Here is a 55,279-nt window from a genome sequence, read left to right as displayed (position 1 = left end):
ACCCTTCATCTGAGTGCATCCTCCAATCCCGCGCGTCTTAATCCGTTGATCGCAACCGATTCGGCAAGCTCTTCCATCGCCGGTTTTATTTTTAATTCGTTGGTGAAATACGACGAGAGCGGACAGAAAATTATCGGGGATTTAGCCGAGTCGTACCGTTTTATCACTCCGACACTGATCGAGTTTAAACTCCGTCGCGGCGTCACGTGGCATGACGGGAAACCTTTGACCGCAAAAGACGTCCTGTTTACCTATGATTTGATCAAATCCCCGAAAACAATCACCCCCTACGCCTCCGATTTTCGGGTTGTCAAATCGGTAATTGCTGTAGACGACACGACCCTTCGTGTTGCATACGAAAAGCCTTATTTTAAAGCGTTGGAAATATGGATGATGGGGATTGTTCCGGCCCATATTTTAAAAAAAGAGAAAGATATCATGGGGAGTGACTTCAATACCCATCCCATTGGGACAGGCCCCTATATCCTTAAAAAACTTGAATTTTCAAAGCAGATCGTTCTTGAAGCCAATCCGAACTATTTCGAACATCGCCCCAAAATTGATAAAATTGTTTTTCATGTGATTAATGATCCGATGAGTCGGTTTTTAATGCTTAAATCGGGTGAAATTGACATCGATTCACTCGAACCGATGCAGGCGGAACGGCAGCTCGGCGGTGATTTTCACCAAAAATTCGACACGATTGAAATGGCATCCCACAGCTATACCTATCTCGGATTTAATTTACGTCTTAAAAAATTCCAAGACCCCCGTGTGCGTGAAGCCCTCTCCCTCGCCATTGATCGTGAAGAGCTGATCGGGATTTTGTTTTTAGGGCACGGGCGTGTGTGTACCGGCCCTTTTTTGCCGGGGAGCAAAGGGTTTAATGCAAACATCAAAGCCCCATTGCCCAACCTTGTAAAGGCGAAAGCGTTGCTTCGAGCGGCAGGATACACCGAACAACATCCGTTAGCGTTTGAAATTGCGACTTCTAACTCCAATGCGCTGCGCCCGTATGCGGCGGAGATACTGCAACGTCAGCTTGCACGCATAGGGGTAAAAGTGACTCTCAAAGTGATGGAGTGGCAAGCCTTTTTAAACACCGTGGTTTTTCCCCGAAAGTTTGATACCGTTTTGCTGGGGTGGTCACTTTCCCTGACTCCCGATCCGTATATGCTATGGCACAGTGAGAGTGATGTTCCCGGAGGATTTAATCTGGTGGGTTACCATTCACCCATCACGGATCGTCTGATTGAACGGATGGAGAGTTCCAGCGACCCTGAAACAATAGCGTCGCTACAGCGGGAGATTTTTGCCAAAATCGCAAAGGATAATCCGTATCTTTTCTTGGTCATCCCGAATGATATCAGTGTCCATAACCGCTCTATAAAAGGGGTGAAAGCGACGATTAACGGGATATGGGAAGATTATATTGACTGGGAGAAGCGGTGAAAAAAATAGTATTGTTTGATTTGGACGGGACGCTCATCGATTCAACGGAGGCGATACTGGAAAGTTTTCACCACGCGTTGGGGCAATTGGAACATTGCGAAAGAATATCGGATGAGGCGATCAAAGGGTTGATCGGATACCCTTTGGAGATGATGTTTTCAGGTGTAGGATGCGAAGAGGAATTGGTAGATGAATATGTACGTGTATACAAAGAATATTATCGGGTGATATCATGCCAAAAAACGGTTCTTCTTCCGAATGCGGTCCAAGCGATTGAAGAGGCAGCCGCATTTGCACGATTGGGTATCGTTACGACGAAGACGGGACGCTATTCACGAGAATTAATGGAATATTTTGGTGTGATGGAATATTTTGAAGTATTGATTGGGCGTGAAGATGTTGAAAATCCAAAACCACATCCCGAACCAATTTACAAGGCATTGGAAGCAATGGGAAGAGTAGATGAGGAGGTCTGGATGATCGGTGATACCCGTCTTGATATTGAAGCCTCTCATCGTGCCGGAATCGAAAGCGTAGCGGTAACCAGCGGTTACGATAATGCAGAAGAATTAAGAATATTAACCGATATTATTCACTCCAATTCTCTTGAAGCCGTCCGATACATCGTGAATCGGGGATAAAGTAACATTTTTCCCTCTATTTTGGCTATCTGAAAAAGTGAAAAGCTACATTTAAGAGCAACTTTCATAGAATACACTATTGATAAAATTCAACTTAAAACTTAAGTCAGAGGGAGAATCCATGCTGGAAATTCGATGGCATAGTCGTGCTGGACAGGGTGCCGTTACCGGTGCAAAAGGTTTGGCCGACGTTGTATCTACCACCGGTAAGCATGTTCAGGCATTCGCTTTTTACGGCTCCGCAAAACGGGGAGCAGCGATGACGGCGTATAATCGCGTCGATGATAAAGTGGTTATGAATCATGAAAAGTACATGAGACCTGACTATGTTCTCGTTATTGACCCCGCCCTTGTTTATATTGCGGACATTACGGCTAATGAAAAAGAGAGTACGATTTATATCGTGACCACGCACCTGAGCACGGAGGAGTTGATCGCATCTCAACCGAAGCTTGAAGGTAAAAAAGTACATACAATCGATTGTATTAAAATTGCTCAGGAGACGATTGGAAGACCGATTCCGAATACCCCGATGCTGGGTGCATTAATGAAAATTTCAGAGATGTATGACATCGAGTTTTTTAAAGAGAGTATGGTTAAAGTACTCAAAAAATTGCCTCAGAAAATCATCGACGCTAACATGATCGCGATTCAGCGCGCGTATGATGAAGTGAAATAAGGAGCACATGATGGAAAAAAAAGGATGGGATGGGTTTGAGATCGGTGCCATGCTCCGATCGTTTGATGGAGCAGCACGTGATATTGCGACAACGCTTCCCGAAAATCGCCCTTATTCACAATCAAACTTGTTTAAGGCGAGCGTAGCAGACTGGCGTATTGAAAAGCCGTTATTTAACAAAGACTATTGCATCGATTGCCAGTTTTGCTGGATTTATTGTCCGGATATGTCTATTATCGCCCGCGATAAAAAGATGGTCGGTATTGATTTCGATCACTGCAAAGGGTGCGGAATCTGTGTCGAAGTATGTCCGACCAATCCGAAATCGTTATTGATGTTCCCGGAACAAAAAGATGAAGAGCAAGCACTTGCCGGATGGCCTAAAAAAGAGAAGAATGCTAAAGCAGAAGAACCAAAGGAAGACTAATGGCTGATACTATGGAACTACTCGATATCGAAGTATGGGACGGTAATATGGCGGCAAGCCAAGCGCTTCGCCAAGTACAGGTAGACGTTGTTGCGGCTTACCCGATTACCCCATCGACTCCTATCGTTGAAAATTACGCTAATTTCGAAGCAAACGGTTATGTAGACGGCGAGTTTGTTATGGTTGAATCCGAACATGCCGCAATGTCAGGATGTATCGGTGCGGCAGCTGCGGGTGGACGTGTTGCTACGGCAACAAGTTCACAGGGTTTTGCTCTTATGGTCGAAACCCTTTATTCCGCTTCAGGGATGCGTTTGCCGATTATTCTGAATGTCGTCAACCGCGCACTCGGCGCACCGCTTAACGTTAACGGGGATCACTCTGATATGTATTTGGGACGTGACAGCGGCTGGATTCAGTTTGATGCTTATTGTCCGCAAAATGCGTATGATTTGAACTTTATCGCATTTAAAGTGGCGGAAGATCATGATATCCGTCTTCCGGCAATGGTTCACCAAGACGGATTTATGACGTCGCATACGGCGCAAGGGGTTGCAACCCTTACCGATGAAGCGGCGTATAACTTCGTCGGCGAATTCAAACCGATGAACGATATGCTCGATCTTGACCATCCGGTGACCCATGGGGTACAAACGGAAGAAGATTGGCATTTTGAGCACAAAGCACGTCAGCAGCACGCCCTGATGACAGCGGTTATCCCGAAAATCGAAGAGGCGTTTGACGCATTCGAAAAATTGACGGGTCGTCGTTACAATCTTGTCGAAGCGTACGACATGGAAGATGCGGATGTAGCCGTTATCTGTATGGGTACATCGGTCGAAACGGCACGTGAAGTGGCTGAAGAGATGCGTGCACAGGGGATCAAAGCCGGAGTTGTCGGTATCCGCGTATTCCGTCCTTGGCCGCTTGAACAGTTGGCAGCAGTATTGAAAAATGTGAAAGCGATTGCGGCACTTGACCGTTCTAGCCCGCATGGAACCGTCGGTACCCTCTTCAATGAAATTGCCGGTACCCTCTACAATTCCGAAACCAAAGCGGTATTAACGAACTATATTTACGGATTGGGCGGGCGTGACTTGACCAAAGCCCATTTGGTAAGTATTTACGGTGACCTTAAAGCAAATATGGATGCGGGTAAACCGACAACTCCATTGCAACAATATATCGGTCTTCGCGGACCGAAACTTTCGTTTTTCTAAGGAGTGAGCGATGTCAGAAATCAAAAAAATCAAAAATCTTAAAGAGTTTTCAACATCAGCAGACCGCTTTGAAGGTGCAAATCTTCTTTGTCCCGGGTGTGCTCACTCGATTATTGTTCGTGAAGTATTGAACGCGACGAATGATGATTTGATCCTTGCAGCTTCTACGGGTTGTCTGGAAGTGTGTACGGCCGTTTATCCGTATACCTCATGGGATGCTTCGTGGATCCACATCGGATTTGAAAACGGTTCAACTGCGGTTGCAGGTGCTGAAGCGATGTATAAAGCCCTTAAGAAAAAAGGGCGCCTAAAGCAGCCGGATCGTGTTCCGAAATTTGTTGCATTCGGCGGTGACGGTGCGACTTACGATATCGGTTTCCAGTGGATCTCCGGATGTTTCGAACGCGGACACAATATGATGTACGTCTGTTTGGACAATGAAGTCTACGCGAATACCGGAGGACAGCGTTCAAGCTCTACGCCGATCGGCTCATCGGCTACGACATCTCCTGCCGGTAGCACAAGCTATGGCGAAAAGAAGATGAAAAAAGATATGATGGCTATTATGGCGGCACACGGTGCACCGTACGTCGCACAAGTCGCTCCGAACAAATGGAAAGACATGGTGGCGAAAATCCAAAAAGGATTTGCGGCTGAGGGCCCGGTTTACATCAATGCGATGTCAGCCTGTACAACCGAGTGGAAATTTGCACCGGAAGATACGATCGCGATCTCTGATTTGGCAACGGACTCTTTGGTTTTCCCATTGTATGAGATTATTGACGGGACAAAACTTAATATCACGTACCGCCCGAAGAATATCGTTCCGGTACGTGACTATCTTGGTGCTCAAGGGCGGTTTAAACACCTTTTCACCAAGCAATATGAGCACATTTTGGATCAATGGCAAAAGAATGTCGATGACAAATGGACCTATCTTCAGCGTCGCGAAGAGGCAAGTGTTTAATTAAATTAACGCCAGCGGAGCGAAAGCCCCGCCTTGGCTATACAAACGCTGAGTTCTACCCCTGCAGGGGGTACAATCTCCTCAGTGGAGTGCTTACGTACTGTGAACCGCATTTATTCTCTATCTTCTATGGTTCTTCTCATAATTTTGGAACTCTCTTTGCTTCTTAAGCCAAAATAACTCTTTTGGATCTCATCATGTATCGAATGACTTATAATCATACCGGTGTCACCGGATGCTCCGCGCGCGGTATCGCGAAACGCGAAAGTAAAGAAGAACTTCTTCGCCTTGCCGAAGAACTTAAAGATTCCATTTGCAATGTCGAAATTCACCCTATAGAGGGGAGTATAGAGAAAAAGTTACCGATGGAACTATTTCTCAATATGAAAGAGCTTCGGTGAGCCGCTATTTTCTGGTACTGGATGCAGGGACGGGAAGTATCCGTTCTATTATCTTCGACCTACTCGGCAATCAGATATCCATTGCACAATATGAGTGGGACCATATTGCCGAAGCGGGCGTTGCAGGATCGATGGGGTTTGATTATATGCGCGGATGGGCACTCGCAAAGAGGTGTATCCGTGAATCAATCGCGAAAGCACAAATCAGTCCATCAGAGATTTCGGCGATATCGGCATCGAGTATGCGCGAAGGGATTGTTGTTTATGATGGCGAAAAGCGTGAGCTTTGGGGTGTAGCCAATGTTGACGGACGATCAGGTGCGGAAGTCTCTTATCTCAGAAGAAGCTATCCGACATTGGAAGCGGAGAGTTATGCCATCAGCGGGCAAACCTTTGCCCTCTCTGCCGTACCGCGACTGCTGTGGCTGAAAAATCATCGACCTCACCTCTATGAAAAAGCGTGTTATTTTACGATGATCAGTGATTGGCTACTTTTCAAATTGAGCGGCGAATTAGCCTCTGAACCTTCCAATGGAGGAACAGCCGGAGCTTTTAGTCTCAAAGATCGACACTGGGATAGAGCAGAGTTCGAGAGATGCGGACTCAAAGATCTGTTTGTCCCAATACGGGAGAGCGGGGATATTTTGGGTCATGTCAGTGTAAAAGCTTCTGAAGAGACAGGACTAAGGAGCGAAACCCTTGTGGTAATGGGGGGCGGTGATGTCCAGATCGGTACGGCGGGGTTAGGGGCTTGTGCTCTTGGCGATGCAGTGGTGTTTGGGGGGAGCTTTTGGCAGCAGGTGGTTAATATCCCATCTGATGCGATACTCTCAGATGCGATGCTTTTACGGGTTAATCCCCACGTCGTTCGAGGGATGTCGCAGGCGGAGGGGATCACCTTTTTTACCGGGTTAGTGATGCGGTGGTTTCGAAACAGCTTCGGATGCGGAAAAAGTTATGCAGAGCTTGAAGCCATGGCTAAGGGTGTTCCGCTCGGATCGTATGGCATTACCCCTATCTTTAGCGATCGGATGAACTACGGCGAATGGATACACGCTTCCCCCTCATTTATCGGACTGGGGTTGGATGAATCCAAATATAATGTCGCATCGATGTTTCGCGCCCTCGAAGAGAACGCGTGCATCGTGAGTGCGATTAATCTGGAGAACATCAAAGCCTTTAGCGGCGTTTCACCCACCTCCATCACGTTTGCGAGCGGGGCTTCCAACGGAGTATTGTGGTCGCAGATTTTAGCCGATGTCACAGGTTTGGAAGTGCGTGTACCGGTAGTTAAAGAGGCGACGGCACTGGGGGTGGCCATGGCGTGCGGGATCGGTGCCGGGGTCTATAAAAGCTTTGAAGAGGCGGGGAAAGAGATCGTTAAAATCGAGCGTGTTTATGAGCCGAATTTAGCCAATCACGAACTGTACGGCGAAATGAAAGAGAAATGGGTCAAAGTCTACGCCAAACAGATGGAGTTAGTCAAAGAGGGTATTGTGGAGCCGATGTGGAAGGCTCCCGGCGTCCAATAATTTGAACGTCAAATAAGTAAAACCCACTTGTCTACGCACGCCGCTATGCCACTAAAGCTTGCCTCTGTCGAGGCAGAATTAGAATCCGTAAGCTTTCTCGTCGAGGAGGTCTAGCTCTTCGGTATATTTATCATCCACAAACGGCTCATAGTGTGATTTATAGTAGGCGTAGTGTTCCGTGTGCTTATGCCCCTCTAACGACTCTTCATCTGCCCATGACTCGATCGCGAAAAATTTACGCGGATTGTTTTGAGATTGAAAGATGTAGTAAAAGAGGCATCCCGGCTCTTTTAGCGAGGGTGCTACCATATCTTCGAGGAGCTGTTTTACTTTTTCAATATGTGCTTCTTTCGCAATGAACGTCACTTTTTTGGTAAGCATGATAGATTTTCCTTCGGATTTGGGTGTGAGGGGAGAGACTTTTTAGAAAGTTATACCCTTTTATTAATCGTCAAATTATAGCGATGCAAGGATGAAATGTGCTAATATTACCGCGAATAAAAGATTGATTTTAAGGATATTCATGCCATTACTTGATAGTTTTTGTGTAGATCATACCATTATGCCCGCACCGGCGGTACGACGTGCCAAAGGGATGAAAACTCCAAAAGGGGACGATATCACCGTGTTTGATCTCCGTTTTTGCCGTCCGAACGAAGAGATCCTCTCTTCCGAAGGGATTCATACTCTCGAACACCTGTTCGCCGGTTTTATGCGTGATCATCTCAACTCCTCCCAAACGGAGATTATCGATATCTCTCCGATGGGGTGCCGTACCGGATTTTATATGAGTCTGATCGGTACACCGAGCGAGGAAGAGGTGGCGAATGCATGGAAAGCATCGATGGAAGATCTCCTTACGGTGGAAAAACAAAGCGATATCCCGGAACTCAATATGTATCAATGCGGCACCTGCGCGATGCATTCACTCTCCGATGCTCAGGCGATTGCTCATGACGTTTTGGAGAAAGGGATCGGGATTATGGACAACGATGCGTTGCAACTGGATTTGGAAAAGGTGAAACACTAATGGTGCTATTATTACCGATGAACGGAGACGATACCCAAGAATCCGAACTGGTTTCGATAAACGAAGCAACGTTTTGGGCGACGGTCGAGGTGGAAGAGGGGCGAGTTATCGAGATTAATTTTTATACGGACAGAACGACGATCGAGACACCGTGCGATGCGGTGATCGTCACCAACAATTACGAGCCGGTGATGGAATTTCTCGATCAGCAGATGATGATTCTCGTCGCCCATACTCAGCGCACCATCGATGATATTGTCGAAGCGTATCTTTTCCGTGAGTTGCACGATTTAGCACTATGATTACCTCGCTTCTCCATCCGACACCCCATACAAAGATCATGGTAGCAACGAGCCATTTGGATTCGATGGCGGAGGAGTTAGGCGATTTCCTTGCCCCCTATGAGGGGTTGATCGATGTTTCACTTTTCCCGGGAGATCATCAGAGTCTAATCACTTTTCATAAAACTTTTACGATCAAAGATTATAAATCTCCCGCAGGGGGAGTCCCGCGTGATTACGCCTGTATTATCGTGCAGGACGTGCTGCATCGGCACGAATCTCCGCACAAGTTTTTAGAGCTGCTCTACCGCACGCTCCTCAATGCTTCGGAGATTATCATCGTTCAGAAAAACGGCTCTATGCCGCTTCCTGAAGTCGAATCGCTGCTCGATCAGGTGGAGTTCCGGGCGATTAATGCGATCACCGATTTGATCGACGGGTATGATGTTATCGTGGGGAAGAAGATGCATATGTGGGGTAATGGGTTATGAAGCAGTGGGTCGAGAGCGACGACGGTAGCTACACGGCATACAGCAGTGAATACGATGAACACTACCATTCGACGAAAGACGGTGCCCTGAACGAATCGCTCAAAAAACATATCGAACCCGCTTTTACACTGTTACGTGAGAAAGATCACATTCGCCTCATCGACATTTGTTTCGGATTGGGGTTTAATACCCTTCTAAGCCTCTATTATCGTGATACCTATTACCCCGACACGACTCTCGAAATCTACTCCCCCGAACTCGACGGTGATCTGGTTGCATCTTTAGTCGATTTCCCCTATCCCGAAATCTTTGAGCCCTACCGGAATATCATCACCGACCTTGCAACGTTGGGGGGATATGAGGATGAGCGGACGCAGATCACTGTTGAGATCATCGATGCGCGCAAAGGGGTAGGAGAGCTGGAGGGGATATGGGATGTGTGGTATCAGGATGCCTTCAGTCCCGCCGTCAACCCGATCCTGTGGACGAGGGAGTTTTTCGCCGATGCGGCGCGGCTGCTGGGGGAAGAGGGGGTGCTCACCACCTACTCGACGGCTCTGGCAACTCGTCTCGCCCTCTATGAGAACGGCTTTGGCGTCTATCTGAATCGGGGGGAAGGGTATCGCAATGCGACGATTGCTTCGCGGCGGAATTTAGAGGATATCGAGAAAGTGGATATGGAGCATAAGATTGCGTGCAATCCGCAAGCCTTGCCCCTTATGGACGAAATTCAGGAGCTTTGAGGCGGTAGTGGGTGATCAGATGGCGCAGGCGGTTCTGGTTGAAACGCCAGAAGTGGGCGGAATCGAAATCGTTATGGGTCTTCATCGCCTCATAGAGCTCCTCTTCGCTCATAAGCGGGGAGGCCTGATGGCATTCGATCATGATCCGCTCCAGCAGTTCGACCGATTCGGGGGTGGTGTCATCATCGGCCAGCCGTTCGGTGGGGAAAAAGTAGTAGAGTTTCCAGACGGAGAGTCCCAGTGCCACGATAAACGCTCCCATCATGATCCATTCGATCATACCAGTTCCTTCAGTGTATGGCGGAAGATAAGATACCATACCCATCCCAATAGTAACTCAAATCCGATAAAAGCGATGATTTTCAGATAGGCGGCAGTGCTCCATCCGGCGGCGATCAGAAGCACGGAACTCTGATCGAGGAAAAACAGGAGAAAGAGGGCGTGGGTAGCGAACTGCTTTATCGCAACCCCTAGCGTCGGGATAAAGGCTAAAAAATGGAGGGTCGCCATGAGGGCGATGCCGATAAAGAGGGCATGGGGAAGGATCACTTCAATGAGGCCGTGGAACGATTTGTCGCCGTAATGGCTCACGATCTGATCGGCTCCGATTCCGACGCTTCGAAAGAAAAGAGCTCCCCCTAGAAGGGATTGAAGAATCACGAGGGCGACAAACGCGAGGGCCAGAATCCGCAATAACCGATGGTGCATCAGAGTTTACCTCTCAGCAGGGTGATCAGGATATCCAGCGCCCCCACAATCATGAAACCATGGAAGACGAGAAAGGCCGCCGCAGCCGTAAAAACCCCCCCGCTTCCAAGCCACGGTGTCATCAGCAACGAGAGCGGATAGAGGATCAGGCCGGTCAGGGTAATCGTCAGAAATCCCATTTTTACCCTGAGGGAATGGGAAGTGCGGACCGCTAACGCGGCAACGAGGATGAAAATCAGAATAAGGGCGAACAGATCGGTATGAACCCTGAGCAGCAATTCGTTGAGGCTCAGAGGATCGGCGAATTCGGCTTCGTTTCCAAGAATGCTCTTTTCCCATTGTGCCGGATCGGTTCCGTAATCGATCGCTTTTGCCGTTAGGTTCAGCCCCATGGCCGTGATCAGGGTGAGGAGCATCCAGATCATAACCGTCCGTAAGGGGCGGTTATCGGAGAGTTTCTTGGTCGCATTAAATTTCATGGGCTAGGGCTTTACGATATTGATCAGTGCAAGGGCGATGCGGCTTCCGTCGGTAATGGCACGGGCCGAGAGTGTGGCACCGCTCACCGTCGGGATGTCCTGATTGAGGCGCAGAGTATTGGCGGTACTTTTGGCGTCAAATCCCTCAAGCCATGTTTTCGTAGGGAGGTATTCGATCGGTTCGTTAAACGCGACGATTTCGATCGATTTTATTTTCCCGTCGGTCCCGATAAGGTAGAGGGAGATAGCGGTTTTGGTTCGCACCTTTTTATTGAGCAGTACCCCAAACCCAACTGTTTTGGTATCATTTTTGGCGATGTAGAGGCGATAGAGCTTGGTATCGATACTCTGCTGCGATGTTTTGGAGAGCTGCTGCAATTGCTCTTCACTCAAGATGATATTGTGCTGTTCCACCGACTTGGAAGCGAACGTTCGTTGTGTTAATGCGATCGGATCGCCCAACACTTGGGCGAAAGCTATAAGCGGTAACAAAAGAAATGAGAGTGCTGTTTTCATCAAAAGATAAATCCTAATCCAAACGAGTAAATCCCTTCATCGGCAGCGGTATTGACGCCGTTTTTATTGTGGCGTAATAAATATTCCCCTTTTAAAACGACTTGCTCATGAGGAAAATAATTGATACCGTAGGTAAAGCTTTCCGTTGTTCCAAATGAACTTCCGTCGGCTCTTAGAGCCGCGAGATTGTAGTTTTCATATTGGAAAAAGAGGGGCAGCCGGCTACTCGTTTGCGTAAAAAATGGTAAAACATTATACTCTAAATTGACATAACCCCCATGCGCTTTTTCGGGCATGGAGAGATTATACGAATCAGCATGGGTGAGACGAGATTCGGTATAGAGGCCGCGTATTTTAAATCCTTCGTGTTGGAAGAGGGCATGAACATCAAACATGAACATATTCCCCTCTTCCGATTTGTTGGCCACAGCGGCATTTCCCGCTTTGGCGCTGTAGCCGCTCACCCCGATTTGCATCCCGTTGATGCCGTTGTAGTCCAGACGGGCCACGATGGCCAAATTATCCATTCCCATATCGCTTTCGTTGCCGACGCGCCCTTTACGGATCCAGTCTTTATCGGTTTTCGGGGTTCCTAACACAACATTGTTCATGTCCAGCGCGCTATAGGCTCCTACCGTGTAATCGAAATCATTGGCGGTGCCGTAAACACTGAGCCCCAGTTCATGCCAGGTGGAGGGGATCAATTGTCTTTCAACGTCCGGCCGCTGAACGGTATTAAAGAGGGTAGGTTCATGATAGAGGTTGACGTATCCCATAGGTACGAGCTGATGCCCTACACGGATGGTTGCGAGAGGATCAAGGATAAAATCGACATAAAGCTGTTCGATCGCTACCACATTGCCGTGTTCGAACTCGATTTCGGAATTCAAAATTATATTATCGCTGAATTTATAGCCGATGTAGGGGATAAAGCGAAGGGTGTCGCCGTAGTTGTCCTGAGTATTTCCCGCCCCGACGCCGTTATTATAGTTTGAGTAGTACAATTCTCCGTATCCGCCGATCGAGAGGGGATTTTTGGAGTAATAAATCTTTGAAGCGGCAGCGCCGAGACCTTGTACGGTTTTGGTCGAATCGACCGTTGTGAACGAGGTCGCATTTTGGACATTGATCAGTTCATCGGTTAAGGTTTGGGTTTGTTCGGCCTGTTTTTTCTCATTTGCTTCCAGTACCGCAAGCCGTTCGCTGAGGAGAGTGAGCTGAGATTTAAGCACGCTGATTTCATCGGCGTCCAGCGTTGCGGCGATCGCCATAGCGGCAACGCCGCTTAACAGAAGAGATTTCATCCTTTTTCCTTTTTGATTGTCATTATTAATATCGAAAGTATAGGATAATCCCCTTAAAAATACATTAATAATGAAATTAATTATCATTTGCCTTTTCCCCCTTCTCGTGGTAAACTTCTCGTATGAAACGGATGATATGGATCGGATTGATAATGGTATCGGTGTGGGGCGGTGAGCGGACTCAGGTGCATATGGGGACATTGATCAGTGCCCGGATTGCCGATGCGAACCTGAGCGATGAGGTTTTCACCCTTTTTCAGGATTTGGATCGGCGCCTTTCAACGTATAAGAGCGATTCGGAAATCTCACGGCTGAATCGGGAACATGAAGCCGATGTGTCGCCGGTTACCCGTGATATACTGAAACGTTCGATCGAAATAAACCGGTTGACACACGGGGCATTTGATGTGACGATCGGTTCATTGAGCCACGGTGCATATCGTTTCGGTACCGATGAGCGTATTCCAACGCAGGGTGAAATCGACCGTTTACGCCGATTTGTCGGAGCCGATCGTCTCCGTTTGGATAAGGGGAGATTGCGTGTCTTGCCGGGAACGGTGATCGATTTGGGGGGAATCGCCAAAGGGTATGCGGTCGATTTGGCTTGTGATTTGGTGAAGCGTCATGGGGTGGATGAAGCGGTGATCGCCGCATCGGGGGATATCGGATGTTTGAAAGAGTGTGAGGTAATGATAGTCGACCCGTTCCATCCGGAGGGGTTTATCGCCCGTATAGAGTCGACTTTGCCCCGTTTTTCCATCAGCACCAGCGGCAATTACGAACGCTATATTCGAACGAAAGAGCATAACCATCTGCTCAATCCGAAAACGGGGAAATCGGAGCGTATTTTTGCTTCGGTCACCTTGATGGGGGAGGGGGACAATACAACGCTCGATGCGTTGAGTACCGCAGTTGCGGTGATGGAGGAAAAAGAGGCCCTCTCCCTACTCGAATCGATGCCGAAGATCCGCTATTATCTCGTCCGCAATGACGGAAGGGTGATTCAAAGTCCCCTACTCGAAAAATGGGAAGGGGTTCGTTTTAGTAACTGACCTTTTTCAAAAGGGGCGAAATAGGTCAGTAATCTCCCGCATCCGAAAGATGCGGGTAGCTTCAGGAGGTTGTAGGGACTTTAGTCCCTGCCACTTTCTGGGCTTTGCCCGGAAAGTGCGTAACATCAGTTAGTAAAGTGAACTGATGTGGTCGATATCGTCCCAGCTCAGATTTGTTTTTTTTGACGAAGTGAGGATATGGTGCATGTAGCGGGCGAAAACGTCCGTTTCGATATTGACCCGCGTCCCTTTTTTGTAGGTTCCAAACAGGGTTTCGCGCATTGTGATGGGGATGATCGTGAGGCGGAAGGAGTCTTTCATCACCTCGTTGACGGTGAGGCTGACGCCGTCGATGGCAATGGAACCTTTAGGGGGGATGAGGGGGATATACTCAGAATCGACATCGATGATGACCTCAACGCTGTTGCCGTTGTCGGTGATCGACGCGACGGTGCCGATGGTATCGATGTGTCCTTGAACGATGTGTCCTTCGAACCGCTCCCCCATCATCATGGCCGGTTCGATATGAACTTGACCTTTGAGTTTTTCGGTTGCGATATGCTTTTGGGTCTCCGGAGAGAGTTCTACGCTGAAGCCGTCGCTTTCGATGCTGACGACCGAGAGGCAGGTGCCGTTGATCGCAATCGAATCGCCCAGTTTCGGGTGATAGTGCGCTTTAAGGGAGAGACGGTTTCCTCCATAGCTTTTAACCGTAGCCATTTCGCGAATTAATCCTGTAAACACATCTATCCTTTGCTCTTGTTATGGGTCAATTATAGCTAAACTCCTCAAAAGGGTTGATTTTTAGCTTTTACAAGATACTATTGATTTTTTTTAAATGAAGATGGAAACTAATTATGAAATTTGGTTTACGTGCTCGAAGTACGGTTGTCGGTGTCTTTGTTTTCCTGATCATGAGTGTGATCACTTTTTTCGTCATACGCTATTTTTCGATCGGTATCGCACATGACCTGGGGAGCGAGTATGCCCGAGAAAACGCAATGCGCTATGCGGAAAAAATCAAAGGGACCCTTGAATTTGATTTAACGCTGACCCAAAAACTCTCCTCCAATGCTGCCATTACGTTATGGGCCGAACATGAGCACGATCCAGTGTTCCGGCAAAAGGTTTTTTCTCTTTTAAACGATTATATGGAGGTCAGCAGAGCCGGGAGCTGGTTTATTGCTTTTGAGAAAAGCGGCCATTATTATTTCAACGATGCAAACGGGAGTTATAGCGGATCGGAATACATTAAAACCTTATCTCCTAAAAAGTATAACGACCAATGGTTTTTTCATACCTTGCAGTCTCCGGATCCCTATAATCTTAATATTGATTATGACGAAGTCTTGGGACTGACCAAATTGTGGCTCAATATGCCGATTATAACGAATGGCAAACGGATCGGCGTTTTAGGGGTCGGATTTGATTATACCCGCTTTATCGACGAGTACATAGCGGAAGATAAAAAAGGGTTTACGACGATGATCCTCAATACCCAGGGGGCTATCGTCGCCCATAAAGAGAAACGTTATGTCAATTACCATTCCGAAGTGATGGATTCCACGCAATGGATTACATTGGCCTCTTTGGCGGACAAAGGGCATAACGAAGGTGAATTGCACAAATACCTAATGGATCTAAGCCGGCAAAAAGTCCCTACGACAAGTTTTGATCTCTATCTTGACGGGCACCATTATATCGCCTCGGCAACCTATCTTCCGGAGTTAAAGTGGATTAACCTCTCTATGGTCGATTTGAATAATGTATTCGGTCCCAAAGAGATAGGGATTATCATTCTGATTTACGTGATGCTGACGTTGGTTTCCTGGATGAGTCTCTATTGGATTATCCAGCGTTATCTGGTGAAACCGATTCAGGCGATTTCGGAGATGACCAACAAAATTGCCAAGGGGGAGTATAACACGCGTGTCGATTGCAATTTGAAAAGAGGCGATGAGATCGGTCAGCTCTGCTTGGATATCAATGAGATGGCGGTCCAGATCTCTGAATCGGCAAAGCATGTTGAGAAAGAGTATCGGTGGCTGGCTGAAAATACGTCGGATGTTATCTGGGTGATGGAATTGGACGGAAGTTTTACCTATATAAGCCCCTCAGTCGAGAAATTGCGAGGGTATACTTCCGAGGAGGTGATTCGCCAAAAGGTGAATGAAGCCATTTGCCCGGGATCCAAAGAGGCGGTACAAACCGCAATGGCCAAAGCGTTTGCTGAGGTTGCTTCGGGAAAAGAACCTTCTATTATGACGATTGTCCTTGAACAGCCCCATAAAAACGGTTCGACCGTATGGACGGAAGCCAGTGCCCGTCTTATTTTGGATGATCAGGGAAAACCGGCCCGATTTATCGGATCGACACGGGATGTTTCGGAGCGGATCAAGGCGGAAACGGAGATCCGCACATTGGCCTTTTACGATCCGTTGACCGGATTGCCCAACCGAAGGTTGCTTTTGGACCGTTTGGAACAGGCGATAGTAACGGTCAAACGCAATAATACCTTTATGGGATTGATTTATCTGGATCTGAACCATTTTAAACCGCTAAATGATACGTATGGGCATGAAGCGGGAGATGCGTTGCTGGTTGAAGTGGGATGCCGTATCCGGGCGTCTATCCGGGCGACCGATACGGCGGCCCGTTTCGGAGGAGACGAATTTATTGTTCTGGTGAGTGATTTGGGAAGCGATAAAGAGAGCGGAATCGAATATACCGCGTTTATCGTTCAAAAAATTCAAGAAGAGTTGGCTCTCCCCTATATGCTCAAAGGGGCACACTACACCCTCTCGGCAAGTGTAGGGATCCATGTCTTCGGGAAAGAGGCGTTGGACGCCAACACGGTTATCAGCATCGCCGACCGGCTGATGTACCGGGACAAAGAAGCGCAACGGCGATAGAGACACATCAGAGGGAAGCGTAAGCGCTTTCGATGCTCTCGTAGACTCCTGCGTTCCATCCGAGAAAGGCGGCATTAAGACGGATTAGCTTTTTAAGATTTTCATCCGGATTCAGAAGAAGCATTTTCATCGTTTCCAACGTCATCTCCTCTTTGGTCTGGATCGGCACAATACCGAAATCTTCCGGATCCAGGGAATGGGTTGAGACTTCACCGTTCTCAACGATCTTATATTTGGTTTTTTTGAGAATTTCAGGGGTCCCTTCATGTCCTTGAACGATAACCAGACGTTTATAGTGGTTGCCGTAGAGGGAAGCATAGAGATCAAAATAGGGGGCGTGATGCATTCCTATCAGGGCTATGGGAGCCAGAAAGTTGAGTTTTTCCAGAGTATTAAATGCCGTCCGGATACCGATCTCATTGCGCATCTGCGTTAAACGGGTAAGTTCGGGGAAAAACTCCTGCCGATTATGAAGGGTCAAATTGGGGAGTTCAAGAGAAAACTGATCGAGAGCAATTCCGTATTTCGGACCCAACGGAAGATCATACGCCGCGTGAACATGCAAAGCATTGAGCTCTCCTGCCGCTTTGAGCATAAGGGGGGGAAATTTGGCTTTTCCGTCCATCGGATAGCCGATTTCTATCCCTTCGTGAGTGTGCGTTGCAAGGCGTTTGGAGAGATAATCGATACATCCGCCGAGCTCTTCGTCACCCTCTCCCTGAACTCTCCACCCGAGTAAAAAAGCGCTGATGAGGGTATCGGGAATCCGCCGTTCGAGTATCAGTTCGAAGGCATCGCCGGCCTCTTCCCTGCTCAACGGGCGATTTCCTTTCGGGCCTGTCCCAACGGCACGAATGTATCCCAAAAACCGGATATGTTCCGGGGTGAACGATCCATTGGTCCGCTTTACCATACGATTTTTCCCTCTTCCTGTAGATTTTGGATAATGGCTTTGGCCCGTTCATGACCGTTATAGGCCGCTTTTCGGCACCATTGCAGTGCCGTATCGTGATCTGTGTCGCACCCTAATCCCTGATCGTACATCAAACCCAGATTATACTGCCCTTCGGGGAGATTCATTGCGGCAGCACGGGAAAAACAGATAAAGGCTCGGGGATAATCCTGACGTACGCCGTGCCCCTCTTTGTAGAGGACCCCCAGATTGTTAAATCCGTTTGCATTTCCCCGTTTTGCCGCCTCTTCATACCAAAATGCCGCTTCCGAGAAGTTTTGGATACACCCCAAGCCCCTTTCCAAACCCAGACCGGCTTCGAATTGTGCCTGCGGAAACTCCAATACGGCAGCTTCCAGCATCAACGCATGCGATTTAAACTGGTCGTGGGGGACGACGACGCCATCGGCAACCATGAGTGCCAGATTGTACAAGGCGGTGGGTTCGTTCATCTGTGCCGCCCGGGTGTAGAACGCAAACGCCCGTTCCAGACTCAGATCGACCCCAAGCCCTTTTTGGTACATATAACCTAATGATGAAATTGCGGTAGGATTGTTTTGATCCGCGAGAAGCGTGAAGAGGGAGAGGGCCGAGGGGTAGTCCCCCCGGTTAAAAGCATCAAACGCATTTTGAAGCATTGTCAATAGTCTCTTTTTCGTGAATTATAACGTAGCGGACTTTAGCGGCGAACTTTACGATCTCCCCGATTTTTTTCTTTAAGCTTCGTAATAACATCCTTCAGCCGCTCTTTTTCCTCTAAATGCTGATCCCGGATGAGGTATTCATCCCCTCCGTCGATTTCGGGGTCATACTCTTGCGGAGCAGGATTGTAGTTTTTGAGAAGTTCTTCCAAGGTTTTGGTGTTTTCTGTATTCATCGGTACGTACTCGTCATCAAAAGATTTTCTTAATTGTAAGCTATTTTTGCTTTGTCTTTTTATAGCTTTCAACTAGGGAGGCTATAATTGCGTTACTAATTGATGTTACGCACCCAAACGAGCAAAGCCCGTTTAGGTGGCAAGGAGATATTTGTCCTTTGCAATCCCCTAAAGCTTTCCGCATACATGCGGAAGATTTTATTTTTGTATCAAGTGTGTATAGTCAGTTACTAAAATAATTTAAAAAGTAGTAATAATGAATTATGACGTTATCGTAGTCGGCGGCGGACATGCCGGCATTGAAGCCGCACTTGCCTGTGCACGAATGGGACATAATACGTTGATGGTCTCTATTTTGGCTGAACAGGTCGGAGCGACCAGTTGTAATCCGGCAGTCGGCGGTTTGGCAAAAGGGCATCTGGTGCGTGAGCTTGATGCTCTGGGCGGAGAGATGGGATTGTTGACGGATGAGGCAGGAATTCAATTCCGGATCCTCAATATTACCAAAGGGCCCGCCGTTCGCGGGAGCCGTGCCCAGATCGATATGGACCGTTACCGCGTCCTTGCCCGAAACAAAATCCTGACAACCCCGAATATGTCTCTGATCCAAGAGACGGTGACCTCCCTTATTCTCGAAGAGGGGGCGGTGAAGGGGGTGCGTACCCATTTATTGAACGAATACCGCGCCGAACGGGTGATTATTACCACCGGGACATTTTTGAACGGTGTCGTCCATATCGGTGAAATCACCCAAGAATCGGGGCGTTTCGGAGAATTTGCCGCCAAAGGGCTAACGGATTCGCTCCGTGCGGCGGGGCTCAGTGTGGGACGGCTCAAAACGGGGACCTGTCCCCGCGTCGACAGCTCATCGATCGATTTTTCACTCATGGAGGTTCAGGGGGGGGATGAATTGCCCAATCCGTTCAGCTTTCGCACCGATCGGAACCGTTTTGCACGTGAAAAAGAGCAGCTCCCCTGTTATATTGCCTATACAAATGAAGAGACCCACAGCCTGATTGAGGGGAATTTCCATCGTGCCCCTCTGTTTACCGGGCAGATCGAAGGGGTAGGGCCGCGTTATTGCCCGAGTATTGAAGACAAAATCAACCGTTTTCGGGACAAAGAGCGCCATCACCTTTTTATCGAACCGCAGACGCGCGAAAATACGGAGTGTTATATTAACGGGATGTCCACGTCGTTGCCGCCGGATGTTCAGCGTTCGATGATCCATTCGGTGCACGGAATGGAGAATGCGAAAATCGTCCGTTACGGCTATGCGATTGAATACGATTATGTTGATCCGACCGAGCTCAAGCATACGCTGGAGACCAAAAAAGTGAAACATCTGTATCTCGCCGGACAGATCAACGGAACGACGGGATACGAAGAGGCGGCTGCCCAGGGGATGATGGCGGGGATCAATGCCGCGTTATCGTTACAGGGAAAAGAGCCCCTCGTTTTGCGTCGTGATGAGGCCTATATCGGTGTATTAATCGATGATTTGGTGACCAAAGGGACGAAAGAGCCGTATCGTATGTTTACGTCACGCGCCGAGTATCGATTGCTGTTGCGTGAAGAGACGGCCGATTTACGCTTAGGGCGCTACGGTCATGCTTTGGGATTGATTGATGATGTTCAGATGGAACGGATTGAGACGAAACGGACTCAAATTTCTGAGGGGTTAAAGCTTCTCGAAGAGACGATTTATACCCCGAACAAAGAGTTCTTGGCCTTTTTAGCCTCTATCGACGAAGAACATATCACCGACAAGCTCACGGCGACACAGCTTGTTTCGCGTAAGAGTTTTGAGTTGGATAAATTGGGTAAACTGTTACCGAGTTTCGCAGAGCTTGATCCTTATATCCAAGAACAAATTTTGATCGAAGCCAAATATGCCCGCTACGTCGAAAAACAAAGTGAAGATATTGAACGGATGTCTCATATGCTCCATATTGCTATCCCTGAAAATTTTGATTTCAAATCGGTTTCGGGGCTCTCCAATGAGATTGTCGATAAGCTCTATAAATTTAATCCGCCGACGCTGCAGGCAGCGTCACAGATCAGCGGGATCACCCCCGCCGCCCTCGATATTCTCCAAATCTACATCAAAATGGCGGGGAAAGGCAAATAATGCGTTATTTCTATTATGTTCACACCGGCCATCGGATCGGATTGGATCGTTTTCATAGAGCGGTAGCGATTGTAAACGAGCTTCAAAAAGAGATCGATATAACCTTATTGTGTTCCGATTTCCGGATTGCGGCGCAGGCCCGTGATTACGGTATCAAACGTGCCGTCGGAATTGATCTGGTCCGTAATATTCCCCAGATCGCACAGCACGGCGATACAATGATTTTTGATTCCGCAGAACTCAATCCGATAATGTTGGAAGATATGACTCAGTTCTTTTCTACGTTTATTCGTATCAGTGATGATCCTGCCGACACGAAACATCCGAATGAATTTTTAATCTCCCCGTATCTGGAAGGGGAAGGGATTTGTAAAGCAACGGTTATTGCCGAACGCTACTTTGAACCGCTTCCCAAAACGATTCCGATGGCGCTGTTTTTCGGCGACGATGATTACGAAAAAGATTTAGAAGCAAATCAGGCGATGTTCGCCCCGTTTAAGATGGATTTATTGATGGGATTTTACCATTTCTTAGGTTATGAAAATAGTTTAAAAGAGAGTTTTTCGGCCATACATGAGTCTGAAGAGTACGATGATGTGATCCGTCGAACCGACGTATTGATCAGTGCCTCTCCTCAGGCAATTCTTCAAAATTTTGTTGGAGGGGGACGTCCGATTTATTTTCAACGTCCCGATTATCCGAGAGATTTCGTCAATTTTTTTGAATTTATGGGGATTTTGGTCCTAGACGGATACGAGAAAGAGAAGCTCCGAGATATAATTATGCTTAATTCATCACATAATAATCACACGATACATCAATCTGATCAAAAGGGTGTTAAATTCATTCGGAAGTGTCTTGATTTATAGAAAGTTAAACCTTTTTCACTTATGATGTAGCGTTACATTTTTAAATTAAGTGAGATGACAATGATGGATGAAAGCAGAAGAGGGTTTATCGGTAAAGCCTTTGGTGCCGTCGCCGCTGTAGGGGGGATCGCCTCGCTCATCGCGATGAAGAAGACATGGGATCCGCTTCCGAGCGTCATGTCGGCCGGCTTTACGACGGTGGATGTGTCAGGATTGGAAGCCAATAAGCTAGAAGTTGTCGTTTGGCGCGGCAAACCGGTATTTATTCTCAAATATACCGAAGATATGAAGCCGACCGATGGTCGCAGTGTTAAAGTCGGCGATCATTATTTCTCGGTCATGATCGGTCTTTGTACCCATTTGGGATGTATTCCGGGATATGAAAAGGATACAAAAATATTCAAATGCGCTTGCCACGGCGGTGAGTACAGTGCTGATGGAAAACAGACGTTTGGACCACCACCGCGTCCACTCGACATTCCTCCGTTTAAAATTGACGGCGTAACACTTGTATTGGGCGAAGAAGGGCCGGAATACAAAGCTATGACGGCGAAAGCGTAAGGGGTATAGAATGGCAGAATTCAAAAAAGCTAACTCGATGGGTGAGTGGTTCGACCAACGTTTAGGTGTTGTCAACTTTTCAAAAGTGATGATGACCGAGTACTGGATTCCAAAAGAGATTAATTTTCTTTGGGCGATGGGGATGATCCTTGCGGTCATGTTTAAATTGTTGTTAATCTCCGGAATTTTCTTGTTGATGTATTACAAACCCGATGTCAATATGGCGTTTGACAGTGTCAACTATACGATTATGCAAGACGTGGCTTACGGATGGCTCTTCCGACATATCCATGCGGTCGGTGCTTCGGTTATTTTCTTGATTATTTACATCCACATGTTTACCGGTATCTATTACGGTTCTTATAAAAAAGGGCGTGAGATGATCTGGATTTCCGGGATGCTCCTGTTCATGCTTTTTTCTGCGGAAGGGTTTAGCGGTTATATGCTTCCATGGGGGCAAATGTCGTATTGGGCAGCGTACGTTATTACGGAAATTTTCGGCGGTATTCCGGTAATCGGCGGTGATTTGGTCGTATGGATTCGCGGGAATTTCTATGTAGCCGATGCAACATTGACCCGATTTTTCATGCTTCACGTATTGTTGATTCCGTTAGCGATTCTGGGTGCTATTGCATTTCACTTTTATGCACTCCGTTTCCCACACGTTAATAATGAATCGGGTGAGTTCTTTGATTACGAAGAAGAGGCTGAGAAATTCAAAGCCGGTGATAAAAAAGGGGCTAAAGTTATCCCATTCTGGCCGGTATTTTTGTCAAAAGACGTTTTTGTTTTAGGGGTCTTTTTGATTTTCTTCTTTTATTTGGTCTTTTTCCATTACGGATTTGCAATGGATCCGATCAATTTTGATAAAGCGGACGGTCTGAAAACTCCGGCACACATTTATCCTGAGTGGTATTTCTTGTGGAGTTACGAAGTATTGCGCGGATGGTTCTTTGAAATCGCGGGTGTTTCCGGCAAAGACCTTGGATTGATGGCTTTCGGATTTGCGAATGCGATTTTCCTTGTCATGCCGTGGTTGGATCGTTCACCGATGGTGAAACCGGCGAATCAACGTCCTTACTTTAAATACTGGTTCTGGTTGATGATTGCCGATTTGATGGTATTGACCGAATTCGGTAAACTGCCTCCGACCGGTCCGAACGCATGGGTAGGTTTCGGTGCATCACTGACTTTCTTGGTATTGTTCATTGCATTACCGTTTATTACTAAAGCAGAAGCAAAAAAAGTGGGAGGTAAATAATGAAAGAGTTTAAAATTTTAGCCGTCATTATTGCTCTTGTCGGCATCACGTACTACGGCATTGAGCCGTATGCACACAGTGTTATGCATCCGGAAGTGGCTGCGGCGGATTTTACGTTCAAGGATGTAAAAAATGTCGATACCTCCCTTGCCGGGAATGCTGAAAACGGTAAAGTGCTGGTAGAAGCGAACTGTATTGCATGTCATGCGATTGAATCGGCAAGCCACCCTCAAATGATGCCAAATGCAGATGCTGCTGCGGCATACGGGGTTACTCCGCCGGATTTAAGCCATGCTGGACGTATCTACGATAAGAACTATCTGGCGAATTTCATTTTCGATCCGGTAAGTGCAATGCACTTGCAACATAAATTTGGCCCGGATACCGGTAAAACTTTCCCGATGCCGTCGTACAACTGGATGACTCCGCAAGAGATTATGGATGTTGTTGCTTACTTGCAATCCATCGCTCCAAAAGTGGCTGAAGGAAAAGAGGGGCACAAAGTAACGTTTGAAGCGGCGTGCGGACGATGTCATAGTATGAAATATGCCGGTATCGAAGCGACTACACCGACGGAGAATTTGAAAACCTATATGGGTGCAACTCCTCCGGATTTGTCCCAACACATTAAAAGTCGCGGTGAGCACTATCTTCACAGCTTCATTAATGATCCGCAAGTGTTATTGCATGGAACAGCGATGCCTCGTGTCGGATTGACAGAGGAAGCGCAAGAAGAGGTCATTACGTATATGGAAGAGATCGGTGATTCGAAAAAAGCAGAGCGTGAAACAGTAGGATTGTGGGTAATGCTTTATTCGGTTGTATTTGCCCTTTTTGCTTTCCTCTGGAAGCGTAAAATTTGGGAGGAGGTGCACTAAGGTGCACCTTTGATTAGGAGAAACATAATGAAAATAATGAAACTATTGGCTCTTTCTGCTCTAATCGGTAGCGGTGCAATGGCAGATGATACATTGGCTGCAAATATGAGCCAAATGGAGAATGGCCTTAGCAATATCCAAAAAGGGTTTTTGTACAATACCCCTGCTTTGATTAAAAACGGCGTTGGTGAAATTCATAAAGCCAATGCCCTTTTTCATGATATGGATGCTACTAAAAAATATCTCCCGAAAGATAAGCAGCATATGAGCAATATCGCTTTTAACGCTTCAAAACGGATCGATTCTGCGTCGGCGGAACTCTTAAGCAATCTGGATAAAAAACAATTCTCGAAAGCGCATGCATCCTATTCTGAAATCATGAATGCATGTACCGCTTGCCACGCTGTAGTACGCGGCTGGTAACCACCTTATAAACGCCAGAGGGGCAAACCCCTTTGGCTACCCTCATTCGAGGCAGATTTTTCTTTCCTAACTCTTTTGATAAATAAAATTCCAAACATTTTTCTGGTAAACTCGCGTATTGCTCCTGAGTTAAGGGAGTTCTTCAAGGATAATTGTGTTAATAGATAGTTATGGTAGAACAGTTGATTATTTGCGGGTTTCGGTCACGGAACGGTGTAACTTTCGATGTCAGTACTGTATGCCTGAAAAGCCTTTTTCATGGGTCCCCAAAGAGAACCTTCTCAGTTTTGAAGAGCTGTTTGAATTTGTTAAAGTAGCGATTGACGAGGGGGTCAAAAAAATCCGAATCACCGGCGGAGAACCGTTGTTGCGCGAAGATCTGGACCGTTTTATGAAGATGATTCATGATTACAAACCCGATATCGATTTGGCTATGACAACCAATGCTTTTTTACTGAAAGGGGCCGCGCAAAAGCTCTATGATGCGGGATTACGCCGAATTAACGTTTCCATTGATTCGCTCAAACCAAAAATCGCCGAGAAAATTGCCAAAAAAGATGTATTAGGCCATGTATTGGACGGGATTGAAGAAGCTTTGAAAGTGGGATTTAAGGTCAAAGTCAACATGGTTCCGATGAAGTGGATCATTGACAATGAGATTCTGGACGTTTTAGAATATTGCAAAGCTCGAAAGATGCCGGTCCGCTTTATCGAGTATATGGAAAACGTTCATGCCGAAGTGGATATCAAAGGGATGCAGAGTCCGGAGTTATTGGATAGTATCGGAAGTCGCTATCCTTACAAAGATGAAGGATTTGACGGCCACTCACCGTCTCATTACTATAGGCTGGAAGAGGGATACGAGTTTGGGATAATAGAACCGCACAAGGACGATTTTTGTACGAAATGCAATCGTATCCGTCTGACGGCTGAGGGGAACCTGATCCCGTGCCTCTATTTTGATGAGGCGATGTCCATTCGGGATGCGGTGCGGCGCGGTGATATCAAAGAGGCCGCCCTTGTCCTCAAAGAGGTGATCCGGACGAAACCGGAAAAAAACCGATGGAGCGATCCCGACGGCGAGCTTTCCAAACGTGCTTTTTACGAAACAGGGGGGTGAGATGCTCTATTTAGTCGAACATTTCTATGACCATTATAATACGCCGTTTGAACCCGTCCAAACGTCTGCGCTAACACTGGGTTTTGCTCAGCGCAAGGCTCAAAAAGCTACGCTTTCGACGGAGAAAAAATGCTCTATTTAGTTGAACATTTTTACTCCGTTCAAGGGGAGGGGAAATACGTTGGAACTCCGTCGCTTTTTTTCCGATTCGGCGGGTGTAATCTGACGTGCGAAGGATTTGGATGCACTGAGATAACACCCGATGGCCGCGAAATTGTGGGGTGCGATACGGTTTACGCCGTAGACCGCCAGAGTTTCGGGGATCTTTGGCAAGAGGTGGAAGAGCTTCAAACCTTCATTTGGATCATGAACGGTTACCGTATTCCGCCGCACGTGGATGTTGTTTTGACCGGAGGTGAGCCTCTGATTTATGCCAATGAACCGGTTTTTGTCGAGTTTATTGATTATCTGATCGGCCAGGGACACCGGGTTACGTTTGAGACCAACGCAACGATTGCTCCGGATTTTAAACGCTACCCTTTCTATGCATCGGCAACGTACGCCCTTTCGGTAAAACTCTCTAACAGCGGCGAACCTCTGAACCGGCGAGTAAAACCCGAGGTGATAACGTCGATATTGGCCCATACACAGGGGAGTTTTTTTAAATTTAGCGTGGATGAACCTTCGTTAATAAGCGTATTGGAAGAGGAGATTGACACCATCGTTGCCGATCACCCCTATACCCCTGTTTACTGTATGCCATTAGGGGGTAACAAAGCTCATATTGAGGCGAATTGCGAAGCGGTCATCGAGTTTTGTAAACGGCGAGGTTTTATCTACTCCGACCGTCTTCATATCCGAATTTGGGATCAAAATCATGGGGTATAATATTGTAAATCATTGAGGAGCAAAAAGTATGGGAATATGGTACGATAAAAAAGCGTATGAACTGCTCAAAAAATGCTCTGATGCAAAAGACCTCACCGAATGGAATGAATATCGTAAAGCTACTAACTACTCTCCGATTAATCTACGTTTTGCAAATTTGAGTAATTTTTATCTACAAAAAGCAGAATTACAATATATTGATTTTCGAGGCTCAAATTTTAAAAATACTGATTTTAAATTAGCTGATGTAAATAAGGCTAATATTTCAATACAAATTTATAAAATATTGTATTTGATGGGTTTTATAATTGTTGGCATCAACATATATCTTTTTTTTTCTAATAATATTTTAGGCATTCAGTTACATAATGACGATAAACTTTTGATATTGATAAGTGTCTTGGGCGTATTTTCTGCATTATTTAGTATCATTTCTGGAGCTATTATTGTTTTTTCAATTGAAGGAATATGGGGAAGTTTGGTCGCTGGTACATTTCAAGGAATACTTTTTGGTGGAATAATTAGTATTTTTTCTAATTATATTGATTTCAATGTTTTTATTTTTTTACTATGTTTAATTGGAATTTTATTCGCATACAAATTCGATAGTGACATAATTTCAAAATGGGAAAACTTGCCAAAGGCACTTGCTTCTGCAAAAAATCCTGACAAAGTAATTGGATTTGATACAAAATATCTTGAAAAAATAAATAGTATTGTTAATGAGCTTCAGGAAGAATCTTCTGGATTAAGCAAAGCAATTGAAACAACGCAAGATGATTATAAAAAACAAAAATTACTGATTAAGCAAGAAAAATTAGAAGAGAAAATACAATTTTACTTAGAGCAAGAAAAGAGTGCACGACATCAAAAAACGCAAGTTGAAAATGTTATTTCAGAATTACAATCCCCTTATAAATATATTCATCAAACGATTGGCAAGATAGAGTGGCATAATCGGTTTTATTATGGTGGAATTGTAGTATTTATTGGAATTTTTATTTATGCTATTGCACACGGATATGTAGATCAAAAAATGGCGACGTTTTCCTCGCTTTTTACCAAAGAAACTTTACCGTCTTTCGGAACGATTTTTGGTGTTATCCTCTTTTTTGGTTCTCCCGTTTTGATCGGTATTTCATTGATTATCTATTTCATCGCTCAGATCAATAAAAATATCGACAAAATTACGGAATTACAAGAGCAAGAACGAAACATCAAACAAATTGCATCAGCGATCAAAGCAAAAGCTCAAGTCGGTATGAGCGATGAAGAATTTGTCAAAGAGACAAAAAATTTGATTCAAAAATACCAAGAGGGTATGATGGCAGGTATGTTTTCCAAAGAGAAAACAAGTGATAAAGAGGAAAAATCTTCTGCAGTGATATATAGAGAAAAATTGATCGCAAACGGTATGGCAAAATTATTAATGCAGACTCTCAAAAAATGAATACGTTAAATTTACCTATTGAACAAATACGAGAGAAAATTTACCGTATCCGTAATATTGAAGTAATGTTAGACTCTGATTTAGCAGAGTTGTATGGGGTAGAAACAAAATATATTAATCAAGCTGTTTCGCGGAATACGGAGCGATTTCCGAATGATTTTGTTTTTGAACTTTCTCAAGATGAGTGGGACAACTTGAAGTCACAAAATGTGACCTCAAGTTGGGGAGGTCGCAGAACGGTACCTAAGGTCTTTAGCGAGCAGGGTGTTTATATGCTGGCAACAGTACTAAAGAGTCAAAGAGCGGCTGATGTTACCATCGCAATCATGCGAACGTTTACAAAGATGCGTCATTATGCTATCGAATACAGCGATCTAGCAAAACAGATTCATGAATTAAAGCAAGAAGTAGTTGCTAACAAAGAGTGGACGAAAGAAAGGCTCTCTGCTGTTGCGGATGCTGTTATAATGATCGAAGACTCTATGGGATCGTTAGAAGAAACGGTAATGGACATTAAATCGGCAAGTGAAGTCGAAAAAATTGGATTTTTGAGAGGACAAAACGACTAGTCATGATAATAAGAAAATTATTTAAATTTGAAAATGCCCACATTGTCCGAGGATGTTCAACCCAGCGGTGCCGTGCTTCGATCCACGGACACTCCTACAAAGTTGAAATTCTTTTTGAATCCAAATATCTCGATCACGGTCAGATGGTTTACGATTTTGGCTTGATGAAACAAAACATGAAAGCGCTTATCGACAGTTTTGACCATGCAATCGCGTTGTGGGACCAAGACGATGCGGCGTACCTTTTAGCGATGAAAGAGAACTCCAACCGCTGGGTCCAGCTTCCTGTTTCCCCTTCGGCAGAGCAGTTCAGCCGGGTCATTTTTGTCATGATTGACCGCCTGCTCGGCTGTACCAAAACCGTCAACGGGGAAAAAGGGGTAAGGCTTCACAGCATTATCGTCCATGAGACCGATACGGGATACGCACAAGCTTTCGAGGAAGATGCCTATTCGGAGCAGATGGGGTCCATCCCTTTGGAATCGATACGTTTTAGCGATGAAGTGCGTGAAGGGTGGGGTGACCCCCGATTATGGGAGAAAATTCTTCTCGGCGAAACGTTTATGAATCCCGATGCCGTTTAGGGGGTGACGAGGGAGTGTTGTACCTCTGAGCTCATGCACCAGCGGGTCGGGATAATTTTTATCTCTGAACCTTCTTCAAATTTTTCCACAACCGAATCTACCATCATAAAAGCATTGGCCCGAGAGAGGGGGAGGACCATCCCCGGTCCGAAGACCGGACTCGGGGTGAAAGAGGCTCCGTCAAACCACCCCGGGATTAAGGAACGGCGCCCTTTTTTCATCTTAAACGGTTCGGAAATACGTGTAGTGATGGTAGAGAGGAATTTATCGCTGCGGCCGCTTAAGGAGAGGATGGCACTTTGCCCGAAAATCTCAAAACACAAAGCGGCAGCCAGAGGATTTCCGGGTAAATTGAGAATAAGGGTGTGATGGATGCGACCGAATGTGGTCGGTTTCCCGGGTTTGATATCGACGGATTCAAAAGAGCCTTCAAATCCGAGAGAGTTGAAAGCCTCTTTGGTGTAGTCGGCATCACCGACGCTTACCCCTCCGGAGGTGATAATAAGATCGGCATCCAGCGCATTGCGAATATGATTTTGAATTGACTCCAGAGTGTCCTCGGCGGTACCGGTGAAAATAACATCACATCCAAGTTCACGTGCCCGCGCGGCGAAAGTGGGGGTATTGGTATTGTAAAGCTGATTGGCCCCCAGAGATTCAAAATGCATTTTAAGCTCATTGCCGGATGAGAAAAGGGCAACTTTCGGTCGCCGATACACATTGATGTGGGTGATTCCCTGAGAAGCGAGGAGTGCGATATGATGGGCGTGAAGAGAGGTCCCCTCTTGCAAGAGTCTCATCCCACTTTGGATATCTTCACCTTTGAGACGGATATGTTGCGAAGGTTTGATGAGGGAAGGGAAGCTGACGTTGTCGTTTTGAACTCTCACCTCTTCGATAGGGACGATAGCCTCGCACCCTTCGGGAATTTTGGCTCCGGTCATAATCCGGATACATTGATTGTCGACAAGGCGTATATCATTCCCGTCACCGGCAAAAATAACATAAGACTGTGGCAGCGTTTTTCCGGCATCGCTGACACGAACGGCATAACCGTCCATCGCCGAATTGTCAAAAGAGGGGAGGGAGTAAGAGGCAATTACCTCTTGGGCCAAAACCCTTTCAATCGCATTCTCAATGGGGACAATCTCACTTCCGAGAGGCCGGGAAAGGGTGTATATCTGTGTCAATGCCTCTTCTACGCTGATTGCCATTTTTGTTCCTTCATCGTTTTGCCCGTCTAATGCAAAAAAGTTTAAATTTAGATATCCATTTGTCTCTTAATTATAGGCAAAATAAGGTAAAATCAACTTTATGGAAGCTATGTATACAATGGGATTAGAAATCCACTATGTCGGTGTTATTGTGTTGATGGGGATTGTGCTCTTTAATATCACGATGCTCTCTTTGAGTAAACACGTGGTCCGCTACGCTAAACGGATGCGTATCGTTATGCCGATTTCGGCATCATTAATTGCTTTAATCCTTTTTACTGGGATGATTATGATGGCGGCAAAGCATTTGCAATTTACAATGGCGAACAGTGCCATGATTGTTGTAGCCATTACGATGATTGTACTGGAAGCCAAGCGGTATAAGACCCTCAAAAGACGTACCGATATTACACGGGAGGGGGCATTTGACAGCTATAAGGAGAAAGCCTTTCGCTATTTGGGGATTGAAGCGGCGATGCTCCTTGTGATCAGTATATGGATGTTGGTATGAAGTTTATCCTGAGTCTTGATGCAGGCTCCAAGGAACTGAATGTATCGGGAGAAGAATATAAATATCTTATTAAAGTACGCCGCCATAGCGTCGGTGATTTGATCACCTTCCGTTCCCGTAAGCAATTGGATGAAGCATATCTTTACCGTCTCGAACGGACGGACGGAAGGGTTGCCTATTTTTCGCTTCAAAGCCGTTATGCTTCCCCTTGCGAATCGACAAGAAAGCTCCATATCGGTTGGTGTTTGATAGATCCTAAAACCATCGAAAAAACACTGCCGATGTTGAGTGAACTCGGGGTGAGCAAAATTACTTTTATCCATTGCCGCCGATCTCAGCGTAATTTTCGTCTTGATTTTGAACGGTTTGAGCGGATCATGGAGAGTTCGATCATGCAATGCGGGCGCACTTCGCTGATTGAGTTGGCCGAGGCACCGGCATTATCTACGTTTTTGAGTACCCATCCCGAGGCAGTAATTCTTAACTTCGGCGGAGAAAGCTGGGATTGCAATGAATCGGTAGAGACGGTTGTTATCGGCTGCGAGGGGGGATTTGACGCAAACGAGGAGAAGCTTTTCGTCCATCATCGTGTCAGACAATTTGCATCGGGAATGGTATTGCGATCGGAAACAGCAGCTGTCGCAGTAGCGAGTATGTTGGTATTGTGATAGAATTGTATATATTTTAATGCAGAGATGAGGAGTAATTATGACCTGGGACCCGAAAAAAAAGAAGCTTGCGACAATGTTTTCGACGATGTTCGCCGGAGCTTTTATCCTCATTTCCCTCGTATTTTACATCTATAACTATCAGTCTCAAAAAGAGTCTTTGCACCAAAATTTAAAATCCAAAGCCTCCTCTATTCTCGATTTCGCGGATGTTTTACTTGAATCACGCAATGAAAAATTTTACAGCGGGGAATCGCCTGAAATTCCTCAAATGATTCAAAATGAAGTGTTTGCAAAATTTACCAAAATTTCAGAGGGGAAGGTCTATTTCAAAGAGGCATCCGATCATCCGGTCGTTCCGACCAATCAGGCCAAACCGTATGAAAGCGAAGCGATTAGTGCATTTCAATCGGACCGGCAGCTTAAAGAGCTTGAGCGTTTCGTTCAGGATGAGGGAAAAGAGTATTACATGCTTGCCCGTCCGATTGTGAGTGAAGAACGGTGTATCCAATGCCACCCTACATGGGAAGCCGGTAATGTTATCGCGGTAGAAGACGTACGTGTGGATACGGTTGATTTTAATGCTGCTTTGTCGAAAAGCTTTTTGATTACTCTGATGACCGCTTTGATTAATATCGTCATCATATTGATTCTGACCCATTATCTGTTTAGCCGCTATGTTGCACGGCGTATTAACAAGGTATTGGAGGTGATTTTCCGAGTTGAACGGGGACATTTCGTGATCGATGATTTACTAAAAGGGGAACCGATCGTGCACGGAAGTACCCAAAACGAAATCGATCGCCTTTTTCGTCATCTGGACCAAATGGTCAATACCCTCAGACCGGTTATTGCCAATGTGGTGAATCAAAGTAAACAGATTGCGTTTGAAGCAAGCTATGGATACGTACGGATTGATCAAACAAACGATTTTGTTAAGCAGCAAAATATGGCATTGGAACATTCTCAGGGGCATATTGATAATGTCCTTCGTTTGAATGATATGGTGGGAAATAAATTGGAAGAACTTTTACAAAGTTCGCTGCAGTCGGTCAAGCAGATAGAAAACGGACAAAAAGTAGTCCATTCAAATGTAAAAGAGAGTACCGCCGCCGCTGCAGCGATGGACAGTACGGTTTTGGCGATTCAAGAGCTTCGAAAGTTTTCCAACGAAATATCCTCAACGATGGAGATCATTACCGATATTGCCGATGAGACCAATCTTATTTCCCTCAATGCTGCAATCGAAGCGGCCAGAGCCGGTGAACATGGTCGCGGATTTGCAGTTGTTGCGGACAAAATTCGCGAACTTGCCGAAATCTCTTTGAACAATGCGCAGACCATTGGCGGACATTTGGCAAAAATACACGAACAGATTGATTCGGTTACTAAAAATGCAGAGCGTTCAAAAGGGGTCATTAGCGAGTTGAATCGAAGTTCGGAAGCGCTGAATGAACGATTTGTGGAGATACGCGGAGGTATCGATATGGTTACCGATGTCCTTAACCATTTTAAAAACGATTTCCATGACGAAACTCTGGCGCTTCAAGATGCCAGTAGTGAGCTCTCATTCGTCAAACAATCGAGTAGTGTTTTGGTCGAAAATGCCGATCGCTCTAAAACGATTATGAGTGAACTGGTACATAGAGGCGGTGACTTAAAAACACTTGCCGATGGTTTTGAAGTCGTTCTTCAAAATAACCGTACAGCCCCTCGCACGATTATTACTCCACCATTGCACGGGACCGTAAAAACCTTGCAAGGTGAGTTGAATATCTATCTGTTTGATAACTCAGCCAGCGGGATCTCTTTTTATGCCACGAATGAATCTTCTCTCCGATTGAATAATGCAGAAAAAGGGAGAATCCTTCTGGATACCCATTTGAACGGAGAAAAAGAGATCGCTTTTGAGATAGTTTATATCAGTATAGAAGAGGTGAAAGGGGCCTTTTTCTACGGTGCGAAACGGCTGTAGAGAGCAGAACAGAATATAAATATTGTCAATTATTATTTTTTCCGCTATAATTCGCATCCAACTATCCGTCCCGGTACGGATGTAAAACTATACCGATTGACGTACATTGACGTCAATCACTAAGGCTAATCAAATGAAAAAAGATCTTCACCCTAATGTTGTAGAGTGCACTGCAAGCTGCGCATGTGGTAATACTTTTACCACCACAAGTATCAAAGAGGCAATCCGCGTTGATATCTGTAATGAGTGTCACCCGTTTTATACCGGTTCTGAGCGTCAAGTAGATACTGCCGGACGTATTGATAAATTCAAAAAACGTTACGCGCTTAACTAATCAGAATGCCAACGGAATATCTCCGTTTGGCTACGCCTGCCGCTAGGCACAAAAGCTAGCCTCTTCGAGGCAGAAATTAAGAAGAAACAATGCTGTCTCTTGTACCAACTCCCATCGGAAATATAGCCGATATCTCTCTTCGTGCCCTTGAAGTTTTTACCTCTGCTGAAGTGATGCTGTGTGAAGATACCCGCGTTACGAAAAAACTATTTCATTTTCTTAAAGAACGGTACAATTTAGTCCTCAATGACCCAAAGTTCATTAGTCTTCACTCCCATAACGAAGCTGACTTCGTAGCATCTTTAACCCCTGATTTTTTCAATGCCTCTGTGGTCTATGTAAGCGATGCGGGTATGCCCGGTATCAGTGATCCAGGACAATTATTGGTACGCTATTGTATTGACAACGCTTTGCCTTACGATATTCTTCCCGGAGCCAATGCACTGCTGAGTGCTTTTGTCGCGAGTGGATTTGTCCAGACGAAGATGCTTTTTTTAGGCTTTTTGCCGCATAAAGGGAATGACCGATCTTCGGCGCTGCAAGAGGCATTGTTTAACGGCTATACGACCGTCTTGTATGAGGCACCGACACGATTGGAAAAACTGCTGTGCGAGATCGCAGTTGCCGCACCGGAACGGGCAGTGTTTTTGGCTAAAGAGATAACCAAAAAATATCAACGTTTTTATCATGGTAAAGCCGGTGATCTTGTATCGCAGATGGAAAAAGAGATCCGTGGAGAGTGGGTTGTCGTTATTGAAGCGTCGCAAGGAAGAGCCACCTCTTTGAGTGAACAGGATATTCTTGCTCTCGATATACCGAAAAAAGCCGCTTCTAAATTAATTGCCAAAATTACCGGGGAAAACCCAAAAGAGTGCTATACGCGCCTTTTAAACTCATAAGGAAACACACAGACATGCTTATCTATGGAAAACAACCGGTTTATTATGCGTTGGAACATCACCGAGATCGTCTTAAGACTCTCTATCTGGCAAAAGAGATCGATAAAAAAGAGTATTCGATGTTGATGAAGATGGGATTTGAGGTGAAGCGTATTCCGGAGAATGCAGCGCAATCGATGGTCAAAGGGGGAAACCATCAGGGATACATTGCCGAAATCTCCGCACTTGTTCCGTATGCATCACCGTTTTTAAAACGGTGTGATTTTGTGGTGGTACTGAGCTCTATTACCGATGTGGGAAATATCGGTTCGTTAGTCCGAAGTGCTTATGCTCTCGGTGTAGAAGCCCTTGTCATTTGCGGCATTAAAGAGCCGAATATGGAGCCGATTATCCGTACCAGCAGCGGTGCGGCGTTGGATCTGCCGTTTGTCATTATTCACAATATCCATGATGTGATGCACGAACTCAAGCAATCGGGTTTTACCCTCTATGGTGCGATGGCGGAAGGGACGGATGTCCGTGAAATGAGCTTTGCACCGAAACGGGCTTTGATTTTGGGAAATGAGGGCGAGGGGCTGAGCGGGAGAGTTCAAAAAGGGCTTGATTACGGTGTATCGATCCCGATGTCCCATAATTTCAATTCATTGAATGTGGGGGTTGCCGGTGCTATTTTGATGGAGAGGATGCGATGAAACGGTATAAAACGTTTGAAGAGTTGCAATCATTGGGTGTTGAGAGCGTCCATGAGCAGACTCATATATCACGTGATAAAATTGAATTGATTCTCACCAAATCGTACGGTGAGATTAATAAAATTCAATTTATGGGATTTATCTCCATCCTTGAACGTGAATACGGACTGGACCTGAGTGAGATTAAGCAGGAGTTCAACAGCTATCAGCAGACAAACGGTATCCAGCAATCGAAGCAATCTATCATTTTACAACCTGCTGCCAATACACAACAAAAATGGGTCGTCGCCGGTTTGAGTCTAATCGTGGTGTTGCTTGCATTAGGGTATTCTCTTCAGACAAAGATGTCCAATTTTCCTCAAGAAGAGGTATTGCAGCTCAGTTCATCAGCGATTGAGGTTCTTGATGAGTTAAAAGAGGTGAATACGACGCAAGATCTCAATGTGACCCAAGAACTTAATACGACAGGTGAGACCAATGCAACGCAAGCGATTGACCTCACTAAGACGAAGAGAGTAAGTGACCAAAATGTAACGAATGTAACGCAGGAAGAAAAGCCTCAAATCGATCGTATGGTTAAAGAGGGGCTTGAAATTCGGCCTGTTTATAAAGTATGGTTCGGATTGATCGATTTGGACAGTGGAGAAAAGAGCCAACGAATAACCAAAGATCCGATTACGGTTGACCCGTCCAAAAATTGGTTAATTGTTTTGGGGCATGGACGGATTGAGATTGCCTCGCCGTCGGGAAGCGAGACGTTACGGGAGAGCGGAACCGTATGGTTTAGTGTTGAGAATGGGATACTAAAACGGATTTCCCAAGAGGCGTTTAAGGAACGTAACGGCGGGAAAAACTGGTAAGCATGATCAAGCGTAGTTTAGGATTATTGTTTTTATTGCCTTTGGGACTGCTAGCAGCCCAGCTCACTCAACTGAAAACTCATATCGAGCTCAGAGCTGAACCTCTGCCGGCTCTTCCTGCATTGATCTCCACGTTTAATACCCTTGGTTATAAAATACAAATTGATTCACTGTCGAGGTCTGACTCCGTTATACAGATAGAAGCGGTATTGGTTGGCCTCAAGCCTTTTAATTCGGCGACACTGACGGAACATTTTCAGGAAAACGGTATGAAGCTTACCCATGGGCGGGTTAATCAGGGAAAGCTGGAACTCGCTATCGATGCGATGGCGGCAGTATGGAATGTCCCCTTGTTAAATGCTGATGAGGGGATGGAACTGCAACGCTCTTCAGCACCCTACTGGTTTCGGGTGGAACCGGGGCAGGTTGTCAGTATTCAGGCCCCTTATGGTGGAAAATGGTACCCCGATATCAGTGTTTTGGATGGTTCCATGCAGCTTTTGTCTAACTACCGATCTGAAAAAAATCACGATGATTTTAAATTACCTCTTCCGGAGGGGGCCTATTATCTTAAAATTTCGAATACTAACGGGATGAAGGCTCTCAAAGAAGGGATGTGGGTAGAGTCTATGAGCGAAGGGCGCTAAGTTATATAAAAACTAAGTCTCTTATGTTAAAATGGCGCAATTTTTTAATGGCAGGTAAGCACCATGTTTGATGAAATCCAATTTGATCGTATTAAACGTCTTCCTAAGTATGTTTTTGCGGAAGTAAATGATCTTAAAATGGCGCGCAGACGTGCCGGAGCGGATGTTATCGATTTTAGTATGGGTAATCCCGACGGTGACACTCCCGAGCATATTCGTCAAAAATTGATTGAATCGGCTCAAAAAACCAAAACACACGGATATTCGGCCTCCAAAGGGATACCGAAATTGCGTCAGGCGATTTGCGACTGGTATAAGCGCCGCTACGATGTGGATCTGGACCCCGATACGGAAGCGGTAGCGACGATGGGTTCCAAAGAAGGGTACGCCCATTTAGCGTACGCGATTACCAATCCGGGCGATGTCGTTGTTGTCCCGGACCCTACCTATCCGATTCACTCATACGGATTTATTTTAGCCGGCGGAAATGTTCAAAAAATGGAATTGCCGTTTGATGAAGACTATAAGGTTGATGAAGATCTTTTCTTCGAACGTCTTGAACATGCATTTCACGTTTCCTTCCCGAAACCGAAATATTTGGTCGTAAACTTTCCGCACAATCCGACAACGGCGACCGTAACGCCGGAATTTTATACCCGTATTGTGGAGATGGCAAAGCGAGAGCGCTTTTATGTCATCAGTGATATTGCGTACGGTGATTTGACATTCGGCGGATATAAAACACCTTCTATCCTCTCTGTACCCGGGGCCAAGGATGTTGCGGTAGAGTGTTTTACCCTTTCAAAAAGTTATAATATGGCGGGATGGCGTGTCGGATTTTTTGTTGGAAATGCAAAGCTGATCGGGGCATTACAAAAAATCAAAAGTTGGCTGGATTATGGGATGTTTACCCCGATTCAGGTGGCTGCAACCGTCGCATTAAACGGTGATCAAAGCTGTGTCCAAGAGATAACCGATAAGTATGACCACCGTCAAGATGTATTGGTAGATGCATTTAACCGTGCCGGATGGCCGGTACGCCGTAATCAGGCATCGATGTTCGTATGGGCCAAGATTCCTGAATGCGTCCGTCATTTGGGTAGTCTGGAATTTTCGAAACGTCTTTTGGTTGAAGCGAATGTTGCCGTTGCGCCGGGGATTGGTTTCGGTGATTTCGGCGATGAATATGTTCGAATTGCTTTGATCGAGAATGACAAACGGATTCGTCAGGCTGCAAAAAATATTAAACAGTTTTTACAGCAGTTTGAATGTGAGGTTTCTGAGTGACACGTATTGGGATAATCGGTGTCGGTACGGTTGGCCGGGCAGTTGTTTCCATTTTAGAGGAAAATGCATCGATTATATCGGCACGAGCGGGTGATGAGATTGTTGTAAAATGCGGAGTTGTACGTGATTTAGCCAAAGGGTCGGATCTCACAATCGCGTTGTCGCAAGATCCCTACGACATACTTAATGATCCGGAGATAGATATTGTCGTTGAACTGATGGGTGGGGTTGAACTTCCGTTTGAGCTTCTTAAGCAGGCATTAAAAAGCGGAAAAGCGGTTGTAACGGCGAACAAAGCGCTTTTAGCTTATCATCGGTATGAATTACAAGAGATGGCCGGTGAAATCCCTTTTGAATATGAAGCGAGCGTGGCAGGGGGGATTCCGATTATTAACGCATTGCGTGACGGACTCTCCGCCAATCATATCCTCTCTATCATGGGAATCATGAACGGCACCTGTAATTTTATGCTGACGAAAATGATGAATGAAGGGGCCGATTTTAATACAGTGTTATCCGAAGCACAGCGTCTTGGGTATGCAGAAGCGGATCCGACCTTCGATATCGGCGGATTTGATGCGGCGCATAAACTTCTTATTCTGGCATCAATCGCTTACGGTATCGATGCAAAACCTGAAGAGATTTTGATAGAGGGAATTAGCGGGATTACTCAGGATGACATTGCTTTTGCCAAAGAGTTCGGTTACACAATCAAGCTATTGGGAATCGCCAAGCGTGATGGCGATGAAGTTGAATTGCGCGTACATGCAGCGCTGGTTAAAAACGATGCGATGATTGCCAAGATAGACGGAGTGATGAACGGTATCAGTGTGATAGGAGACCGTGTCGGCGAGACACTTTATTATGGACCCGGTGCCGGCGGCAATGCAACCGCAAGCGCTGTAGTCGCCAACATTATCGATATCGTCCGCTCCGGAAAACGTTCGCCTATGCTCGGATTTAACCATCCGTTAGAAGAGAAACTTCGTTTGAAAAACAGTGATGATATCCAATCCAAATACTATCTTCGGCTACGCGTATCGGATAAACCGGGGATACTGGCACAGATCACACGGCTTTTTGCAAACTACACCATTTCTATAGAAGCGGTCATTCAGCGTCCCAGCGAAACAGAGTGTGCCCATTTATTGTTTGCAACGCACGAGGCAACGGAACGCTCAATACGGCTATTGATAGCGGAACTTAAAGATTTGGATGCAGTTTTAGAAGAACCTTTCATGATACGAATCGTCTGAATTTTCTTGAAAAGGTATAAAGTTTTATACCTTTTTAACTTCTCTCTCCGTAAAGTCCGCTTCTTGCGGGTGCCTTTTAGCTTAATAAAACTTTAACATAAACAGATGTACAATACGCCTCCACTTTGCATTATCGGACAAAATGATTGAATATTTATAACTGCTGAAGGGTAGTCATAAATATTGGTGTTGTTTCGATCTCACCTACGAGAAGCAAGTGACCTAAATGAACGGAGCCTACCGATGAAAGTACGTTCTTCAGTGAAGAAAATGTGCGACGATTGTAAAATCATCAAACGCAAAGGGGTTGTGCGCGTAATCTGCAAAACCCCAAAACATAAACAGAGACAAGGATAAGCATGGCACGTATTGCTGGTGTGGACTTACCTAAGAAAAAACGGATTGAATATGGTCTAACCTATATCTATGGTATCGGTTTACATACTTCACGTAAAATTTTGGATGCAACTGGCATCGATTATAACAAGCGTGTTTATGAGCTTACCGAAGATGAAGCAGCTACCCTTGCGAAAGAAATTCGCGTAAGTACAGTTGTAGAAGGTGACCTTCGTAAGCAAGTCGCTATGGATATCAAAGCGTTGATGGATCTTGGTTCGTACCGTGGTCTTCGTCATCGTAAGGGTCTCCCATGCCGTGGTCAGAAAACCAAAACCAATGCTCGTACACGCAAAGGTAAGAAGAAAACCGTCGGCTCAGCCACAAAGTAAGGGATTAGAGTATGGCAAAAAGAAAAGCAACCCGTAAAAAAATCGTAAAGAAGAATATTGCACGAGGTATCGTACATATCTTGGCATCATTCAACAATACCCTTGTAACGGTAACGGATGAGATGGGTAACATGATCGCATGGAGTTCGGCTGGTGCCCTTGGTTTCAAAGGTTCTAAAAAGTCAACTCCGTTTGCTGCACAACAAGCAGTAGAATCAGCGTTGGAAAAAGCAATGGTCCACGGAATCAAAGAAGTGGGAATTAAAGTTCAGGGACCGGGATCCGGTCGTGAAACTGCAGTTAAAAGTGTTGGTGCTATCGAGGGTCTACGTGTCTCTTTCATGAAAGACGTAACTCCGCTACCACACAACGGATGTCGTGCGCCTAAGCGCCGACGCGTGTAAGGAGAGGTTTGTAATGGCAAGATATAGAGGACCCGTAGAAAAAATCGAAAGAAGATTCGGTGTAAGCCTTGGTTTAAAAGGTGAGCGTCGTCTTGCAGGTAAAAGTGCCCTTGACAAACGTCCGTACGGACCTGGCCAGCATGGTCAACGCCGTACAAAAATCTCTGAGTACGGTACACAGCTTCGCGAAAAACAAAAAGCGAAGTTTATGTACGGTTTGAGCGAAAAGCAAATGCGTGCATTGTTTGCTGAAGCAAAACGTCGTACGGGTAACACTGGTACGAACTTGGTAATGCTTCTTGAGCAGCGTCTTGACAATGTCCTTTACCGCATGGGCTTTGCGACAACACGTCGTTTTGCACGTCAGCTGGTAAACCATGGTCACGTTTTGGTTGACGGCAAGCGTGTCGATATCCCATCATACCGTGTTAATCCGGGTCAAAAAGTGGAAATCATCGAAAAGAGTAAAAAGAATAATCAAATTGTCCGTGCAGTAGAGCTTACCAATCAAACCGGTCTTGCTTCATGGGTTGATATCGATCAAGAAAAATTATTCGGAATTTTCACACGTCTCCCAGAGCGTGAAGAAGTTGTTATACCTGTTGAGGAACGTCTAATCGTCGAGCTTTACTCGAAATAATCATTAAAGAAAGGGCGCTCAGCATGAAAAAAATTAAAACATCTCCGCTTCTTCCAAAGGAATTTGTCGTCGAGCAAATCAGTGCGAATGAAGCGAATATTATTGCCTATCCGTTTGAAACCGGTTTTGCGGTTTCACTCGCCCATCCGATTCGCCGCTTTTTGCTAAGCAGTTCGGTAGGATATGCACCGATCGGTATTAAAATCGAGGGAGCTAAGCATGAGTTCGACTCAGTTCGCGGTATGCTCGAAGATATTTCGGATTTCATCATCAATCTAAAAGGGATCCGTTTTAAATTAAAAAACGGTCTTAAAGAGAAAGAGATCGCTTATAGTTTTGCAGGCCCTTGCGAAATTCATGGAAGTGATTTGGAGAACGATGATGTTGAAGTGGTGACCCCGAATGCTTTCTTGGCAACCTTAAATGAAGATGCGACATTGAATTTCAGTGTTAAAATTCATCAAGGTATCGGTTATGCACCGAGTGAAGACGTTCGCGATAGCTTGGGCGAAGGGTATATCGCACTTGATGCGTATTTTACTCCGGTACGACGGGCAACATATGCTATTGATAATGTTTTGGTCGAAGATAATCCAAACTTCGAAAAAGTAATTATTAATATTCTTACCGACGGTCAAATTTCGCCGGTTGATGCATTTAAAAATGCATTAGACGTTATGTACGCGCAAATGGCTGTTTTTAACAGTGAAGTGAGCATTAAAGCTCCTGCAACTGCTGAGCGAGGTGATGAAAATCCTGAGCTTAAGCGTTTGGGTGCACGTATCGAAGAACTTGGATTGAGCGCACGAAGCTTTAACTGTTTGGATCGTTCAAATATCAAATATATTGGTGAAATCGTTATGATGAGCCAAAATGATTTGAAAGAGGTTAAAAATCTCGGCAAAAAATCGTTTGAAGAGATTTTAGAGAAAATCACGGATTTCGGTTATGTCGTCGGGCAAGATCTTTCGGATGACCTTATCAGTGCCATTAAAAAGAAAATCGAAGCTGAATAAATTTCAGCTTTGTTAGCGTTAAAATTATAGATATAGGAAAGTATCATGAGACATCGTCACGGATACCGCAAGCTGGGTCGTACAAGCGCACATCGTGAAGCTTTATTGACTAACCTTAGCATTGCGTTGATTGAACACGGTAAAATTGAAACAACGTTGATCAAAGCGAAAGAACTCCGTTCATTTGCTGAAAAATTGATTACAACTGCTCGTGCAGGTGATGCAAACGCACATCGTGCTGTATTTGCTGTTTTACAAAACAAAGAAGCCACTAAATTGCTTGTAAATGAAGTTGCTCCAAAATACGTTGATCGCAACGGTGGTTATACCCGCATCGTTAAAACACGTATCCGTCGTGGGGATGCTACCCATATGGCATACATTGAACTCGTCTAACGAGTTCATCCCCTCTACCCCTTAAAATGAGCTTCGCTCGAAATCCATCCTGTTTCCTATTAGTGGTTGTTTAGCCCAAATCCCCTATTATTGCCTATTCTATTTCAGATATTGAAGGTACAATTATTATGATTCCGTTTACTGATGAAGAATTGATGCAGCCGGTGCGTCATGTTATTGATAAAATTCGACCAAGTCTTGCACTTGATGGTGGAGATATCGTATTTATTACGGTTAAAAACGGGACGGTTTACGTCCAGCTACAAGGCGCATGTATCGGTTGCGGAAGCAGTGGCAATACGTTAAAATACGGGGTTGAAAGACAACTGCGTATGGATATTCATCCGGAGCTGACAGTGTTCAATGTGCCTCATGGGATGGAAAATCAAATCGAGGCATTATAAATTATGAAGAAAAGTCGATATAGAGAATAAATTAGGAGGGATACTATGAAAACAGTTAGTCTATCCAAAACCCTCAATCATGCAAATGAATATTTTTTATCAGGTCAGTATCGTGATGCGCTGCGCGCTTATTCGCTGGCCCTAAAAGATCACCCATTGTCAAAAGAGGCCTATAACGGTGCGATTCTTTCGGATATGGCAATCAGCGGAGAAAGCGGTGCCGAAGCACTTTTTGATTACTACACGATATTGCGAAGTGAAGATACGGAACAAGCAGATAATATTATTTCGGAAATTCTTGAAACAATGGACGGAACTTTGGATCAGTTGGTCGGACTGGTCGATGAGACGATTAAGCAACGGCTCTCCTATGAAGACGGAATTATGTATACCGAATTCAAAGAACTGATTCAAGATGAAAATGATTTTAACCGTATTTTTGAGAATATTATGTTTTCTACGCGTGTCATTATTACTGAGAAAGAGGACTTTGTCGATTTTTTAGACAGTTTGATTCTTCATGGATATAAAGAGATGGCATTGAGTTATTTGGAAAGTGCTCTGGGTGTTTATCCGAATGATCGCCAGTTGCGAAATCTGTTACGACGGCTTGCGAAGGGGAGAGAACTTGAAAGTTGAGATTCAGGGTCAGTCATATCGGTATGTAACCGAAAATTCTGCTGAGTGTGACGTTAATAGTGCTTTTCTGGTAACGAAGCAAAATGCGAAATATCGGGATGATGCGGTAGATAGAGGTGCGCACTCTGTTTTAACTCCCGAGGCGTGTTGGAAACTTTTTGGGCTAGATCGTATCAAAGTTATCGGCATTACCGGAACAAACGGTAAAACAACGACGGCGAGTGCAATCTATTCGATTCTCCTTGATTGCGGCTATAAAGTAGCTATGCAGGGGACTCGCGGTTTTTTTATGAATGATGCCCTCGTAGAAGGTAAAACCCTTACAACCCCTACTGTATTTAATACCTACCGTCATATGGCACAGGCCATTGCGTCAGGATGTGAGTATTTTGTCATGGAAGTGAGTTCACATGCGATTGAGCAAGAGCGAATAGAGGGGATACGCTTTTCCCTTAAAGTCTTGACCAACATTACCCAAGATCATCTCGATTATCATGAGAGTATCGAGGAGTATATCCGTATTAAAAATATTTTTTTTCAGGACGAAACCAAAAAACTGATCAATAAAGATGAATCGAGGGCCGATTTTAATATCAAAAATGCGTTTACCTATGGAGTGGAAAATCCGGCTACCTATAAAATCGTTGCATATTCTCTGAATAACGGAGTGAGCGGTGTTCTGAAACATTTTGAGGAGCATGTCGCCTTTACGACCTCTTTGCACGGTTTTTTCAATCTGTACAATATTACTGCCGCAATGGCTGCTGTTCATCTAATAAGCGGTGTATCGCTCGAAAAAATTTGTGATGTCATTGAAAATTTCGGCGGTGTAAGCGGCCGTATGGAAGTGGTCAGCGAATCTCCGTTGGTGATTGTTGATTTTGCCCATACACCGGACGGAATGGAACAGGTGCTTAATGCATTAAAAGAGAAAGATGTTTTAGTCGTATTCGGCGCGGGCGGAGATAGAGATCGATCCAAACGTCCATTGATGGGAAGAGTAGCCGCATCACTGGCGAAGAGAGTGTATGTCACGAGTGACAATCCCCGTTTTGAAGATCCTGACAGTATCATTGCGGATATTTTGTCGGGGATAGAAGATCAAAGCAATGTGTTTGTTGACGTGAACCGACGAAATGCTATTAAGCAAGCATTGAGCGATCGCAGCGGTGATGAAGTGGTCCTTATTTTGGGAAAAGGGGACGAAACGTTTCAGATTATATACGATCAGAATCTCCCCTTTGATGACCGCATCGTGGCAAAAGAGTTGTTAAAAGAGATTTAAAGAGAACAATTGTCTGTGCTTCCTTAATGTGGAGCGAGTTGATTTGGATATAATGCCGAAACAATTTTACGGTGTGGCAGCACACTGATATTAAAAGGAGCGTTTATGGGTCTTCCTCAGCCAGCGTTTTATATTTTCAAATGTGAGCAAAGTTCCCCTCCGGGGATGCCAAAACCGAGTTGCGTGAATCCGCAGACGCAAGATCTTTTTCAGCATTTAGCGCAAACCCTGATGCAAAAAGGGCTTATTGCAACGGTGCAACCGATCCGAACATCGTGCATGAATCGCTGTAACGTAGGGCCGATTATGCTGGTAGAGCCAGGGCATGTGATGTATGCCGGATTGACAAAAGAGAAGATCAGTGAAATTATCGACCGACATATCATCGGCGGAGAAGTGGTGCAAGAGTATGTTATTCCTGCAGAGTTGTGGGATGCTCCGATCACTCCGGAAGCGATGATGAAGCAGATGGGGCGCTAATCGATGTTGATCGAAATGCTCTACAGTAAAATCCATCGTGCTACGGTGACCGATGCTAATCTTAATTATGTCGGCTCTATCACCATCGATGAGGAGCTTTTGGAAGCTTCAAAAATGCGTGTAGGTCAAAAAGTCGAGATACTCAACATCAATAACGGTGAACGATTTTCGACGTATGTTATCCTCGGTGAGCGTGGGCAGCGCGACATTTGTCTGAACGGCGCAGCGGCTAGAAAGGTTCATAAAGGGGATAAAATTATTATTGTTGCCTATGCGACGTATAATGAGAGTGAACTTGAAAAGTACAAGCCTACCGTTGTTCTGGTTGATGATGATAACACTATTACCGATGTGATTGAAAAAATCTAAGGGCAGATGAATGTTCGGAAATCTCGGAGATATGGGAAAAATAGTCGAAGCGCTTCAAGCGCAGGCGCAAACGATGGACAAAGAGCTCTCAGAACGACGTTATACCGTTAAAAGCGGCGGTGGAATGGTCAAGCTTACCGTTGACGGTAAAGGGGAAGCGATTGATCTGGAGATTGACGATTCCCTTCTGGAGGATAAATCCTCTTTGCAAATTATTCTCCTTTCCGCCATTACGGATGGCTATAAAATGGTTGAAGATAATAAAAAACAACATGCAATGGGGATGTTAGGCGGATTAAATCCGTTTGGTTCTAAATAAGCTCCATCGTGGTAAAATTTCACTAAAAAACAGTGGGGAATCATGGAGCGTTTTGAAGCTTTCTTATCGGCACATTTACCCAGTGCCCCCAGTATCCATCCCCATTATGAAAATGCCTTGCGTCAAATGCTAAAAGGGGGGGGGAAACGGTTTCGTCCTGCACTTTTACTGGGTGTAGTACGTGCTTATAATCCCCTTCTTTTGGAGAGTGCCTACCACGTTGCCTTGGCAATAGAGGTATTGCATACGTATTCACTGATACATGATGATCTGCCGGCGATGGATAATGCTTCGTTACGACGCGGTATTCCGACTCTCCATAAAACCTATGATGAAGTCACGGCAATACTCGTCGGGGATGCATTGAATACCTATGCTTTTGAACTCCTTTCCAACGCGCCGTTCAGTGATAAAATCATCGTCAGGCTGATACGGGAACTTTCGACAAACGGCGGTTTAGGCGGGATGGTGCTGGGACAAGCAATTGATTGTTATTTTGAACATCAGCGGCTTGATCCGGAACAGGTCAAGATACTGCATATCCATAAAACCGGAATGTTAATTGCCGCATCCCTTAAAATGGGTGCCATCATTGCAGGGCGAGAAGAGATGGCCGCTCTACTGTATGACTTCGGTATTGATTTGGGGCTTTTATTTCAGATACAAGATGATATCTTGGATGTGACGATGAGTGCCGAAGAGGCAGGGAAAACGACACAGGCAGATGGAGCGAAAAACAGTTTTGTCACGTTGCTTGGATTTGAAACGGCAATGCAAGAGGCCGATTCTTTGGCAGAAAAACTTTTAAAACAGATGAAAAGTTTTGATGAAAATTTGCACGGTGAATTGTCACCAACACTTACCCACTATATTAACAGACATAAGGACTAGATGATGAGTAATGCAATGCGCCAAAAAATGGCAGATACGATTCGATTTTTAGCGGCAGATATGGTACAGCAGGCAAATTCGGGCCATCCGGGCGCTCCGATGGGGTTGGCCGATATTGCGGTGGTTTTGTCTGAGCATCTTTCCCATAATCCGAAAAATCCGAAATGGCTGAACCGCGACCGACTCGTTTTTTCCGGCGGACACGGTACCGGTCTCATTTATTCACTTTATCATCTTTGGGGATACGGGCTTGAGATTGATGATCTCAAAAAATTCCGTCAGCTGGATTCAGCCACTCCGGGCCATCCTGAGTACGCTCATACAGCCGGGATTGAAATTACGACAGGTCCTTTGGGGCAGGGTGTGGCGAATGCGGTTGGATTTGCGATGGCTTCGGCGTATGTCGGAAATAAAGTCAATTCGGAAACCGCGTCGTTGATCGATCATCGTGTTTATTGTCTGTGTGGAGACGGAGATCTCGAAGAGGGGATCAGCTACGAAGCGTGTTCGATTGCCGGACATCTTGGATTGGATAATTTGATTCTGATTTTTGATTCGAATCAAATAACCATCGAGGGATCAACACAATTGAGTATTAGCGAAAATATTCGAGATCGTTTTGAATCTCAAAATTGGGCGGTTTTAGAGATTGACGGTCACAATTTTGATGAGATTGACGGTGCAATTACCCAAGCGAAAATGATCAAACGCCCCGTTTTGATTATTGCCAATACCGTCATTGCCAAAGGCGGTGACAAGATGGAAGGGTCTCATCATGCTCACGGTGCTCCATTGGGTCAGGATGTGATTAAAGCGGCAAAAATTCAGGCGGGATTTGATCCTGAGGCAACATTTGCGGTGAGCGATGATGTAATGGAGCGTTTTCGATGTGCAATTGAGAAAGGGGATTTAGCTGAGCGTGAATGGAACCATCGTCTTAAAGAACTCCCTTTAAGTGAACAAAATGAAGCATATGAACAACTTGTTAATCCTGATTTCAGCCGTATTCAGTGGCCTGTATTTGAAAAAGCAGATGCAACCCGCAATACTAACGGAACGATTCTAAATGCGCTGGCCAAAGCGATTCCGGGGTTTTTAGGGGGGTCCGCCGACTTAGGTCCATCCAACAAAACAGAATTGAAAGATATGGGAGATTTTCCGAAGGGTAAAAATATCCATTTTGGGATTCGTGAACATGCAATGGCCTCCATTACCAACGCAATGGCCCTTTATGGTCCGTTGATGCCGTTCAGTGCAACATTTTTCGTTTTCAGCGACTATCTTAAACCTGCGGCGCGGATCGCGGCACTTTCGGGGATTCAGCAATTTTTCATCTGGACGCATGACAGTATCGGTGTCGGAGAAGATGGACCGACCCATCAGCCGATCGAGCATTTGAGCCAATTTCGTGCCGTGCCGAATTTCTATGTTTATCGCCCTGCCGACGGCACAGAAAATGTCAAATGCTGGCAAAAAGCGCTGTTAATGAAACATTCACCATCCGCATTTGTCTGTTCTCGTCAGAATCTGCCTTTGCTACCGAATCCGGTTAAAGGGGATGTTGAAAACGGCGGATATTTAATTGTAGAAGAGGTGAATGCCGGTGTAACATTAATGGCTTCGGGTTCTGAGGTCTCTTTGGCACTTGAAACGGCACAGCTCCTTGCGGAGCAAGGGATTAAAGCGAATGTTGTCAGTGTCCCTTGTTTTGACCTTTTAATGGATCAACCGCAAAGCTATATCGATTCGATTATCAAGCCTTCAACCAAAAAAGTAGCGATCGAAGCGGCTCGTGGATTGGAATGGTATCGGTTCGCCGATACGCTCATAGCGATGGAGAGTTTCGGAGCAAGTGCTCCGGCAGACCAGCTGTTTGAACGCTTCGGCTTTACCGCCGAAGCGATTGCATCGAAAATTTAATTTCTACCTCGTACGGGGCAAACTTCAGCGCCTTAGCGGCTAACGCAGCTAAAGGGATGGTATTCCTTTTGCATATAGAAGGATAAAAATGGATGATTCCCCTGAGTATTTAGAAAAAAAAGCGTTTTTCGACTCCTTGATCACATTGTACGGGCGCAATGTTGCCGTAGAAGTGTTACGCGATGATACGGCAGAGGTTCATAAACTTCACCTCTCCAAAAGCAACCGCAGTGACGAGACGATCGAAGAGATTCTTTCTCTTGCACAGATGCGGGGGATCGAAATCAAATACCACTCCAAAGAGGCTTTGTCGCGCATTTCAAAGAACAGTGCTCAGGATCAAGGGGTGGCGATCGATGTACGATCGGCCAATTATCGACATGCCCACGTAATCCGTAAAGAGTTTCGAGACGGATTTCGTTTTTTGGCCTTGGATGGGATCAACAATCCCCAAAACCTCGGGATGATTATCCGTTCCGCAGCGGCAAGTAAGATTGATGGTTTGATTTTACCCCGCCGTAACAGTACCAAACTCTCTCCTCTGGTGATGAAAGCGAGTGCGGGGACCCTGTTTAAAATGCCGATTTATTACTGCAACGATCTGAGTGAGATTTTAGAGATCCCGGATACGGCAATAATCACACTCTCTTCCCATGCAGCGGATGATATCTATTCCCTAAAAATTCCGAAACGGGCAATTTTTGTTTTGGGCAATGAGAGCGAAGGGGTGAGTAGGGAGGTGATGGACGCGTCAACGCATCAGATATCGATACCGATGCATCGCGGCGTCGAATCGCTGAATGTCGCCGTGACGGCAGGGATCGTCAGCTTTTTACCGTGAAAGCGCAGAATGCGCTGGGCATCCCGCCGAGGGCGAAGTGCCTACGGGGTGAAACCCGGTGTTCACGTAACCTGTCGGGATTTTATTCCGATGGCGTTAGCATAATGTTATAAGGTCTTCGGATCGATTCAACAACTTCACCGACACTCATATGGCGGCTTTTGCGTAAAAATTCCCGCCCTTGAAAATAGATCAGTACGGTCGGAATGGTAAATACACTAAAGTGGGAACTGATTTCAGGTGTTTCAGAGATATCGATACTCTCGATAACAAACGTCGGAAATTCGGCGGAAATAGCTTCAATCAGTTTGGGTTTGAGCGCATGGCAGACATTGCACATCGGTGCGCTGAAATAGAGCATTAGTGCATCATGATCGTTAAGTGCTTGTTGAATGGTTTGTAAAGTTTGCATAAACGCAATTGTATCACAGAGAAAAAATATAAGAGTGCGGTTACACTGCACGTGAGCTCTCTGCTGAAGAGAACTTAGTGTTAGCGTAGCTTTCGGGGGTTAGCTCCGGAAGCGTACAAAGGATTTTTTATGAAATTTCACCGTGTCTATATTGAAGTGACGAATATCTGCGGTTTGGCATGCAGTTTCTGCCCTCCGAAAGCTCAACCGTCGCACACAATGGATTTACCCTTTTTTGAATCGGTTTTAAATGAGCTTCATCCGTATACCAAAGAGGTTGCTCTTCATGTCATGGGTGATCCGATGGTCCTCTCCAATCTCAATGGGTATTTGGACAGTGCAGATCGGTTGGGGTTTAGGGTGACGATTACGACCAGCGGATTTTATCTGGATGCATCACGAAGAGAAACTTGTTTTCATCCGGCAGTCAAACAAATCAATATTTCATTGAATAGTTTCAATAAAAACAGCATTTCGCGAAGTTTTGAAGCGTATTTAGAACCTATTTTACACCTCTGTGACGATAAATTAGGGGGTAAAAAGGATGTTTTTATCAATCTTAGAGTTTGGAATTTAGATGATACCTACAGTGAAAAGGGGTTCAACAAGCAGCTTTTTCGGAAACTCGAAGAGCATTTTGGTTTAGGAAAAGGGGTAATCGAAAGTCAGGTCAGCGGCGAACGTCAATCGATTCGGCTGGCTTCTAAAATTTTGCTCCATTTTGACCGCTATTTTGAGTGGCCCAGTTTGACAAACGATAGGGTCGCAGACGGATACTGCCACGGACTTAGCGGCCAAATCGCCATTCTCTCGGATGGGAGAGTGGTGCCGTGCTGTCTGGACGGTGAGGGAATTATGGAACTGGGTAATCTCCATGATACAAATTTGGGTAAAATTCTCCAATCAAAACGTTCCGAGGCAATGGTACAAGGTTTTTTAAAAGGACTCGCGGTCGAGGAATTGTGCCGAAAGTGCAGCTATAAAGAGCGATTTATCTTAAGGAACCAACATGATTGAAAACGTACTGGAATCGATTAACAATCGTGTTACGCTCTACAACGAAGGGATTGACGAAAGCGTTCATACGTATGAAATCGCCAGTTTGTTGAAAACTCTTCATGATGAAGACGAAGAACTGTATGCAAAAACCTTAGAAACCCTTCCCAAAGATATTTTGGCGGAAGTGTTGCTGGAAATGCCGCAGCAGCATATGGAAGAGGCCTATGAGCAGCTTGGGGCTGAAGGGTTGGCCGATCTTGCGGCAGAACTTGATACAGATGATGCGGCCGATCTGATCCAAAGTATTGAAGAGATGGATGAAGATCTCGCAGAAGAGGTTCTTTCCCGACTCTCGGATGATGATCGTGCAACCATTGAAACGCTTATTTCCTACGGTGACAATGAAGCGGGTGCTTACATGCAAACCGAGCTTTTTGAAGCCAATACGGATGAAAATGTGGGAGCCTCAATCAAACGTCTTCGGATGATGAAAGCCGAAGCGTTGATTGATAACGTTCATCAGGTCTTTGTCGTCGATAAACATCGGCGACTGATCGGTGCGATTTTGTTGGAGGACTTGATTTTACACGAACCGCATGAATTGTATCGGGATATTCTCCATGATGGACACAATACCCTTCACGTACATGCACACGATGATATTTACGATGTCGTCGAAGTATTTGCCAATTATAATCTCAATACGTTAGGGGTTGTGGATGAGAATCAGATTCTCCTTGGAAGGATTACGGCCGATGACATTCATGATGTCATGGAAGAGCGGGCTACTGAGCAGATTTACCACATGGCCGGAGTCAATGATGAAGCCGAACAGGATGAAGAGCTTTGGAGCATCGGAAAGCATCGTGCCATTTGGCTTGCAATCAATTTGATTACAGCAATAGCCGCTTCAGTTGTTATCGGAATGTTCGATGCAACGATTGAAGCGATCGTCGCATTGGCTATTTTAATGCCGATTGTCGCATCAATGGGGGGAAATGCGGGGACTCAGACCTTGACGGTAACGGTACGTAAAATTGCCCTTGGAGAAATTGAGGGGCGAGAAGCGTATGCTACGATAAAACGTGAAGTTCTTTTAGCGTTGATTAACGGTATCATCTTTGCCGCTCTTATCGGCGGCGTTGCTTATGCGTGGTTTCATATCCCTTTACTCGGCTTGGTTATCGCGTTATCGATGATTATTAATCTCTTTTTTGCAGGATTTTTCGGTACTATTATCCCATTAGGTCTTCGACGGGCAGGTATTGATCCGGCAATCGGTTCAACTGTCATTTTGACAACGGTGACTGACATTGTTGGTTTTTTCAGCTTTTTAGGGCTGGCAACGATCATTTTACTATAAGGATAACTTTTGGACAGGCGGATTCGCTATTTTATTGAAGATTACTGGGATATATTCGTAGGGATTATTTCGGTTGTTCTTGCATTTTTCTTTCATCATCAAGGGGAAGGCTTGGTAGCGACTCTGTTCGCCGCTGCCGGTATTGCGGCACTCTCTCTTACCGTGGCGGAAGTATCCGATATTCTTTCAGAACGTCTACACGAACCGTACGGCAGTTTTGTCCTCACCTTTAGCGCCGTTGTGGTAGAAATTATTTTGCTGTATGTAATTTTATTGGAAGTGCGTCATAGTCCGGAAGTTTTAGAGACCGTAAAGGGGGGGATTATTTCTGCTGTTATTGTGGATCTGAATGTTCTCCTCGGCCTTGCCGTATTCTTGGGGGGGCTTGCTTTTTCACAGCAACAACACAATAAAGAGACCTCCAGCGCCTACAGTACCGTTTTGTTTGTTGCCTCATCCGCTTTACTGGTTCCAGGACTGCTCAGTCAAACGGAACACGGTAGTGAATCATTAACGCAAGTGAGTCATTTGATCGCGGGTGTCTTGCTCCTTTTTTATCTTATTATCTTTATTTTTCAGACCCGTACCCATACCCATTTTTTTAAAGCAACGGCACGGAGCCGATTCTTTCGTTTGAAACGGAAGCTTCAGGAGGAGGAGGGGGAGATCGATGAAAATGACTCGAGTGATTATATATTTGAACATTTAAGTACAGCTGTCAACTTTGCCGCTATTTTTATCCTGATCGGCATTATTGCATTGGGCGCAGAAATCTTTGCCGGCGACGGGGTGAAAATTGCTCGTGAACATCATGTCTCAGCAGGATTGGCAGGATTGGTTATTGCCATTATCAGTGTATTCCCTGAGATATTTACGGCAGTTCGCGCGGCCCGTAATGATCAGATACAGCGTGTCGTCAATATTGCAATGGGGGCTTCGACGGTTTCGATTATTTTGACGGTACCCATCCTGATGCTTCTGGCCCACTTTTCGGGAATCAATCTAACCCTTGATTTTAATCCGCTTCAGATCGGCGCATTGTTGCTAACGATCCTCTTGGTCTGGAAAACAACCGAAGAGGGTGAAACAAACTATTTCGAGGGGGCTTCGCATCTGATGTTTTTTCTTAGTTATGCGATCATCGCTACCTATTACTAACTGATGTTATGCACATTAAGAATAGAGTCCCTACCACCTCCTAAAGCTACCCGCATCTTTCGGATGCGAGATTAACTCTCCTTGACGCACTTACTAAAGCAAGGTACGTAAGGCCAGATAATAACAACATACACGTTTATTTTAAGGATTTATTATGGTTATACTGTTCGCCCCCAGTGAAGGGAAGAAAGAGGGGGGGATATTGCCTCCGATAAACAGTGAGAGCTACATTTTTCCCGAGCTTTATTCAAAACGGCTTGAAGTAGTGAAGGCGTATGAAACATTGGTTCGTGAGGGGAGTGATGAGCGGCTGGTTGATCTTTTCGGAATTAAAAATATCAAAGAGTTTGAACGTTACAAAACCCCTTTGCGCGAAGCACCGACGATGAAAGCAATTGAACGTTACGATGGAGTAGCGTACGACTATTTGCAATATAAGAGTCTTGAGCGCGACGCACAAGCGTATGTGGATAATCGTGTCATCCTTTTTTCCAACCTCTTCGGACCGATTCGCGCCCGGGACCCTTTACCCGATTATAAACTCAAACAAGGATCGCTCATAGGATCTTTGGTTCCGGAAAAACATTACAAAGAGTATTTCAGTAATGTATTGGACCGTTATATCGGCGATCAGGAGGTATTAGATCTACGTGCAGGGTTCTATGATAAATTTTACGTACCGAAAAATAAAACGACTACGTTAAAATTTTTGAAAGAGGGGAAAGTTGTAAGCCATTGGGCCAAAGCATATCGAGGGGTTATACTTCGAGAAGCCGCAACGCACCGTGTAGAGACAATTGAGGAGCTTTTAGCCCTTCAAATTGAGGGGCTGATGTTCAGTGAAATTCGAGAAATGAAGAGGGCAACGGAGATTGTTTATACAATTTTTTAAATTCTTTTTGAAAAGCCTTGACATTTTAAAAAAAAATTACTATAATTTCAGCTCCATTTCGGATATGCCGGCATAGCTCAGTTGGCTAGAGCAACTGATTTGTAATCAGTAGGCCCGGGGTTCAAATCCTCGTGCCGGCACCATTGAAGAAATCGGAATTTCTTTTATCGGAATCAGTGTTAGACCAGATTATGGCCGTGGTGAGATACTCAAGTGGCCAACGAGGGCAGACTGTAAATCTGCTGATTTTTATCTTCGAAGGTTCGAATCCTTCTCTCACCACCATCTGCGGGAATAGCTCAGTTGGCTAGAGCGTCAGCCTTCCAAGCTGAATGTCGCGAGTTCGAGTCTCGTTTCCCGCTCCACTGGGAGCTGAAGTACA

At 45.4% G+C, this 55,279-nt stretch carries 66 protein-coding genes and 3 tRNA genes (1 of these 69 cut by a window edge); 57 read left to right on the top strand and 12 right to left on the bottom strand.

Translation table 11 applies throughout. The features are described 5' to 3' along the window. The 8 genes from M0P91_RS13665 to lsrK form a co-directional block, all read left to right on the top strand. Positions 1-1,452 carry the 3' portion of a peptide-binding protein gene (locus M0P91_RS13665; protein WP_295068584.1) on the top strand. It extends 48 nt beyond the left edge of the window, so 1,452 of the gene's 1,500 nt are visible here — the last part of the coding sequence; its start codon lies beyond the left edge, outside the window; its stop codon occupies positions 1,450-1,452. After that, positions 1,449-2,093 carry an HAD family hydrolase gene (locus M0P91_RS13660; protein ID WP_295068582.1) on the top strand — a complete coding sequence of 215 codons (645 nt, stop codon included), beginning with the start codon at positions 1,449-1,451 and terminating at the stop codon, positions 2,091-2,093. Before M0P91_RS13665 ends, M0P91_RS13660 begins: the two co-directional genes overlap by 4 nt. Positions 2,094-2,214: 121 nt before the next feature. Then, positions 2,215-2,772 (top strand): pyruvate flavodoxin oxidoreductase subunit gamma, encoded by a 558-nt coding sequence (locus tag M0P91_RS13655; protein ID WP_295068580.1) that lies wholly within the window; start codon positions 2,215-2,217, stop codon positions 2,770-2,772. Positions 2,773-2,782: 10 nt separating this feature from the next. Then, entirely contained in the window at positions 2,783-3,199 is a 417-nt protein-coding gene (locus tag M0P91_RS13650; RefSeq protein WP_295068578.1) for a 4Fe-4S dicluster-binding protein, read from the top strand. Beyond that, on the top strand, positions 3,199-4,419 hold the full coding sequence (locus tag M0P91_RS13645) for a 2-oxoacid:ferredoxin oxidoreductase subunit alpha (protein WP_295068575.1): 1,221 nt from the start codon (positions 3,199-3,201) through the stop codon (positions 4,417-4,419). The genes M0P91_RS13650 and M0P91_RS13645 overlap by 1 nt, the downstream gene beginning before the upstream one ends. A 10-nt stretch (positions 4,420-4,429) precedes the next feature. After that, positions 4,430-5,386, top strand: a complete 957-nt coding sequence (locus M0P91_RS13640) for a thiamine pyrophosphate-dependent enzyme (RefSeq protein WP_295068572.1) — start codon at positions 4,430-4,432, stop codon at positions 5,384-5,386. Positions 5,387-5,592: 206 nt separating this feature from the next. After that, complete coding sequence (locus M0P91_RS13635) at positions 5,593-5,787, top strand: hypothetical protein (RefSeq protein WP_295068569.1); 195 nt, start codon at positions 5,593-5,595, stop codon at positions 5,785-5,787. After that, a complete protein-coding gene (gene lsrK, locus M0P91_RS13630; protein ID WP_295068566.1) occupies positions 5,784-7,319 on the top strand; it encodes an autoinducer-2 kinase in 1,536 nt (511 codons plus the stop codon). The genes M0P91_RS13635 and lsrK overlap by 4 nt, the downstream gene beginning before the upstream one ends. 78 nt (positions 7,320-7,397) lie before the next feature. On the opposite strand, the gene M0P91_RS13625 is transcribed toward lsrK, so the two are convergent. Then, a complete protein-coding gene (locus M0P91_RS13625; protein WP_366934089.1) occupies positions 7,398-7,700 on the bottom strand; it encodes a putative quinol monooxygenase in 303 nt (100 codons plus the stop codon). A 142-nt stretch (positions 7,701-7,842) separates the two neighbouring features. Here M0P91_RS13625 and luxS point away from each other — a divergent pair, with 142 nt between their 5' ends. Genes luxS through M0P91_RS13605 form a run of 4 tightly spaced genes read left to right on the top strand, consistent with a single transcriptional unit; the run spans position 7,843 to position 9,864 of the window. Continuing rightward, a complete protein-coding gene (gene luxS / locus M0P91_RS13620) occupies positions 7,843-8,349 on the top strand; it encodes an S-ribosylhomocysteine lyase (RefSeq protein WP_295068563.1) in 507 nt (168 codons plus the stop codon). After that, on the top strand, positions 8,349-8,651 hold the full coding sequence (locus tag M0P91_RS13615) for a hypothetical protein (protein WP_295068560.1): 303 nt from the start codon (positions 8,349-8,351) through the stop codon (positions 8,649-8,651). The genes luxS and M0P91_RS13615 overlap by 1 nt, the downstream gene beginning before the upstream one ends. Beyond that, a complete protein-coding gene (locus tag M0P91_RS13610; protein WP_295068557.1) occupies positions 8,648-9,121 on the top strand; it encodes a hypothetical protein in 474 nt (157 codons plus the stop codon). Before M0P91_RS13615 ends, M0P91_RS13610 begins: the two co-directional genes overlap by 4 nt. After that, positions 9,118-9,864, top strand: a complete 747-nt coding sequence (locus M0P91_RS13605; RefSeq protein WP_295068555.1) for an MnmC family methyltransferase — start codon at positions 9,118-9,120, stop codon at positions 9,862-9,864. Before M0P91_RS13610 ends, M0P91_RS13605 begins: the two co-directional genes overlap by 4 nt. Here M0P91_RS13605 and M0P91_RS13600 read toward each other — a convergent pair. The 5 genes from M0P91_RS13600 to M0P91_RS13580 are packed head-to-tail and all read right to left on the bottom strand — an operon-like array spanning position 9,839 to position 12,871. Further along, a complete protein-coding gene (locus M0P91_RS13600; protein ID WP_295068552.1) occupies positions 9,839-10,144 on the bottom strand; it encodes a hypothetical protein in 306 nt (101 codons plus the stop codon). The two genes, M0P91_RS13605 and M0P91_RS13600, sit on opposite strands and share 26 nt — an antisense overlap. Further along, positions 10,141-10,572 carry a hypothetical protein gene (locus tag M0P91_RS13595; protein ID WP_295068550.1) on the bottom strand — a complete coding sequence of 144 codons (432 nt, stop codon included), beginning with the start codon at positions 10,570-10,572 and terminating at the stop codon, positions 10,141-10,143. Before M0P91_RS13595 ends, M0P91_RS13600 begins: the two co-directional genes overlap by 4 nt. Then, positions 10,572-11,051: a hypothetical protein gene (locus M0P91_RS13590; protein ID WP_295068547.1), complete on the bottom strand. Its 480-nt coding sequence runs from the start codon at positions 11,049-11,051 to the stop codon at positions 10,572-10,574. Before M0P91_RS13590 ends, M0P91_RS13595 begins: the two co-directional genes overlap by 1 nt. Positions 11,052-11,054: 3 nt before the next feature. Then, on the bottom strand, positions 11,055-11,567 hold the full coding sequence (locus M0P91_RS13585) for an FMN-binding protein (protein WP_295068545.1): 513 nt from the start codon (positions 11,565-11,567) through the stop codon (positions 11,055-11,057). Beyond that, complete coding sequence (locus tag M0P91_RS13580; protein ID WP_295068507.1) at positions 11,567-12,871, bottom strand: hypothetical protein; 1,305 nt, start codon at positions 12,869-12,871, stop codon at positions 11,567-11,569. The genes M0P91_RS13585 and M0P91_RS13580 overlap by 1 nt, the downstream gene beginning before the upstream one ends. Before the next feature lie 122 nt (positions 12,872-12,993). Between M0P91_RS13580 and M0P91_RS13575 the strand changes: the two genes are divergently transcribed. Further along, positions 12,994-13,923: an FAD:protein FMN transferase gene (locus tag M0P91_RS13575; protein WP_295068503.1), complete on the top strand. Its 930-nt coding sequence runs from the start codon at positions 12,994-12,996 to the stop codon at positions 13,921-13,923. A gap of 129 nt (positions 13,924-14,052) precedes the next feature. Here the strand turns inward: M0P91_RS13575 and ribE are convergent, their stop codons facing one another. After that, positions 14,053-14,667 carry a riboflavin synthase gene (gene ribE, locus M0P91_RS13570; RefSeq protein WP_295068500.1) on the bottom strand — a complete coding sequence of 205 codons (615 nt, stop codon included), beginning with the start codon at positions 14,665-14,667 and terminating at the stop codon, positions 14,053-14,055. 113 nt (positions 14,668-14,780) lie between these two features. Here ribE and M0P91_RS13565 point away from each other — a divergent pair, with 113 nt between their 5' ends. Further along, positions 14,781-16,835, top strand: a complete 2,055-nt coding sequence (locus tag M0P91_RS13565; RefSeq protein WP_295068497.1) for a diguanylate cyclase — start codon at positions 14,781-14,783, stop codon at positions 16,833-16,835. A 7-nt stretch (positions 16,836-16,842) separates the two neighbouring features. On the opposite strand, the gene M0P91_RS13560 is transcribed toward M0P91_RS13565, so the two are convergent. Genes M0P91_RS13560 through M0P91_RS13550 form a run of 3 tightly spaced genes read right to left on the bottom strand, consistent with a single transcriptional unit; the run spans position 16,843 to position 18,664 of the window. Further along, positions 16,843-17,748: a hypothetical protein gene (locus tag M0P91_RS13560; protein WP_295068494.1), complete on the bottom strand. Its 906-nt coding sequence runs from the start codon at positions 17,746-17,748 to the stop codon at positions 16,843-16,845. Then, the gene (locus M0P91_RS13555; RefSeq protein WP_295068590.1) at positions 17,742-18,425 is read right to left on the bottom strand and encodes a tetratricopeptide repeat protein; all 684 of its coding nucleotides are present in this window, start codon (positions 18,423-18,425) and stop codon (positions 17,742-17,744) included. Before M0P91_RS13555 ends, M0P91_RS13560 begins: the two co-directional genes overlap by 7 nt. Positions 18,426-18,466: 41 nt before the next feature. Beyond that, complete coding sequence (locus M0P91_RS13550; protein ID WP_295068492.1) at positions 18,467-18,664, bottom strand: hypothetical protein; 198 nt, start codon at positions 18,662-18,664, stop codon at positions 18,467-18,469. Positions 18,665-18,920: 256 nt separating this feature from the next. Between M0P91_RS13550 and mnmG the strand changes: the two genes are divergently transcribed. From mnmG to M0P91_RS13495, 11 genes are all read left to right on the top strand, one after another. Further along, positions 18,921-20,795 carry a tRNA uridine-5-carboxymethylaminomethyl(34) synthesis enzyme MnmG gene (gene mnmG / locus M0P91_RS13545; protein WP_295068490.1) on the top strand — a complete coding sequence of 625 codons (1,875 nt, stop codon included), beginning with the start codon at positions 18,921-18,923 and terminating at the stop codon, positions 20,793-20,795. Further along, positions 20,795-21,664 (top strand): hypothetical protein, encoded by an 870-nt coding sequence (locus tag M0P91_RS13540; protein WP_295068488.1) that lies wholly within the window; start codon positions 20,795-20,797, stop codon positions 21,662-21,664. Before mnmG ends, M0P91_RS13540 begins: the two co-directional genes overlap by 1 nt. A 60-nt stretch (positions 21,665-21,724) precedes the next feature. Next, positions 21,725-22,225 (top strand): Rieske 2Fe-2S domain-containing protein, encoded by a 501-nt coding sequence (locus tag M0P91_RS13535; RefSeq protein ID WP_295068587.1) that lies wholly within the window; start codon positions 21,725-21,727, stop codon positions 22,223-22,225. A 10-nt stretch (positions 22,226-22,235) separates the two neighbouring features. After that, the gene (locus M0P91_RS13530; RefSeq protein WP_295068485.1) at positions 22,236-23,486 is read left to right on the top strand and encodes a cytochrome bc complex cytochrome b subunit; all 1,251 of its coding nucleotides are present in this window, start codon (positions 22,236-22,238) and stop codon (positions 23,484-23,486) included. Further along, the gene (locus M0P91_RS13525) at positions 23,486-24,364 is read left to right on the top strand and encodes a c-type cytochrome (RefSeq protein ID WP_295068482.1); all 879 of its coding nucleotides are present in this window, start codon (positions 23,486-23,488) and stop codon (positions 24,362-24,364) included. Before M0P91_RS13530 ends, M0P91_RS13525 begins: the two co-directional genes overlap by 1 nt. A gap of 36 nt (positions 24,365-24,400) precedes the next feature. After that, positions 24,401-24,787 (top strand): hypothetical protein, encoded by a 387-nt coding sequence (locus tag M0P91_RS13520; RefSeq protein WP_295068479.1) that lies wholly within the window; start codon positions 24,401-24,403, stop codon positions 24,785-24,787. A gap of 154 nt (positions 24,788-24,941) precedes the next feature. Then, positions 24,942-25,907 carry a GTP 3',8-cyclase MoaA gene (gene moaA, locus M0P91_RS13515; protein ID WP_295068477.1) on the top strand — a complete coding sequence of 322 codons (966 nt, stop codon included), beginning with the start codon at positions 24,942-24,944 and terminating at the stop codon, positions 25,905-25,907. A gap of 129 nt (positions 25,908-26,036) precedes the next feature. Beyond that, on the top strand, positions 26,037-26,795 hold the full coding sequence (locus M0P91_RS13510) for a 7-carboxy-7-deazaguanine synthase QueE (protein ID WP_295068475.1): 759 nt from the start codon (positions 26,037-26,039) through the stop codon (positions 26,793-26,795). Between the two features lie 28 nt (positions 26,796-26,823). Next, entirely contained in the window at positions 26,824-28,245 is a 1,422-nt protein-coding gene (locus M0P91_RS13505) for a pentapeptide repeat-containing protein (RefSeq protein ID WP_295068472.1), read from the top strand. After that, the gene (locus M0P91_RS13500) at positions 28,242-28,814 is read left to right on the top strand and encodes an ORF6N domain-containing protein (RefSeq protein ID WP_295068469.1); all 573 of its coding nucleotides are present in this window, start codon (positions 28,242-28,244) and stop codon (positions 28,812-28,814) included. The genes M0P91_RS13505 and M0P91_RS13500 overlap by 4 nt, the downstream gene beginning before the upstream one ends. 2 nt (positions 28,815-28,816) lie before the next feature. Continuing rightward, on the top strand, positions 28,817-29,398 hold the full coding sequence (locus M0P91_RS13495) for a 6-carboxytetrahydropterin synthase (RefSeq protein WP_295068466.1): 582 nt from the start codon (positions 28,817-28,819) through the stop codon (positions 29,396-29,398). Here the strand turns inward: M0P91_RS13495 and glp are convergent. After that, positions 29,395-30,612 carry a gephyrin-like molybdotransferase Glp gene (gene glp, locus M0P91_RS13490; protein ID WP_295068463.1) on the bottom strand — a complete coding sequence of 406 codons (1,218 nt, stop codon included), beginning with the start codon at positions 30,610-30,612 and terminating at the stop codon, positions 29,395-29,397. The two genes, M0P91_RS13495 and glp, sit on opposite strands and share 4 nt — an antisense overlap. Positions 30,613-30,712: 100 nt before the next feature. On the opposite strand from glp, the gene M0P91_RS13485 reads away from it, so the two are divergent. From M0P91_RS13485 to M0P91_RS13365, 25 genes are all read left to right on the top strand, one after another. Next, entirely contained in the window at positions 30,713-31,123 is a 411-nt protein-coding gene (locus M0P91_RS13485) for a hypothetical protein (RefSeq protein WP_295068459.1), read from the top strand. After that, the gene (locus M0P91_RS13480) at positions 31,120-31,791 is read left to right on the top strand and encodes an RsmE family RNA methyltransferase (protein WP_295068456.1); all 672 of its coding nucleotides are present in this window, start codon (positions 31,120-31,122) and stop codon (positions 31,789-31,791) included. Before M0P91_RS13485 ends, M0P91_RS13480 begins: the two co-directional genes overlap by 4 nt. 40 nt (positions 31,792-31,831) lie before the next feature. Further along, the gene (locus M0P91_RS13475; protein ID WP_295068453.1) at positions 31,832-33,766 is read left to right on the top strand and encodes a methyl-accepting chemotaxis protein; all 1,935 of its coding nucleotides are present in this window, start codon (positions 31,832-31,834) and stop codon (positions 33,764-33,766) included. Between the two features lie 133 nt (positions 33,767-33,899). Beyond that, positions 33,900-34,100: a 50S ribosomal protein L31 gene (gene rpmE / locus M0P91_RS13470; RefSeq protein ID WP_295068450.1), complete on the top strand. Its 201-nt coding sequence runs from the start codon at positions 33,900-33,902 to the stop codon at positions 34,098-34,100. An 89-nt stretch (positions 34,101-34,189) separates the two neighbouring features. Beyond that, on the top strand, positions 34,190-34,999 hold the full coding sequence (gene rsmI / locus M0P91_RS13465) for a 16S rRNA (cytidine(1402)-2'-O)-methyltransferase (protein ID WP_295068448.1): 810 nt from the start codon (positions 34,190-34,192) through the stop codon (positions 34,997-34,999). 14 nt (positions 35,000-35,013) lie between these two features. Further along, complete coding sequence (gene rlmB / locus M0P91_RS13460) at positions 35,014-35,691, top strand: 23S rRNA (guanosine(2251)-2'-O)-methyltransferase RlmB (protein WP_295068445.1); 678 nt, start codon at positions 35,014-35,016, stop codon at positions 35,689-35,691. Beyond that, positions 35,688-36,551, top strand: coding sequence for a hypothetical protein (locus M0P91_RS13455; RefSeq protein WP_295068442.1), 864 nt, complete (start codon positions 35,688-35,690; stop codon positions 36,549-36,551). Before rlmB ends, M0P91_RS13455 begins: the two co-directional genes overlap by 4 nt. Before the next feature lie 2 nt (positions 36,552-36,553). Further along, the gene (locus M0P91_RS13450) at positions 36,554-37,198 is read left to right on the top strand and encodes a hypothetical protein (RefSeq protein WP_295068439.1); all 645 of its coding nucleotides are present in this window, start codon (positions 36,554-36,556) and stop codon (positions 37,196-37,198) included. 63 nt (positions 37,199-37,261) lie between these two features. Continuing rightward, positions 37,262-38,485: an LL-diaminopimelate aminotransferase gene (locus M0P91_RS13445; RefSeq protein ID WP_295068437.1), complete on the top strand. Its 1,224-nt coding sequence runs from the start codon at positions 37,262-37,264 to the stop codon at positions 38,483-38,485. Further along, entirely contained in the window at positions 38,482-39,741 is a 1,260-nt protein-coding gene (locus tag M0P91_RS13440; protein WP_295068435.1) for a homoserine dehydrogenase, read from the top strand. Before M0P91_RS13445 ends, M0P91_RS13440 begins: the two co-directional genes overlap by 4 nt. 243 nt (positions 39,742-39,984) lie before the next feature. Beyond that, positions 39,985-40,098 carry a 50S ribosomal protein L36 gene (rpmJ, locus tag M0P91_RS13435; protein WP_015654591.1) on the top strand — a complete coding sequence of 38 codons (114 nt, stop codon included), beginning with the start codon at positions 39,985-39,987 and terminating at the stop codon, positions 40,096-40,098. Between the two features lie 2 nt (positions 40,099-40,100). Next, positions 40,101-40,469, top strand: a complete 369-nt coding sequence (rpsM, locus tag M0P91_RS13430; RefSeq protein WP_295068432.1) for a 30S ribosomal protein S13 — start codon at positions 40,101-40,103, stop codon at positions 40,467-40,469. 11 nt (positions 40,470-40,480) lie between these two features. Continuing rightward, a complete protein-coding gene (gene rpsK, locus M0P91_RS13425; protein WP_015654589.1) occupies positions 40,481-40,873 on the top strand; it encodes a 30S ribosomal protein S11 in 393 nt (130 codons plus the stop codon). A gap of 13 nt (positions 40,874-40,886) precedes the next feature. Next, the gene (rpsD, locus tag M0P91_RS13420; RefSeq protein WP_295068430.1) at positions 40,887-41,513 is read left to right on the top strand and encodes a 30S ribosomal protein S4; all 627 of its coding nucleotides are present in this window, start codon (positions 40,887-40,889) and stop codon (positions 41,511-41,513) included. Between the two features lie 23 nt (positions 41,514-41,536). Further along, complete coding sequence (locus tag M0P91_RS13415) at positions 41,537-42,529, top strand: DNA-directed RNA polymerase subunit alpha (protein WP_295068428.1); 993 nt, start codon at positions 41,537-41,539, stop codon at positions 42,527-42,529. Between the two features lie 45 nt (positions 42,530-42,574). Continuing rightward, complete coding sequence (gene rplQ / locus M0P91_RS13410) at positions 42,575-42,925, top strand: 50S ribosomal protein L17 (RefSeq protein ID WP_295068425.1); 351 nt, start codon at positions 42,575-42,577, stop codon at positions 42,923-42,925. Positions 42,926-43,053: 128 nt separating this feature from the next. Continuing rightward, on the top strand, positions 43,054-43,329 hold the full coding sequence (locus M0P91_RS13405) for a NifU family protein (RefSeq protein ID WP_295068422.1): 276 nt from the start codon (positions 43,054-43,056) through the stop codon (positions 43,327-43,329). Between the two features lie 45 nt (positions 43,330-43,374). Next, entirely contained in the window at positions 43,375-43,968 is a 594-nt protein-coding gene (locus M0P91_RS13400) for a hypothetical protein (RefSeq protein ID WP_295068419.1), read from the top strand. Further along, complete coding sequence (locus M0P91_RS13395) at positions 43,958-45,253, top strand: UDP-N-acetylmuramoyl-L-alanyl-D-glutamate--2,6-diaminopimelate ligase (RefSeq protein ID WP_295068416.1); 1,296 nt, start codon at positions 43,958-43,960, stop codon at positions 45,251-45,253. Before M0P91_RS13400 ends, M0P91_RS13395 begins: the two co-directional genes overlap by 11 nt. Positions 45,254-45,358: 105 nt before the next feature. Next, positions 45,359-45,733, top strand: coding sequence for a (2Fe-2S) ferredoxin domain-containing protein (locus M0P91_RS13390; RefSeq protein ID WP_295068414.1), 375 nt, complete (start codon positions 45,359-45,361; stop codon positions 45,731-45,733). 3 nt (positions 45,734-45,736) lie between these two features. Further along, positions 45,737-46,102, top strand: a complete 366-nt coding sequence (gene panD / locus M0P91_RS13385) for an aspartate 1-decarboxylase (RefSeq protein ID WP_295068411.1) — start codon at positions 45,737-45,739, stop codon at positions 46,100-46,102. Positions 46,103-46,112: 10 nt separating this feature from the next. Continuing rightward, positions 46,113-46,421: a YbaB/EbfC family nucleoid-associated protein gene (locus M0P91_RS13380; RefSeq protein WP_295068408.1), complete on the top strand. Its 309-nt coding sequence runs from the start codon at positions 46,113-46,115 to the stop codon at positions 46,419-46,421. Positions 46,422-46,463: 42 nt separating this feature from the next. Continuing rightward, positions 46,464-47,312 carry a polyprenyl synthetase family protein gene (locus M0P91_RS13375; RefSeq protein WP_295068405.1) on the top strand — a complete coding sequence of 283 codons (849 nt, stop codon included), beginning with the start codon at positions 46,464-46,466 and terminating at the stop codon, positions 47,310-47,312. A gap of 3 nt (positions 47,313-47,315) precedes the next feature. Continuing rightward, positions 47,316-49,232: a transketolase gene (tkt, locus tag M0P91_RS13370; protein ID WP_295068402.1), complete on the top strand. Its 1,917-nt coding sequence runs from the start codon at positions 47,316-47,318 to the stop codon at positions 49,230-49,232. Positions 49,233-49,320: 88 nt separating this feature from the next. Continuing rightward, on the top strand, positions 49,321-50,073 hold the full coding sequence (locus M0P91_RS13365) for an RNA methyltransferase (RefSeq protein ID WP_295068399.1): 753 nt from the start codon (positions 49,321-49,323) through the stop codon (positions 50,071-50,073). An 82-nt stretch (positions 50,074-50,155) separates the two neighbouring features. Here M0P91_RS13365 and M0P91_RS13360 read toward each other — a convergent pair whose 3' ends face one another. Continuing rightward, positions 50,156-50,485: a thioredoxin family protein gene (locus M0P91_RS13360; RefSeq protein WP_295068396.1), complete on the bottom strand. Its 330-nt coding sequence runs from the start codon at positions 50,483-50,485 to the stop codon at positions 50,156-50,158. A gap of 129 nt (positions 50,486-50,614) precedes the next feature. Here M0P91_RS13360 and M0P91_RS13355 point away from each other — a divergent pair, with 129 nt between their 5' ends. The 7 genes from M0P91_RS13355 (at position 50,615) to M0P91_RS13325 (ending at position 55,262) form a co-directional block, all read left to right on the top strand. Further along, positions 50,615-51,502: an SPASM domain-containing protein gene (locus M0P91_RS13355; protein WP_295068393.1), complete on the top strand. Its 888-nt coding sequence runs from the start codon at positions 50,615-50,617 to the stop codon at positions 51,500-51,502. After that, complete coding sequence (gene mgtE / locus M0P91_RS13350; protein ID WP_295068391.1) at positions 51,495-52,847, top strand: magnesium transporter; 1,353 nt, start codon at positions 51,495-51,497, stop codon at positions 52,845-52,847. The genes M0P91_RS13355 and mgtE overlap by 8 nt, the downstream gene beginning before the upstream one ends. A gap of 9 nt (positions 52,848-52,856) precedes the next feature. After that, positions 52,857-54,005, top strand: a complete 1,149-nt coding sequence (locus M0P91_RS13345) for a sodium:proton exchanger (protein ID WP_295068388.1) — start codon at positions 52,857-52,859, stop codon at positions 54,003-54,005. A 154-nt stretch (positions 54,006-54,159) separates the two neighbouring features. After that, entirely contained in the window at positions 54,160-54,897 is a 738-nt protein-coding gene (gene yaaA, locus M0P91_RS13340) for a peroxide stress protein YaaA (RefSeq protein ID WP_295068385.1), read from the top strand. 66 nt (positions 54,898-54,963) lie between these two features. Then, positions 54,964-55,040 (top strand) — tRNA-Thr (locus M0P91_RS13335). Positions 55,041-55,096: 56 nt separating this feature from the next. Continuing rightward, positions 55,097-55,182: transfer RNA gene (locus tag M0P91_RS13330), tRNA-Tyr, on the top strand. 3 nt (positions 55,183-55,185) lie between these two features. Beyond that, a tRNA-Gly gene (locus M0P91_RS13325) sits at positions 55,186-55,262 on the top strand. Positions 55,263-55,279 lie beyond the last annotated feature (17 nt).

It is taken from the genome of Sulfuricurvum sp., assembly GCF_023229695.1.
Taxonomy (GTDB): Bacteria; Campylobacterota; Campylobacteria; order Campylobacterales; family Sulfurimonadaceae; genus Sulfuricurvum.
This window is presented reverse-complemented; position numbering and strand designations above follow the sequence as displayed.

What these genes read in the sequence shown, in the direction of transcription:
- M0P91_RS13655 (WP_295068580.1), top strand. Translation starts at nt 2,215, where the DNA reads ATGCTGGAAATTCGATGGCATAGTCGTGCTGGACAGGGTGCCGTTACC.
- M0P91_RS13650 (WP_295068578.1), top strand. Translation starts at nt 2,783, where the DNA reads ATGGAAAAAAAAGGATGGGATGGGTTTGAGATCGGTGCCATGCTCCGA.
- M0P91_RS13645 (WP_295068575.1), top strand. Translation starts at nt 3,199, where the DNA reads ATGGCTGATACTATGGAACTACTCGATATCGAAGTATGGGACGGTAAT.
- M0P91_RS13640 (WP_295068572.1), top strand. Translation starts at nt 4,430, where the DNA reads ATGTCAGAAATCAAAAAAATCAAAAATCTTAAAGAGTTTTCAACATCA.
- M0P91_RS13635 (WP_295068569.1), top strand. Translation starts at nt 5,593, where the DNA reads ATGACTTATAATCATACCGGTGTCACCGGATGCTCCGCGCGCGGTATC.
- M0P91_RS13625 (WP_366934089.1), bottom strand. Translation starts at nt 7,700, where the DNA reads ATGCTTACCAAAAAAGTGACGTTCATTGCGAAAGAAGCACATATTGAA.
- luxS (WP_295068563.1), top strand. Translation starts at nt 7,843, where the DNA reads ATGCCATTACTTGATAGTTTTTGTGTAGATCATACCATTATGCCCGCA.
- M0P91_RS13615 (WP_295068560.1), top strand. Translation starts at nt 8,349, where the DNA reads ATGGTGCTATTATTACCGATGAACGGAGACGATACCCAAGAATCCGAA.
- M0P91_RS13610 (WP_295068557.1), top strand. Translation starts at nt 8,648, where the DNA reads ATGATTACCTCGCTTCTCCATCCGACACCCCATACAAAGATCATGGTA.
- M0P91_RS13605 (WP_295068555.1), top strand. Translation starts at nt 9,118, where the DNA reads ATGAAGCAGTGGGTCGAGAGCGACGACGGTAGCTACACGGCATACAGC.
- M0P91_RS13600 (WP_295068552.1), bottom strand. Translation starts at nt 10,144, where the DNA reads ATGATCGAATGGATCATGATGGGAGCGTTTATCGTGGCACTGGGACTC.
- M0P91_RS13595 (WP_295068550.1), bottom strand. Translation starts at nt 10,572, where the DNA reads ATGCACCATCGGTTATTGCGGATTCTGGCCCTCGCGTTTGTCGCCCTC.
- M0P91_RS13590 (WP_295068547.1), bottom strand. Translation starts at nt 11,051, where the DNA reads ATGAAATTTAATGCGACCAAGAAACTCTCCGATAACCGCCCCTTACGG.
- M0P91_RS13585 (WP_295068545.1), bottom strand. Translation starts at nt 11,567, where the DNA reads ATGAAAACAGCACTCTCATTTCTTTTGTTACCGCTTATAGCTTTCGCC.
- M0P91_RS13580 (WP_295068507.1), bottom strand. Translation starts at nt 12,871, where the DNA reads ATGAAATCTCTTCTGTTAAGCGGCGTTGCCGCTATGGCGATCGCCGCA.
- M0P91_RS13575 (WP_295068503.1), top strand. Translation starts at nt 12,994, where the DNA reads ATGAAACGGATGATATGGATCGGATTGATAATGGTATCGGTGTGGGGC.
- M0P91_RS13565 (WP_295068497.1), top strand. Translation starts at nt 14,781, where the DNA reads ATGAAATTTGGTTTACGTGCTCGAAGTACGGTTGTCGGTGTCTTTGTT.
- M0P91_RS13560 (WP_295068494.1), bottom strand. Translation starts at nt 17,748, where the DNA reads ATGGTAAAGCGGACCAATGGATCGTTCACCCCGGAACATATCCGGTTT.
- M0P91_RS13555 (WP_295068590.1), bottom strand. Translation starts at nt 18,425, where the DNA reads ATGCTTCAAAATGCGTTTGATGCTTTTAACCGGGGGGACTACCCCTCG.
- M0P91_RS13550 (WP_295068492.1), bottom strand. Translation starts at nt 18,664, where the DNA reads ATGAATACAGAAAACACCAAAACCTTGGAAGAACTTCTCAAAAACTAC.
- mnmG (WP_295068490.1), top strand. Translation starts at nt 18,921, where the DNA reads ATGAATTATGACGTTATCGTAGTCGGCGGCGGACATGCCGGCATTGAA.
- M0P91_RS13540 (WP_295068488.1), top strand. Translation starts at nt 20,795, where the DNA reads ATGCGTTATTTCTATTATGTTCACACCGGCCATCGGATCGGATTGGAT.
- M0P91_RS13535 (WP_295068587.1), top strand. Translation starts at nt 21,725, where the DNA reads ATGATGGATGAAAGCAGAAGAGGGTTTATCGGTAAAGCCTTTGGTGCC.
- M0P91_RS13530 (WP_295068485.1), top strand. Translation starts at nt 22,236, where the DNA reads ATGGCAGAATTCAAAAAAGCTAACTCGATGGGTGAGTGGTTCGACCAA.
- M0P91_RS13525 (WP_295068482.1), top strand. Translation starts at nt 23,486, where the DNA reads ATGAAAGAGTTTAAAATTTTAGCCGTCATTATTGCTCTTGTCGGCATC.
- M0P91_RS13520 (WP_295068479.1), top strand. Translation starts at nt 24,401, where the DNA reads ATGAAACTATTGGCTCTTTCTGCTCTAATCGGTAGCGGTGCAATGGCA.
- M0P91_RS13510 (WP_295068475.1), top strand. Translation starts at nt 26,037, where the DNA reads ATGCTCTATTTAGTTGAACATTTTTACTCCGTTCAAGGGGAGGGGAAA.
- M0P91_RS13505 (WP_295068472.1), top strand. Translation starts at nt 26,824, where the DNA reads ATGGGAATATGGTACGATAAAAAAGCGTATGAACTGCTCAAAAAATGC.
- M0P91_RS13500 (WP_295068469.1), top strand. Translation starts at nt 28,242, where the DNA reads ATGAATACGTTAAATTTACCTATTGAACAAATACGAGAGAAAATTTAC.
- M0P91_RS13495 (WP_295068466.1), top strand. Translation starts at nt 28,817, where the DNA reads ATGATAATAAGAAAATTATTTAAATTTGAAAATGCCCACATTGTCCGA.
- glp (WP_295068463.1), bottom strand. Translation starts at nt 30,612, where the DNA reads ATGGCAATCAGCGTAGAAGAGGCATTGACACAGATATACACCCTTTCC.
- M0P91_RS13485 (WP_295068459.1), top strand. Translation starts at nt 30,713, where the DNA reads ATGGAAGCTATGTATACAATGGGATTAGAAATCCACTATGTCGGTGTT.
- M0P91_RS13480 (WP_295068456.1), top strand. Translation starts at nt 31,120, where the DNA reads ATGAAGTTTATCCTGAGTCTTGATGCAGGCTCCAAGGAACTGAATGTA.
- M0P91_RS13475 (WP_295068453.1), top strand. Translation starts at nt 31,832, where the DNA reads ATGACCTGGGACCCGAAAAAAAAGAAGCTTGCGACAATGTTTTCGACG.
- rpmE (WP_295068450.1), top strand. Translation starts at nt 33,900, where the DNA reads ATGAAAAAAGATCTTCACCCTAATGTTGTAGAGTGCACTGCAAGCTGC.
- rsmI (WP_295068448.1), top strand. Translation starts at nt 34,190, where the DNA reads ATGCTGTCTCTTGTACCAACTCCCATCGGAAATATAGCCGATATCTCT.
- rlmB (WP_295068445.1), top strand. Translation starts at nt 35,014, where the DNA reads ATGCTTATCTATGGAAAACAACCGGTTTATTATGCGTTGGAACATCAC.
- M0P91_RS13455 (WP_295068442.1), top strand. Translation starts at nt 35,688, where the DNA reads ATGAAACGGTATAAAACGTTTGAAGAGTTGCAATCATTGGGTGTTGAG.
- M0P91_RS13450 (WP_295068439.1), top strand. Translation starts at nt 36,554, where the DNA reads ATGATCAAGCGTAGTTTAGGATTATTGTTTTTATTGCCTTTGGGACTG.
- M0P91_RS13445 (WP_295068437.1), top strand. Translation starts at nt 37,262, where the DNA reads ATGTTTGATGAAATCCAATTTGATCGTATTAAACGTCTTCCTAAGTAT.
- rpmJ (WP_015654591.1), top strand. Translation starts at nt 39,985, where the DNA reads ATGAAAGTACGTTCTTCAGTGAAGAAAATGTGCGACGATTGTAAAATC.
- rpsM (WP_295068432.1), top strand. Translation starts at nt 40,101, where the DNA reads ATGGCACGTATTGCTGGTGTGGACTTACCTAAGAAAAAACGGATTGAA.
- rpsK (WP_015654589.1), top strand. Translation starts at nt 40,481, where the DNA reads ATGGCAAAAAGAAAAGCAACCCGTAAAAAAATCGTAAAGAAGAATATT.
- rpsD (WP_295068430.1), top strand. Translation starts at nt 40,887, where the DNA reads ATGGCAAGATATAGAGGACCCGTAGAAAAAATCGAAAGAAGATTCGGT.
- M0P91_RS13415 (WP_295068428.1), top strand. Translation starts at nt 41,537, where the DNA reads ATGAAAAAAATTAAAACATCTCCGCTTCTTCCAAAGGAATTTGTCGTC.
- rplQ (WP_295068425.1), top strand. Translation starts at nt 42,575, where the DNA reads ATGAGACATCGTCACGGATACCGCAAGCTGGGTCGTACAAGCGCACAT.
- M0P91_RS13405 (WP_295068422.1), top strand. Translation starts at nt 43,054, where the DNA reads ATGATTCCGTTTACTGATGAAGAATTGATGCAGCCGGTGCGTCATGTT.
- M0P91_RS13400 (WP_295068419.1), top strand. Translation starts at nt 43,375, where the DNA reads ATGAAAACAGTTAGTCTATCCAAAACCCTCAATCATGCAAATGAATAT.
- M0P91_RS13390 (WP_295068414.1), top strand. Translation starts at nt 45,359, where the DNA reads ATGGGTCTTCCTCAGCCAGCGTTTTATATTTTCAAATGTGAGCAAAGT.
- panD (WP_295068411.1), top strand. Translation starts at nt 45,737, where the DNA reads ATGTTGATCGAAATGCTCTACAGTAAAATCCATCGTGCTACGGTGACC.
- M0P91_RS13380 (WP_295068408.1), top strand. Translation starts at nt 46,113, where the DNA reads ATGTTCGGAAATCTCGGAGATATGGGAAAAATAGTCGAAGCGCTTCAA.
- M0P91_RS13375 (WP_295068405.1), top strand. Translation starts at nt 46,464, where the DNA reads ATGGAGCGTTTTGAAGCTTTCTTATCGGCACATTTACCCAGTGCCCCC.
- tkt (WP_295068402.1), top strand. Translation starts at nt 47,316, where the DNA reads ATGAGTAATGCAATGCGCCAAAAAATGGCAGATACGATTCGATTTTTA.
- M0P91_RS13365 (WP_295068399.1), top strand. Translation starts at nt 49,321, where the DNA reads ATGGATGATTCCCCTGAGTATTTAGAAAAAAAAGCGTTTTTCGACTCC.
- M0P91_RS13360 (WP_295068396.1), bottom strand. Translation starts at nt 50,485, where the DNA reads ATGCAAACTTTACAAACCATTCAACAAGCACTTAACGATCATGATGCA.
- M0P91_RS13355 (WP_295068393.1), top strand. Translation starts at nt 50,615, where the DNA reads ATGAAATTTCACCGTGTCTATATTGAAGTGACGAATATCTGCGGTTTG.
- mgtE (WP_295068391.1), top strand. Translation starts at nt 51,495, where the DNA reads ATGATTGAAAACGTACTGGAATCGATTAACAATCGTGTTACGCTCTAC.
- yaaA (WP_295068385.1), top strand. Translation starts at nt 54,160, where the DNA reads ATGGTTATACTGTTCGCCCCCAGTGAAGGGAAGAAAGAGGGGGGGATA.